The sequence below is a fragment of the Polaromonas sp. P1_G1 genome (genome assembly GCF_056405595.1).
Window position 1 is genome coordinate 56,082 of sequence record NZ_JBFUBU010000024.1, and the last position, 57,014, is coordinate 113,095.

At 60.2% G+C, this 57,014-nt stretch carries 56 protein-coding genes (2 of these 56 cut by a window edge); 9 read left to right on the plus strand and 47 right to left on the minus strand.

Annotation, left to right across the window (positions count from 1 at the left end; all coding sequences use genetic code 11):
• From AC1D1Y_RS13610 to manD, 7 genes are all read left to right on the plus strand, one after another.
• Window positions 1-2, plus strand: a 2-nt sliver of a protein-coding gene (locus tag AC1D1Y_RS13610) for a FadR/GntR family transcriptional regulator (RefSeq protein ID WP_477652877.1). The gene continues 739 nt to the left of window position 1, outside the view; a 2-nt sliver of its 741-nt coding sequence is all that appears in the window; its start codon lies beyond the left edge, outside the window; the stop codon is cut by the window's left edge — 2 of its three bases fall inside, at window positions 1-2.
• Between the two features lie 63 nt (window positions 3-65).
• Complete coding sequence (locus AC1D1Y_RS13615) at window positions 66-899, plus strand: substrate-binding periplasmic protein (RefSeq protein WP_477682841.1); 834 nt, start codon at window positions 66-68, stop codon at window positions 897-899.
• A 56-nt stretch (window positions 900-955) separates the two neighbouring features.
• The gene (locus tag AC1D1Y_RS13620) at window positions 956-1,804 is read left to right on the plus strand and encodes a transporter substrate-binding domain-containing protein (protein ID WP_477678332.1); all 849 of its coding nucleotides are present in this window, start codon (window positions 956-958) and stop codon (window positions 1,802-1,804) included.
• Between the two features lie 85 nt (window positions 1,805-1,889).
• The gene (locus AC1D1Y_RS13625) at window positions 1,890-2,555 is read left to right on the plus strand and encodes an amino acid ABC transporter permease (protein ID WP_477682794.1); all 666 of its coding nucleotides are present in this window, start codon (window positions 1,890-1,892) and stop codon (window positions 2,553-2,555) included.
• Window positions 2,552-3,211: an amino acid ABC transporter permease gene (locus tag AC1D1Y_RS13630; RefSeq protein ID WP_477678330.1), complete on the plus strand. Its 660-nt coding sequence runs from the start codon at window positions 2,552-2,554 to the stop codon at window positions 3,209-3,211. The genes AC1D1Y_RS13625 and AC1D1Y_RS13630 overlap by 4 nt, the downstream gene beginning before the upstream one ends.
• Window positions 3,208-4,011, plus strand: coding sequence for an amino acid ABC transporter ATP-binding protein (locus AC1D1Y_RS13635; RefSeq protein WP_477682795.1), 804 nt, complete (start codon window positions 3,208-3,210; stop codon window positions 4,009-4,011). Before AC1D1Y_RS13630 ends, AC1D1Y_RS13635 begins: the two co-directional genes overlap by 4 nt.
• Before the next feature lie 51 nt (window positions 4,012-4,062).
• A complete protein-coding gene (gene manD, locus AC1D1Y_RS13640; protein WP_477682796.1) occupies window positions 4,063-5,274 on the plus strand; it encodes a D-mannonate dehydratase ManD in 1,212 nt (403 codons plus the stop codon).
• A 141-nt stretch (window positions 5,275-5,415) separates the two neighbouring features.
• Here manD and slmA read toward each other — a convergent pair whose 3' ends face one another.
• From slmA to AC1D1Y_RS13860, 44 genes are all read right to left on the minus strand, one after another.
• The gene (gene slmA, locus AC1D1Y_RS13645; RefSeq protein WP_477652870.1) at window positions 5,416-6,066 is read right to left on the minus strand and encodes a nucleoid occlusion factor SlmA; all 651 of its coding nucleotides are present in this window, start codon (window positions 6,064-6,066) and stop codon (window positions 5,416-5,418) included.
• A gap of 161 nt (window positions 6,067-6,227) precedes the next feature.
• Window positions 6,228-7,658, minus strand: coding sequence for an ATP-binding protein (locus tag AC1D1Y_RS13650; RefSeq protein ID WP_477682842.1), 1,431 nt, complete (start codon window positions 7,656-7,658; stop codon window positions 6,228-6,230).
• Between the two features lie 106 nt (window positions 7,659-7,764).
• Window positions 7,765-8,466, minus strand: a complete 702-nt coding sequence (locus tag AC1D1Y_RS13655; protein ID WP_436156323.1) for a response regulator — start codon at window positions 8,464-8,466, stop codon at window positions 7,765-7,767.
• 150 nt (window positions 8,467-8,616) lie between these two features.
• On the minus strand, window positions 8,617-9,513 hold the full coding sequence (gene argB / locus AC1D1Y_RS13660; RefSeq protein ID WP_477682797.1) for an acetylglutamate kinase: 897 nt from the start codon (window positions 9,511-9,513) through the stop codon (window positions 8,617-8,619).
• Between the two features lie 77 nt (window positions 9,514-9,590).
• A complete protein-coding gene (locus AC1D1Y_RS13665; protein ID WP_477682798.1) occupies window positions 9,591-10,484 on the minus strand; it encodes an NAD-dependent epimerase/dehydratase family protein in 894 nt (297 codons plus the stop codon).
• The gene (locus AC1D1Y_RS13670) at window positions 10,481-12,367 is read right to left on the minus strand and encodes an NAD-dependent epimerase/dehydratase family protein (RefSeq protein WP_477682799.1); all 1,887 of its coding nucleotides are present in this window, start codon (window positions 12,365-12,367) and stop codon (window positions 10,481-10,483) included. Before AC1D1Y_RS13670 ends, AC1D1Y_RS13665 begins: the two co-directional genes overlap by 4 nt.
• Entirely contained in the window at window positions 12,364-12,921 is a 558-nt protein-coding gene (locus AC1D1Y_RS13675; RefSeq protein WP_477682800.1) for a serine O-acetyltransferase, read from the minus strand. The genes AC1D1Y_RS13670 and AC1D1Y_RS13675 overlap by 4 nt, the downstream gene beginning before the upstream one ends.
• The gene (locus AC1D1Y_RS13680; RefSeq protein ID WP_477682801.1) at window positions 12,918-14,369 is read right to left on the minus strand and encodes an MATE family efflux transporter; all 1,452 of its coding nucleotides are present in this window, start codon (window positions 14,367-14,369) and stop codon (window positions 12,918-12,920) included. The genes AC1D1Y_RS13675 and AC1D1Y_RS13680 overlap by 4 nt, the downstream gene beginning before the upstream one ends.
• A 15-nt stretch (window positions 14,370-14,384) precedes the next feature.
• Window positions 14,385-15,500 carry a hypothetical protein gene (locus tag AC1D1Y_RS13685; protein WP_477682802.1) on the minus strand — a complete coding sequence of 372 codons (1,116 nt, stop codon included), beginning with the start codon at window positions 15,498-15,500 and terminating at the stop codon, window positions 14,385-14,387.
• A gap of 209 nt (window positions 15,501-15,709) precedes the next feature.
• A complete protein-coding gene (wecB, locus tag AC1D1Y_RS13690; protein WP_477682803.1) occupies window positions 15,710-16,834 on the minus strand; it encodes a non-hydrolyzing UDP-N-acetylglucosamine 2-epimerase in 1,125 nt (374 codons plus the stop codon).
• Window positions 16,827-17,837 (minus strand): polysaccharide biosynthesis protein, encoded by a 1,011-nt coding sequence (locus AC1D1Y_RS13695; RefSeq protein WP_477652862.1) that lies wholly within the window; start codon window positions 17,835-17,837, stop codon window positions 16,827-16,829. Before AC1D1Y_RS13695 ends, wecB begins: the two co-directional genes overlap by 8 nt.
• 15 nt (window positions 17,838-17,852) lie before the next feature.
• Window positions 17,853-18,713 (minus strand): dTDP-4-dehydrorhamnose reductase family protein, encoded by an 861-nt coding sequence (locus AC1D1Y_RS13700; RefSeq protein WP_477652861.1) that lies wholly within the window; start codon window positions 18,711-18,713, stop codon window positions 17,853-17,855.
• Between the two features lie 6 nt (window positions 18,714-18,719).
• Window positions 18,720-19,955: a glycosyltransferase family 4 protein gene (locus AC1D1Y_RS13705; RefSeq protein ID WP_477682804.1), complete on the minus strand. Its 1,236-nt coding sequence runs from the start codon at window positions 19,953-19,955 to the stop codon at window positions 18,720-18,722.
• Window positions 19,952-21,097, minus strand: a complete 1,146-nt coding sequence (locus AC1D1Y_RS13710; protein WP_477682805.1) for a glycosyltransferase family 4 protein — start codon at window positions 21,095-21,097, stop codon at window positions 19,952-19,954. Before AC1D1Y_RS13710 ends, AC1D1Y_RS13705 begins: the two co-directional genes overlap by 4 nt.
• On the minus strand, window positions 21,097-22,068 hold the full coding sequence (locus AC1D1Y_RS13715; RefSeq protein WP_477682806.1) for an NAD-dependent epimerase/dehydratase family protein: 972 nt from the start codon (window positions 22,066-22,068) through the stop codon (window positions 21,097-21,099). The genes AC1D1Y_RS13710 and AC1D1Y_RS13715 overlap by 1 nt, the downstream gene beginning before the upstream one ends.
• A gap of 67 nt (window positions 22,069-22,135) precedes the next feature.
• Entirely contained in the window at window positions 22,136-23,008 is an 873-nt protein-coding gene (locus AC1D1Y_RS13720; protein WP_477682807.1) for a glycosyltransferase, read from the minus strand.
• Window positions 23,005-24,636, minus strand: coding sequence for a hypothetical protein (locus AC1D1Y_RS13725; RefSeq protein ID WP_477682808.1), 1,632 nt, complete (start codon window positions 24,634-24,636; stop codon window positions 23,005-23,007). The genes AC1D1Y_RS13720 and AC1D1Y_RS13725 overlap by 4 nt, the downstream gene beginning before the upstream one ends.
• Before the next feature lie 119 nt (window positions 24,637-24,755).
• Window positions 24,756-26,306: a hypothetical protein gene (locus AC1D1Y_RS13730; RefSeq protein ID WP_477682809.1), complete on the minus strand. Its 1,551-nt coding sequence runs from the start codon at window positions 26,304-26,306 to the stop codon at window positions 24,756-24,758.
• Between the two features lie 32 nt (window positions 26,307-26,338).
• Window positions 26,339-27,109 (minus strand): 3-deoxy-manno-octulosonate cytidylyltransferase, encoded by a 771-nt coding sequence (locus tag AC1D1Y_RS13735; RefSeq protein ID WP_477682810.1) that lies wholly within the window; start codon window positions 27,107-27,109, stop codon window positions 26,339-26,341.
• Between the two features lie 14 nt (window positions 27,110-27,123).
• Window positions 27,124-27,873 carry an SDR family NAD(P)-dependent oxidoreductase gene (locus tag AC1D1Y_RS13740; RefSeq protein ID WP_477682811.1) on the minus strand — a complete coding sequence of 250 codons (750 nt, stop codon included), beginning with the start codon at window positions 27,871-27,873 and terminating at the stop codon, window positions 27,124-27,126.
• Between the two features lie 50 nt (window positions 27,874-27,923).
• Window positions 27,924-28,706: an SDR family oxidoreductase gene (locus AC1D1Y_RS13745; protein ID WP_477652853.1), complete on the minus strand. Its 783-nt coding sequence runs from the start codon at window positions 28,704-28,706 to the stop codon at window positions 27,924-27,926.
• A 14-nt stretch (window positions 28,707-28,720) separates the two neighbouring features.
• Window positions 28,721-29,506, minus strand: a complete 786-nt coding sequence (locus AC1D1Y_RS13750; RefSeq protein ID WP_477652852.1) for an HpcH/HpaI aldolase family protein — start codon at window positions 29,504-29,506, stop codon at window positions 28,721-28,723.
• A gap of 59 nt (window positions 29,507-29,565) precedes the next feature.
• Complete coding sequence (locus AC1D1Y_RS13755) at window positions 29,566-29,991, minus strand: CBS domain-containing protein (protein WP_477682812.1); 426 nt, start codon at window positions 29,989-29,991, stop codon at window positions 29,566-29,568.
• Window positions 29,972-30,853 carry a 3-deoxy-8-phosphooctulonate synthase gene (gene kdsA / locus AC1D1Y_RS13760; RefSeq protein WP_477652850.1) on the minus strand — a complete coding sequence of 294 codons (882 nt, stop codon included), beginning with the start codon at window positions 30,851-30,853 and terminating at the stop codon, window positions 29,972-29,974. The genes AC1D1Y_RS13755 and kdsA overlap by 20 nt, the downstream gene beginning before the upstream one ends.
• Window positions 30,846-31,643 carry a hypothetical protein gene (locus AC1D1Y_RS13765; protein WP_477682813.1) on the minus strand — a complete coding sequence of 266 codons (798 nt, stop codon included), beginning with the start codon at window positions 31,641-31,643 and terminating at the stop codon, window positions 30,846-30,848. Before AC1D1Y_RS13765 ends, kdsA begins: the two co-directional genes overlap by 8 nt.
• Window positions 31,640-32,425, minus strand: a complete 786-nt coding sequence (locus AC1D1Y_RS13770; protein WP_477682814.1) for a hypothetical protein — start codon at window positions 32,423-32,425, stop codon at window positions 31,640-31,642. Before AC1D1Y_RS13770 ends, AC1D1Y_RS13765 begins: the two co-directional genes overlap by 4 nt.
• An 8-nt stretch (window positions 32,426-32,433) precedes the next feature.
• Entirely contained in the window at window positions 32,434-33,231 is a 798-nt protein-coding gene (locus tag AC1D1Y_RS13775; protein WP_477682815.1) for a class I SAM-dependent methyltransferase, read from the minus strand.
• 212 nt (window positions 33,232-33,443) lie between these two features.
• The gene (locus tag AC1D1Y_RS13780; RefSeq protein ID WP_477682816.1) at window positions 33,444-34,427 is read right to left on the minus strand and encodes an FkbM family methyltransferase; all 984 of its coding nucleotides are present in this window, start codon (window positions 34,425-34,427) and stop codon (window positions 33,444-33,446) included.
• Between the two features lie 38 nt (window positions 34,428-34,465).
• A complete protein-coding gene (locus AC1D1Y_RS13785; protein WP_477682817.1) occupies window positions 34,466-36,082 on the minus strand; it encodes a polysaccharide biosynthesis PFTS motif protein in 1,617 nt (538 codons plus the stop codon).
• A 42-nt stretch (window positions 36,083-36,124) separates the two neighbouring features.
• Window positions 36,125-36,625: a GNAT family N-acetyltransferase gene (locus tag AC1D1Y_RS13790; RefSeq protein ID WP_477682818.1), complete on the minus strand. Its 501-nt coding sequence runs from the start codon at window positions 36,623-36,625 to the stop codon at window positions 36,125-36,127.
• 20 nt (window positions 36,626-36,645) lie between these two features.
• On the minus strand, window positions 36,646-37,695 hold the full coding sequence (pseI, locus tag AC1D1Y_RS13795; protein WP_477682819.1) for a pseudaminic acid synthase: 1,050 nt from the start codon (window positions 37,693-37,695) through the stop codon (window positions 36,646-36,648).
• Window positions 37,692-38,651, minus strand: a complete 960-nt coding sequence (locus tag AC1D1Y_RS13800; protein ID WP_477682820.1) for an ATP-grasp domain-containing protein — start codon at window positions 38,649-38,651, stop codon at window positions 37,692-37,694. The genes pseI and AC1D1Y_RS13800 overlap by 4 nt, the downstream gene beginning before the upstream one ends.
• Window positions 38,652-38,696: 45 nt before the next feature.
• Window positions 38,697-39,398, minus strand: a complete 702-nt coding sequence (locus AC1D1Y_RS13805; RefSeq protein ID WP_477682821.1) for a metallophosphoesterase family protein — start codon at window positions 39,396-39,398, stop codon at window positions 38,697-38,699.
• 29 nt (window positions 39,399-39,427) lie between these two features.
• Complete coding sequence (locus AC1D1Y_RS13810) at window positions 39,428-40,327, minus strand: class I SAM-dependent methyltransferase (RefSeq protein ID WP_477652840.1); 900 nt, start codon at window positions 40,325-40,327, stop codon at window positions 39,428-39,430.
• A complete protein-coding gene (gene pseG / locus AC1D1Y_RS13815) occupies window positions 40,320-41,453 on the minus strand; it encodes a UDP-2,4-diacetamido-2,4,6-trideoxy-beta-L-altropyranose hydrolase (protein WP_477682822.1) in 1,134 nt (377 codons plus the stop codon). The genes AC1D1Y_RS13810 and pseG overlap by 8 nt, the downstream gene beginning before the upstream one ends.
• 11 nt (window positions 41,454-41,464) lie before the next feature.
• Window positions 41,465-42,793: a glutamate-1-semialdehyde 2,1-aminomutase gene (locus AC1D1Y_RS13820; RefSeq protein WP_477682823.1), complete on the minus strand. Its 1,329-nt coding sequence runs from the start codon at window positions 42,791-42,793 to the stop codon at window positions 41,465-41,467.
• Between the two features lie 40 nt (window positions 42,794-42,833).
• A complete protein-coding gene (locus tag AC1D1Y_RS13825; protein ID WP_477682824.1) occupies window positions 42,834-43,592 on the minus strand; it encodes a hypothetical protein in 759 nt (252 codons plus the stop codon).
• Window positions 43,593-43,602: 10 nt separating this feature from the next.
• Entirely contained in the window at window positions 43,603-44,604 is a 1,002-nt protein-coding gene (locus AC1D1Y_RS13830) for an N-acetylneuraminate synthase family protein (RefSeq protein ID WP_477682825.1), read from the minus strand.
• Window positions 44,605-44,749: 145 nt separating this feature from the next.
• Window positions 44,750-45,619 carry an aldo/keto reductase gene (locus AC1D1Y_RS13835; RefSeq protein ID WP_477682826.1) on the minus strand — a complete coding sequence of 290 codons (870 nt, stop codon included), beginning with the start codon at window positions 45,617-45,619 and terminating at the stop codon, window positions 44,750-44,752.
• The gene (pseC, locus tag AC1D1Y_RS13840) at window positions 45,616-46,788 is read right to left on the minus strand and encodes a UDP-4-amino-4,6-dideoxy-N-acetyl-beta-L-altrosamine transaminase (RefSeq protein WP_477682843.1); all 1,173 of its coding nucleotides are present in this window, start codon (window positions 46,786-46,788) and stop codon (window positions 45,616-45,618) included. Before pseC ends, AC1D1Y_RS13835 begins: the two co-directional genes overlap by 4 nt.
• 19 nt (window positions 46,789-46,807) lie before the next feature.
• A complete protein-coding gene (locus AC1D1Y_RS13845) occupies window positions 46,808-47,899 on the minus strand; it encodes an SDR family oxidoreductase (RefSeq protein WP_477682827.1) in 1,092 nt (363 codons plus the stop codon).
• Entirely contained in the window at window positions 47,832-49,658 is a 1,827-nt protein-coding gene (locus AC1D1Y_RS13850) for an ABC transporter ATP-binding protein (protein ID WP_477682828.1), read from the minus strand. The genes AC1D1Y_RS13845 and AC1D1Y_RS13850 overlap by 68 nt, the downstream gene beginning before the upstream one ends.
• Complete coding sequence (locus AC1D1Y_RS13855) at window positions 49,655-50,032, minus strand: MarR family EPS-associated transcriptional regulator (protein ID WP_477652832.1); 378 nt, start codon at window positions 50,030-50,032, stop codon at window positions 49,655-49,657. Before AC1D1Y_RS13855 ends, AC1D1Y_RS13850 begins: the two co-directional genes overlap by 4 nt.
• Window positions 50,033-50,447: 415 nt before the next feature.
• A complete protein-coding gene (locus AC1D1Y_RS13860) occupies window positions 50,448-51,911 on the minus strand; it encodes a mannose-1-phosphate guanylyltransferase/mannose-6-phosphate isomerase (protein ID WP_477682829.1) in 1,464 nt (487 codons plus the stop codon).
• A gap of 377 nt (window positions 51,912-52,288) precedes the next feature.
• Here AC1D1Y_RS13860 and AC1D1Y_RS13865 point away from each other — a divergent pair, with 377 nt between their 5' ends.
• Window positions 52,289-52,849: a sugar transferase gene (locus AC1D1Y_RS13865; RefSeq protein WP_477682830.1), complete on the plus strand. Its 561-nt coding sequence runs from the start codon at window positions 52,289-52,291 to the stop codon at window positions 52,847-52,849.
• Window positions 52,850-52,886: 37 nt separating this feature from the next.
• Window positions 52,887-54,839 (plus strand): polysaccharide biosynthesis protein, encoded by a 1,953-nt coding sequence (locus tag AC1D1Y_RS13870; protein WP_477682831.1) that lies wholly within the window; start codon window positions 52,887-52,889, stop codon window positions 54,837-54,839.
• A 13-nt stretch (window positions 54,840-54,852) separates the two neighbouring features.
• Here the strand turns inward: AC1D1Y_RS13870 and rfbC are convergent, their stop codons facing one another.
• The 3 genes in view from rfbC to rfbD are tightly spaced (at most 10 nt apart) and all read right to left on the minus strand, a layout consistent with a single transcriptional unit that may run on beyond the window.
• Window positions 54,853-55,401, minus strand: coding sequence for a dTDP-4-dehydrorhamnose 3,5-epimerase (gene rfbC, locus AC1D1Y_RS13875; RefSeq protein ID WP_477682832.1), 549 nt, complete (start codon window positions 55,399-55,401; stop codon window positions 54,853-54,855).
• On the minus strand, window positions 55,398-56,285 hold the full coding sequence (rfbA, locus tag AC1D1Y_RS13880) for a glucose-1-phosphate thymidylyltransferase RfbA (RefSeq protein ID WP_477682833.1): 888 nt from the start codon (window positions 56,283-56,285) through the stop codon (window positions 55,398-55,400). Before rfbA ends, rfbC begins: the two co-directional genes overlap by 4 nt.
• Before the next feature lie 10 nt (window positions 56,286-56,295).
• Window positions 56,296-57,014, minus strand: partial view of a dTDP-4-dehydrorhamnose reductase gene (gene rfbD / locus AC1D1Y_RS13885; protein ID WP_477682834.1) — the 3' portion only. Its footprint extends 178 nt past the window's final position; the window shows 719 of its 897 coding nt (coding positions 179-897); the start codon falls outside the window, past its right edge; its stop codon occupies window positions 56,296-56,298.

Genomic DNA, 57,014 nt, shown 5'->3' on the forward strand with positions numbered 1-57,014 from the left:
AACGCCCCCCCTGCTTTAGCCCCGACAGTTCTTCCCCCAACAACACCAAGAGAGACAAGATGAACATGCCAAAACTGAAACCCAAAGCCACCCTGGCCGGCCTGCTGCTGGGCCTGTCGGGCGCCGCGCTGCTGGCCCAGGCGCCACCGCCGGCGGGTGCCAGCCCGCGCATAGACGCGATCAAAAAATCGGGGGAGCTGCGCGTGGGCGTTCTGCAGAACTCACCCTGGCTGCTCGAGAACACCACGGGTGGCGGCCAGGCCTGGAGCGGCCCGGCCTGGACGCTGGCCAACGAATACGCGCGCCTGCTGAACGTCAAGCTGGTGCCCGTGGCGGTGTCGCATGAGACCAAGGTGCCGGTGCTGGCCGCCAACCAGGTCGACATGACCATCAGCCCACTGGGCGAAACGCCGGAGCGGCTCAAGGTGGTGGACTTCGTGATCTATTCCACCACCAGCGTCTGCATGTTCGGCCGCGCGGGCAATGACAAGCTGGCCAAGGTGAAGTCGGTGGACGACCTCAACAGCCCCGACATCACGATCGCCTACTTCACGGGCGGCGCCGAGGAGAACTGGGTCAAGGAACGCTTCCCCAAAGCCAAATTCCGCGCCGTCGCGAGTTCAGGCGCCACCGCGCCGGTGGAAGAAATCATGGCCAAACGCGCCGACGCGGCACCCATCAACCGCGTGCCCTGGGTCAACCTGAACCAGAAGGTCAAGGGCCTGACGGTGTTCCCGCATGAGAACAACTGCCAGGGCAGCAAGGAAAAAGCCTCGCCCGTGGGCCTGGCCGTCGACAAGAACCAGCAAGCCTTCATCGACTGGCTGCGCGCTGTTGAAAAAACACTGGAACCCAAGCTCGCCGCGGAAGAAAAGCGCGTGATCGAGTCACTCAAGTAAGCACCGGAAAAGCACCGGCAAACGCCACCCATTCACCCAAGAGAAAGAGACAAACCATGAACCGCATCACCTCCTCCCTGCGCCTGTGCCGGCATCTCGCGCTGGCCGCCGTCGCCACCGGCGTATCGGCCGCCGCCTTCGCCCAGACGCCGCCCGCGCCCGGCGCCAGCCCGCGCATAGACGCGATCCGCAAGGCCGGCGTGCTGCGTGTCGGCGTGGTCAACAACCCGCCCTGGCTCGCCCAGAACACCACCGGCGAAGGCGAGCCCTGGTCCGGCCCGTCGTGGCTGCTGGGCAAGGAGTTCGCCAAGCTGCTGGGCGTGAAGGTCGTGCCGGTCCCGGTCAGCCACGAAACCAAGGTGCCGGCGCTGATCGCCAACCAGATGGACATCATGATCGGCCCGCTGAACCAGAATGCCGAGCGCGCCAAGATCATCGACTTCGTGACCTTCTCCAGCACCGGCGTCTGCATGTTCGGCCGCGCCGACAACCCGAAGTTCACCAACGCCAAGACGCTGGAAGACTTCAACAAGCCCGAGATCACCATGGCCTATTTCTCGGGCGCTGGCGAGGAACCGCTGGTGCGCGAGCAGTTCTCCAAAGCCAAGCTGCGCGGCGTGGCCAACTCCGGCTCGGTCGCGCCCATCGAGGAAGTGCTGGCCGGCCGCTCGGACGTCGCGCCGCTGAACCGCATGCTCTGGCCCAACATCAACAAAAAGGTCAAGGGCCTGGCGGTTTTCCCGAAAGAAAACAACTGCCAGGACAGCAAGATCTTCGAGATCAAGACCGGCATGGGCGTGAACAAGAACGAGCAGGTCTACCTGGACTGGCTGCGTGAAGTCGAAAAACGCATGGAGCCGCAGCTGCAGGCCGAAGAAGTGCGCATGACGCAGAACCTCAAGTAAATCCGGCCCGGCCCCGTGCCGCCAGCGCGGCCCGCTGCCCTGGCAGGCGGGCCGCCCTTCCTCATTCAACCCGGACGGACCTTTCATGGACGTGGACTTTTCACCGATCATCGAGAACTGGCGTTTCTTCGCCGGCGGGCTGGGCATCACCGTGCTGCTCAGCGTGGTCAGCGCGGTGACCAGCATCCTGTCGGGGCTGGTGATCGCGCTGCTGCGTCTCTACGGCCCACGCTGGCTCAGCACCGTGCTGGTTTTTTACGTCGACACCATGCGCGCCATCCCCATCCTGGTGGTGCTGGTGTGGATTTACTTCGCCTTCCCGTTGCTGGCCGGCGTGACCTTTCCGCCCTTCTGGGCCGCACTGGTGGGGCTGACGCTGCACATCGCGGCTTACGCGTCCGAGATCATCCGCGCCGGCATTGAATCGATACGGCCCGGGCAGACGCGCGCCGGGCTGGCGCTGGGCATGTCGCGCGCGCAGATTTTGCGCAAGATCATCCTGCCTCAGGCCACCATCCGCATGCTGCCGGCCTTCGGCTCGGTGCTGACCATGGCCATCAAGGACACGGCCATCGCCACCGTGATCGCCGTACCCGAGCTGATGCACCGCGCCGAAACCGTGGCCGGCCAGAGCTACCGGCCGGTGGAGGTGTTCACGGCCGTCATGGTGCTGTATTTCCTGGTGCTGTTCCCGGTCACCCGCGTCGTCGACCGCATGTACCAAAAACTCGCACACCTGGGGCGCTCATGAACTTCGACTGGAACGTCATCTGGACGCACCGCGGCGCGCTGTGGGACGGCGCGCTCATGACCGTGGGCCTGACGGTGCTGACCATGCTGCTGGCCGTGCCGGGCGGCATATTGCTGGCGCTGATGCGCCTGTCGTCGAACAAGCTGCTGAGTTCGGCCTCGCTGGCTTTCGTGGAATTTTTCCGCAACCTGCCGCTGATCCTGGTGATCTACTGGGCCTTCTACGTGATGCCCATCGCCTTCGACGTGCAGTTCTCCGCGCTCACGACGGCGCTGGTCGCGCTGGTGCTCAACATCTCGGCCTACAACGCCGAGACCTTCCGCGCCGGCATCAACTCCATCCGCAAGGGCCAGATGGAAGCGGCCCTGGCCATGGGCATGTCGCGCCGACAGGCCATGTTCAAGGTGGTGATCCCGCAGGCGGCGCGCCGCATCCTGCCGGTGCTGGCGAGCACCTGGATTTCGCTGTTCAAGGACACCTCGCTGGTGTCGGTGATCGCCGTCAGCGAGCTCGCCTACACCTCGATGCAGATACGCGCCCAGACCTTCCGGGTGCTGGAGATGCTGACCGCCATGGCCGCGATCTACTGGCTGATGGGCTACCCCCAGGCAAAACTCGTGGACTGGATCCACAAAAAATACGGAGTCAAGGAATGACATCAGCTACCCCACAAAACACCGGTGCCGCCGCCGCGGTACCACGCAAGGGCGCAGGGCAGCCGCCCGTGCTGGTCTACGAAGACGTGCGCAAGCTGTACGGCGATTTTGTGGCGCTCAACGGCGTCTCGCTGCAGGTCAACAAAGGCGAGGTCATGTGCCTGATCGGGCCCTCGGGCTCGGGCAAGTCGACGCTGCTGCGCTGCACCAACGCGCTCGAGACCCTGAACGGCGGGCGCGTGCTGCTGGACGGCATCCCGCTGCCGACGCGCGAAACCGAGGTGCGCAAGGTGCGCCAGCGCATGGGCATGGTGTTCCAGAGCTTCGAGCTGTTCCCGCACAAGACGGCGCTGGACAACGTGGCCATGGGCCCCATCACCGTGCTAGGCATGAGCGAGGCCGACGCGCGCAAACGCGCGATGGTGCTGCTCGAAAAAGTCGGGCTGGAATCCAAGGCCGGCAACTTCCCGGCCAATCTCTCGGGCGGCCAGCAGCAGCGCGTGGCAATTGCCCGCGCGCTGGCAATGGAGCCGGAGGTGATGCTGTTCGACGAGCCGACTTCGGCACTGGACCCGGAAACCGTGGGCGAAGTGCTCAACGTGATGAAGAAGCTGGCCCAGGAAGGCATGACCATGATCGTCGTCACGCACGAAATGAGTTTTGCCCAGCGCGTGGCGAACTGGGTGGTGGTGTTTGAAAACGGCGCCATCCTGGAAGAAGGCCCGCCCGCGCAGATCTTCGAGAACCCCACGGTCGCGCGCACGCGCGACTTCCTCGGCCATCTGGGATGGAACGGCTGAGCACCATCCCCCCTTGTCCGCATTTTTTCTTTTCTTACCCCCTGACTTTTCATGAAAATCACCAACGCCCGCGTCATCGTCTGCAGCCCCGGCCGCAACTTCGTCACCCTCAAGATTGAAACCGACGAAGGCCTGACCGGCATCGGCGACGCCACACTCAATGGGCGCGAACTCGCCGTCGTGAGCTACCTGACCGAACACGTCATCCCCTGCCTGATTGGCCGCGACGCGCACCAGATCGAGGACATCTGGCAATACCTCTACAAGGGCGCCTACTGGCGGCGCGGCCCGGTGACCATGAGCGCGATCGCCGCGGTGGACACCGCCCTCTGGGACATCAAGGCCAAGGCCGCCGGCCTGCCGCTGTACCAGCTACTGGGCGGACGCAGCCGCAACGGCGTGATGGTCTACGGCCACGCCAACGGCAGCGACATCGCCCACACGGTGGACGAGGTGCTGCGCTACAAGGAAATGGGCTACCAGGCGATACGCGCGCAGAGCGGCGTGCCGGGCCTCGAAAAAGTCTACGGTGTGGGCAAGGGCAGCATGTTTTACGAGCCGGCCGACGGCAACCTGCCCAGCGAGCACGACTGGAGCAGCGAAAAATACCTGCTGCACACGCCGAAACTGTTCGACGCGGTGCGCCAGGCCGTGGGCCCGGACATCCATCTGCTGCACGACGCGCATCACCGGTTGACGCCCATCGAAGCCGGCCGGCTCGGCAAATCGCTGGAGCCTTTTCACCTGTTCTGGCTGGAGGACGCGACGCCGGCCGAAAACCAGGAGGCTTTCCGCCTGATCCGCCAGCACACCACCACGCCGCTGGCCGTGGGCGAGATCTTCAACACGATCTGGGATTGCAAGGACCTGATCCAGAACCAGCTGATCGACTACATCCGTGCGACTGTCGTGCATGCCGGCGGCATCACGCATTTGCGGCGCATCGCCGACTTCGCCTCCATGCACCAGGTGCGCACCGGTTGCCACGGCGCGACCGATTTGTCACCGGTGTGCATGGGCGCGGCGCTGCACTTCGACACCTGGGTGCCCAACTTCGGGGTGCAGGAATACATGCGCCACACCGAGCAGACCGACGAGGTCTTCCCGCACAGCTACCGCTTCGACAAGGGTTTCATGCACTGCGGCGAGACACCAGGCCACGGCGTGGAGATCGACGAGAAGCTGGCCGCCAAATACCCTTACCAGCGCGCTTACCTGCCGGTGAACCGCTTGCAGCATGACGGCACTTTGTGGAATTGGTGACTGGCTCCCCCCTGCTGGCGCTCACTTCGTGTAGCGCCCCCTCCCCTCAAGGGGACGGGCGCCTACGGCCGGGCAAAGCCCGTTCCGGGCCCCCACTGGGAAAGAATAAGAATCGCGCCGACTCTCCCGGCTAGGAGAGGCTTAGGCCAGGATCGTGGCTAAGCTGGCTTCGAGGTGCTCGGACGGCAGGCGCTTGAAGCCTGAGCGGGCAAAACGCTGCAGGCGGCCGACCATAAAGGCGACGATCACCGAGGCGCGGACCTGGGCGTCTACCGTGGGGGTGGCGGCGCCGCTGGCGGCTGCCGCGTCGCGCAGGCTTTGTTTGAGGCTGGATTCCAGTTTGTCGAAGAACTGGTTCATGCGTTCCTGCAGGCGCTCGTTTTCAAACACCAAGGCATCGCCGACCATGACGCGGGTCATGCCGGGATTTTTTTCGGCGAACTGCAGCACCATGACCACCAGCTTGCGGGTGCGGACCGAGTGGTCGGGTTCGCGTTCGCCGATCTGGTTGATCAGGGTGAAAACGGTTTGCTCGATGAATTCGATCAGGCCTTCGAACATTTGCGCCTTGCTGGCGAAATGGCGATACAACGCGGCTTCGCTCACTTCCAGCCTGGCAGCCAGGGCCGAGGTGGTGATGCGTTCGGCGCCCGGCTGCTCCAGCATGGTCGCCAGGGCCTGCAGGATCTGGACCCGGCGCTCCCCCGGTTTGGGGCGCTTGCGCACCGCAGGCTCGGCGGATGCTGGCGTGGCCTGGGGGCTCAGTTCGGATTCAGACGCTAAGTCGGACATAGGCGATGGATGGAGAATGTTTCAAAAAACCGGAAATCGTTGCAATTGATTCTCGCACAGGGAAGTGACGGATCAGGGCTTGCGATGCCTGGGTTTTACTGCGTGAGGCGAAGCTACAACGTTCTCTTTCGTAACAGCGAGCGCTCACTGTGGCTGGCGGACTACAAACTCAGGCGGACCCGCAATCCGCGCGGGCCGGAGGCCTCGGTACCGCCGTCGCCCAACTCCAGCTGGGAATGGTGGACGCGGGCAATTTCGCTGGCGATGGCCAGGCCCAGGCCGTTGCCCTCGCCCTCCGTGCCCTGGACCCGGTAAAAGCGCTGCAAGGCCCTGGCGCGCTCGTGCGGCGCGATGCCCGGGCCGTCGTCCTCGACCTCCAGGAACACCCCGGAGCGCCGTTGGCCGGGGTCCAGCCTGTCGTCCGGCGGCACGCCGGGGCCGCAGCGTATGGTGACGGTGCCGCCGGCCGGCGTGTACTTGACGGCGTTGTCCACCAGGTTGCCCAGCAGTTCGCGCAGCAGCCATTCGTAACCCGTGGCCTGGGCGGGCTGGGCCTCCAGCCCCAGGTCTATGCCCTTGCGGGCGGCGGCGTCCAGGTGCAGCGGAAGGATGGATTCGCACAAATCCTTCAGGTCCACCCGCTGCATGGGCTGGGCGGCGGCCGCCGAGGCGTCGGCGCGCGACAGCGCCAGCAGCTGGTTGGCCAGCTGCGAGGTGCGGCGGGTCGCGTTGCGCAGCTTGATGATTTTGTCGGCCGACAGCGTGACGGCGCCATCCGAACCCGCGGCCTGCGCGACCTTGGCGGCCTGCGCCCAGGCCTCGACCTGCGCCTGCAGCCCGGCCAGCGGCGTGCGCAGCTGGTGCGCGGCGTCGGCCACAAACCGGCGCTGGCCCTCGGCCTGGTCGTTCACCAGGCTGAACAGCCGGTTCAGCGCGCTGACCAGCGGCTGGACCTCGGCGGGCGTGGTCTGCGGGTCGATGGCGCTCAGGTCGCGCGGGCTGCGGCGCTCCACCGCGTCCTTGAGCTCGATCAGCGGCTTGAGGGCCCGCGTGACGGCCCAATTGAGCGCGAAGCCCGCGGCCAGCACCAGGATGAGGTTGGGCAGCAGCACCTTGATCAGCACGGAGCGCACCCACTGCTGGCGCGGGTCGGAGCCGTCGGCCAGTTGCACGATCAGCTCACCCGCGGCCGTGTTGACGCGCTGGGCCGCGATGCGGTAGGTCACGCCCTTGTGTTCGATGCTGTGGAATTCGGTCTCATGTGTGGCCGGCAGCAGGTCGGGGATCCAGGCCTCGCCGGCCATGAATTCGCCCTGGGCGTCGGAAATCCGGAAGCCGGCGGAACCGGTGCGGGCCTTGAGGAAATCGTCCACCGCCGGCGCCAGCAGCAGCAGGGGCTCGCGCCCCCCGGGCGTGATGCCGGGCCCCACCACGGAATCGGCCAGCAACGGGATCAGCCGCGCCAGCTGCTGGTCTTTTTGCAGCGCGACGTTGCCGGCGGTCTGGTAATCGAAGTACACGCTGATCAGCGCAAAAATCCCCAGCGGCACCAGCAACAGCAGCAGCAGGCGGCGCTGCAGGCCGGACTTCATGGCCGGCGGCACCAGGCGGCTGTTGCCGGTTCGAGTGGCCAGGGCGGCCAGGCGGGCCTTCAGGCGGTCGGCCCAGGGACGGCCGGGGGCGTCCATGCGCCGGCGCTTACTCGGCGCCCGCGCCGGGCATGCCGGGCGCGGCTTCCGTCAGTTCCAGGCGGTAGCCAAAACCGCGAATCGAGCGCACGGCGATGCCGTGCGGCTCGAGCTTGCCGCGCAGGCGCGAGATGTAGACCTCGATGGCGTTGGGCGTGATTTCCTTGTCCCAGCCGGTCATGGCCTGCAGGAGCTTGTCCTTGCTGGCGGGTTTGGGGGCGTTGATCAACAGGTATTCCATCACCGTCCACTCGCGCGGGCCGAGTTCTATCAGCTGGCCGTTGGCGCGGGCCTCGCGATTCGCGGTATCCAGCTCCAGCGCGCCGAAGCTCAGGGTGGCGCTGGTGGCGGCCTGCGAACGGCGCAGCAGCGCGCGCAGGCGCGCCAGCAATTCGGGCAGCTCGAAGGGCTTCACCATGTAGTCGTCGGCACCCAGGTCCAGCCCTTGCACGCGGTCTTGCAGCGCGTCGCGCGCGGTCAGGATCAGCACCGGCATGGTCAGGCCGCCGCGGCGCAGGCGTCGGGTCAGCTCCAGCCCGTCGATGCGCGGCAGGCCGATGTCGATGATGGCGGCGTCAAAGGTCTCGCCCTGCAGGACTTCCTCGGCGCGTTCGGCGCTGCCGACCCAGTCGACCGCATAACCGGCGTCGCTGAGCCCCAGCTTGATGCCGCTGGCCACCATCACGTCGTCTTCAACCAGTAGGAGTCGCATCACGAATTGTCCGGTTCGCTGCCAATGCTCTTTATATAGAGAGGGGCGCGCTGTCTGCTCTTGTTCTTTTCAGCGCCACGCCAGCCCGCAGTCTGACAGAGTCGCACTTTCACCAGGCTGACGGCGGCCGCCGGCCTCGCGGCGATTTTTTCAGTGCGATCTGATCATGGTGCCGTAGGCCTGGTCGGTCAGGATTTCCAGCAGCATGGCGTGCGGCACCCGGCCGTCGATGATGTGCACCGAGTTCACGCCGCTCTTGGCCGCGTCCAGCGCGCCTTCGATCTTGGGCAGCATGCCGCCCGAGATGGTGCCGTCGGCGAACAGCTCGTCGATCTCGCGGGCGCTCAGGTCGGTGAGCAGCTCGCCGGCCTTGTTGAGCACGCCGGGCGTGTTGGTCAGCAGCACCAGCTTCTCGGCTTTCAGCACCGTGGCCAGCTTGCCGGCCACCACGTCGGCGTTGATGTTGTAGCTCTCGTTTTCCTCGCCGAAGCCTATGGGGCTGATCACCGGGATGAAGGCGTCGTCCTGCAGCGCCTTGACCACGCTGGGGTCTATGCTGACGATGTCGCCGACAAAGCCGATGTCGTGCTCCTTGGTCGGGTCGTCCTTGTCGACCATCTTGAGCTTTTGCGCGCGGATCAGGCCGCCGTCGCGCCCGGTCAGGCCCACGGCCTTGCCACCGGCCTGGTTGATCAGGCCGACGATGTCCTGCTGCACCTGGCCGGCCAGCACCCATTCGACGACTTCCATGGTTTCCTCGTCGGTGACGCGCATGCCCTGGATGAAGTGGCCTTTTTTACCCAGGCGGTTCAGCGCCGCCTCGATCTGCGGGCCGCCGCCGTGCACCACCACCGGGTTCATGCCCACCAGCTTGAGCAGCACCACGTCCTCGGCGAAGTCGGCCTGCAGGGCCGGGTCCGTCATGGCGTTGCCGCCGTATTTGATGACCAGGGTCTTGCCGTGGAACTTGCGGATGTAGGGCAGCGCCTGGGCCAGGATTTCGGCCTTGTCGCGCGGGCCGACGTGGGAGAGGTCAGGATCAGTCATGGGGGTGTCGCTCATGGCCAAAGGTCTAAAAAGGGAGGATGGCGCAATTGTGCAGCATTGCCGACACCCGGGGCCGGTCAGCGCAGGGTGGTCAGGTAGGCCGGGTCGAAGCGGCCGGGCCGGTAACCGAAGTCGCTGGTCGCATCCTGGTGGTCGAACACCAGGTCGGCCTGCATGCGCAGGGCCATGTCGGCCGTCAGGTGCGCAAAGCGCGGATGCAGGCGCGCCAGCCGCACGGCGATGCGGAAGGCCCAGATCGGGACGGGGATGAACACCGGCCTGCGGCCCAGGGTTTCAAAGATGCGCCGCACCATGTCGACATAGGCCAGCGTCTCGCCGCCGCTGAGGTTGTAGGCCTTGTTGCGGCTGGCGGGCGCGTCCAGGCTTTGCACGCAGGCCAGGGCCAGGTCGCGCGCATGCACCGGCTGGCGGCGGCCCAGGGCCTGGCCGAAGCGCGGGAAAAAGCCGAAGCGGCGTATCAGCCGCGCGATGTCGGCCACGTTGCGGTCCCCGCCGGCGCCGCCGTAGATCAGTGTGGGCCGGAAGATCGTCCAGGCCATACCCAGGCGCCCGCATTCCGCCATCAAGTGCTCTTCGGCCGCGATGAGCTTGTTGACGACCTCCAGCTCATACGGGCTGGCCGAGGCCAGCTTGGTGAAGCGGCTGGTTGAACTGAAAGCAATCACGCGCCGCACGCCGCGCGCGTGGAACTTCTCGAGCCAGCCCGGCAGCAGCCACAGGCTGGCGGTGTGGATCAGGGTACCGGCCTCGACGGAAGGCAACTCTTGCACAGGCTTGGCCAGATCCGTCTCGAACCAGGCGAGGCCCGGCACGCGATCTTCCTGGGCCGGAGGCTGGCGCCCCAAGGCCCGCACCTGAAAGCCGCGCTGCAGCAACAAGGCAAGCAGCAGCGATCCGATGGTACTCGTGCGTCCCGTCAGAAATACGGCATCAGACGCGGCGTTTGTCATGTGCGGCCCTGCCGGAAATACCGGGCGGTTTCTTTCAGCGCATCATCCACATCCACGGGGGGAATCCATCTCAGGACGCGCTGCGTTTTCGAAATGTCCACCTGCAGCGAATCGCACAGCCGCTGAATGACGGCCTCCTGCCCCACCAGCCGAGCCCCGGCCCTGAGCACCATGACCGGCACCGGAATAAGCCTGGCGGGCCTGCCCAACGCCGCCCCCGCGCGGCGCAGCAACCCTGAGATCGAAAGGTCTTCGCCGTCGCTGGCCAGGAACACCTGGTTGGCGGCGGCGGGATGCTGCACACAAATCGCGATGAGGTCTGCCAGGTTGTCCAGTGCCACGAAGCTGCGCCGGTTGGGCAGAGCGCCCAGCGGCAAGGGCCATCCCTTGAGCAGCCAATGCATCATGGAGCGGAAGTTGGCCTTCACCCCCCGCCCGTATACCAATACGGGGCGGATGATCACGACTTCCAGCCCGGTCTCGGCGGCGAGCTTTAACAAACCTTGTTCGGCTTCATATTTGGAAATGCCGTAAGGGTCGGTGGGATGCGGCACATCGTCGGCGCAGAAGGGCTGGCCCACAGGCGTTACCTCGCCATTGACCTTGATGGAACTGATAAAAACAAAACGCCGCACACCCGCGGCTGCGGCCTGCCGCGCGAGGTTCAAGGTCAGGGCCACATTGGTCCGGCGAAATTCAGCCAGGGGATCCGCTGCGACTTCCCGCATCAAATGGACACGCGCCGCAAGATGAACCACGCTGTCCACGCCATCCAGCGCCTCGGCCCAATCCGTCTTCTCGTCAATTTCGTCCATTGACAGGAACTCGAATCCATCCACAGAGGCAACACGCTTGTGTCGTGCAACCCCGCGCACCCGATAAGCCCTCGCCGCCAGATCAGGACAGACAGCCGATCCTATAAAGCCGTTGGCACCGGTCACCAGAACCGTCTTCCCCGTCCCCGCCGGTGCGGCAGGCTGCGCCGTGCCGGCTTTGCGGGCCTGCGCGCCGGTTGCCGTGGTTCTCTTGTCGAGCCCGGCATCAGGCCGGCTGCTGAATACACCGCCCCACTTGCGCCAGTAAAGCCAACCAGAGCGGACGGTCACCAGCCTTGACCTCCATGAACGATGCGTGTCCCGTGCCCATTGATGCACGACCCTGACCTTGGGGACATAGATGACGCGCGCCACCTGCAGCGCCCTGCGGCCTATATCCGCATCTTCGTAATGCAGGAAGTAGTCCGGGTCAAACCCCTTGATTTGCCGCAGCACGCTGGTCCGGAAAAACATGCAGGCACCCGTCGGGTACTCCACGTCAAAGATCGGCTTGTCATAGTCACAGTCCAGCATCTCAAATTCAGCAAGCGTCGGCTTGAACCACGATTGCAGCCATTTGGGGGAAAAGCTCCGCAGGAACATCACCAGCAAAGTGGGATGGCGCTTGCAGAGGAAGTGCCGCTCCCCGTCTTCGCCGAATACCGCCGGCGTCAACAGCCCCGTCTCGGGGTTGTCTTCAAGGAAACGCAATGCTTCCCGCAGCGCGTCGGGTGCCAGGAACAAATCCGGGTTCACCACAAGGTGATAGTCCGAACGGACTTCTTCAATGACGAGGTTGTTGCCCCTTCCGTATCCCACATTGCCGGGCGAGCGCAGCAGATGCACCGCCCAGTCGGGCATGGCGGCGCGGCGTGCCTCGAGCCATTCGCCAAGATGCTGGTGCAGGGCAGCGTCGCAGGAGTTGTCAACGAGCGTCAGCTCCAGCAGCAGCTCGCGATCCTCTCTGGCCACACGCCCGGCTTCCTGCAAGGCGAACAGCGTGCGCTCCAGCGTTGCCAGATCCGGTTTGTAGAGCACCAGCGAGGCGCTTAAAGAAAGACGTGTCAATTTTTTTCCTGGGCGCTGTCCGCGTCGGTACGGAGAATGATTCTGGCGGGAACGCCAACCGCAATCGCATGGGGAGGCACGTCCTGCAATACCACGGCATTGGCACCGACTTTGGCGTGGTCCCCGATGGTGACGCGGCCGATCACCTTGGCTCCCGCGCCAAGGACCACATGGTTGCCGATGACCGGCCGCAGCGATACGGTAAAGCCGTTGTCCGGCTCCGCCGTGCCCAGGGTGACGCCTTGCAGGATGGTGACATTGTCGCCAATCTTTTCGGCACCCAGCACTGTTCCCACGGTATGCGGCAAAAACAGCCCGCCGCCTATCTTCACCTGGGGGGATGATTCGATACCGAAAACGGCGACATTGGCCATGGTGAACAGTTTGGCCACCACCCCCAGCCGCCGCTCAAAGAAAAATTCCGCCAGGCGAATCAAGACCACCGGTGCCATGCGCGGGTTGAAGCAGCTTCCGACCAGCCTGAGGGTGGAAACCGGCCCGGTATGGCCGATAAATCGCTGGTAACGCTCGATGTCCGCCCGTAGATTTTTCACAGCACCACCCTTTTGTAAGCGACCAGGGACGCGGCGGCCACCGCCGGCCCCACCAGCAGGCACAACCATTGCTCAATGGTCCAGTCCTGCGCGGCCCCCGCACCCGTCAACGCCAGTGCCACCAGGGGAAGAGTTGCCGCCAGCAGGAAAGGCCAGATCTGCCTGCGCCGCATCAACGGATTTTTGTATCCCGCGTATTCCACCACAAACACCAGGTAAAGAAAGTTCGGCAGCACGAATGCCCAGGCCAGCGCCGCGAGGGAAGAAAAGCCCACAAGCGCGAACTTGACGGTGGCGAGGAGGCCGAGATTGAGCGCCAGGTCGGAGACAAGCAACACGCGTGAATTCCGGGTGGCAAGAATCATGGTTCCATAGACCCATGAAATGCTGCGGCAAAGCACCGCGACCACCAGCACGGCAAGGACCTGCCCGGACGGCTGGAACTCCGCGCTGTACAGCAGCTTGATCAGCGGAGCCTTCAAAAGGACCATGCCATAACAAACCAGCACACCACCGGCCATGACCAGGTAGGCGGTTTTGAGCATGCAGGCCTTCTGGCTTTGAGCATCAGTGGCCCGGGTCAGCAGCGGAAGGTAAATCGCGCTGCAGGCGGTCAGGAACAGCGTGGTGTAGTTAAAGGTCAATGTCCACCCCGCATCGAACAGGCCGGCAAAGGCCAGGCCGCGCGCTTCGATCACCCAGGACCGGATCAACAGCAATGCCAGGGTGGTGGAAAGCGCCGCCGCAAGGTTGGACAGCGCGAACCTCAGAAAGACGCGGCTTTCGGCCTTGGCCAGCCGCGGCGCCGGCAACACGAGGGCCGGCCGGGGCAAACGCGAGATCCCGAACAGGCCCGCGAGGCAGGTGACGCCGAAGCACACCACAAAAGACATGGACAGCACAAAGGGATCGGGCGGCAAGCGCCGCCACCATGCAAGCGCCAGCAGCATCACGAGTGCCGCGGGCCCGGCTATCTGCGCCAGGGCAAGGTAGGGATAGGAGCGATAGCCATTGAGCACCGCCAGCGCATAGGTCCCGGCGACATTGAGCAGCACGGCCAGCGCGAGCCAGCGCACCGTGGCCACGAGCGCGGGTGCACCGGATGACAGGAAAAACTGGGTCAGCGCAGGCGCGGCGGCGAGTATTGCCAGCACCACCATGACGCCGGACGCACCGACAAGGCGTGCCGCCGTCGCGCGGAATTGCCTGCGTGCCGCTTCTTCCGAACGCTCTGACAAGCCCTGAACGACGGAATTCGTGCCGCCAAACGTCGCCCCCACCGTGGCAGCTTGGGCCATCTGCCTGAGCTGCGAGAAAAGCCCGACGCCTTCCGGGCCCATCCACAGCGCAACGGCCTTGAAGCTGAGCAGCCACAAAAAGGCCGAACCGAACACGCCCGCCGTGCTGATCAGGATTCCGCCCCTGAGGCTTGGAGAAGACGTGCTCATGGGGCCGCGCCGGCGTCAGCCGCCACGCTGCGGTGCCGAGTGCGAGCGCAGGCGCGTCAGCAATAGGCCCCATATAAAGAACGCAAAAATCCCCGGGTAGGGCTGCCGCAAGGTCACCTTGAAATTGCTGTCCACCAGCACCATGAACGCCACCAATGCCGCAAGCCACCAGGTCTGCCCCTGCAGCGTTTTTCGGGAACGGAAAAACAGCCAGGCGGTAAAGACCATCAGCGCCAGGAGCGGCACAAGCGGCACCAAACCGAAGTTGTAGACAAAATCAAGGTACCAGTTGTGGGCGCTGGTCTTGACCTCGCGCGGCGGCGGTTCCACATGCCCGAGCAGCATGGTGCGGCTGCTCTCGCTGATGCCGTCGCGATAAAGCTTCCAGTCGCCAAGCCGATGCGTCACATTGATGGGCATCTTCCCGTTGGCCAGGGTCTGGAATTTCCCCAGGTACTGGCCGCTATCGCCAATGATGCTGGTGTTCTTCTCGGCCAGGCCGTAATAAAGCGCCACCACCAATCCGGCGGCCACGATACCCGCGCCAAACAGGACGAAGCCAATCAAGCGCCCGGTTTGCTGTTGCCACATCCTTCGCGCAAAAAACGCGATGACAAACACGCTGTAAAGCCCTATGGCCAGGAAAGATGCGCTGGCAATGGCGTAGATACCCATGGCGACGGTCAGGAAGCGCAATGCCGCCTTGTGCTCGCTCCACAAATGAACCATGACCAGACAGAATGCCACCACAAAAATGACAGGCACGAACTGGAAGTGCTGGTAAATGCTGAACAGGTACAGGTTATGCGTCAAGGTCAGAGTCTTCTGCCACCAACCCGCGAGGATCTGCAACGGAACCACCAGCAGCAGCACCCACATGAAGGCTCTCGGAATGATGTTTTCCTCGTCGCGCACCAGTTGCCCGAGAATCAGGCCCATCGTCGGCAGCAGGAATTGCAGTGCGATCAGCACTTTTCTCTGTTGCATCGTCTGATCGGCCCCGGCGAACAGCAGGGAAACCAGGATCAATGCGGAAAATGACCCAATGAACAATACCGCCGGAAGGGCCTGCCGGTAGTTCCTGGCAAGGGCCAGTGTCCCGAACAAACAGCCGATGATCGAGATCGGCAAGGGCAACTTGCTGAGCACGCCGCCTGAATCCGTCACGGCCTCCAGGTTGTGGTAAATGCCGCCGGAGAGCTGGATGAACAGAGGAAACAGCAGGGCAATGGCAATAAGCCAGAGTGTCAGAGGATTGTTTCTGGATGGCATGGTTTTTTGGTATCAACGGCCCTGAACAATTAGCCCGCGGGCCATCGCGAAGCCAGGAATCTTGCGGCTTATTTTTTCCAGACCGTCCGGTTGATGTAGTCCACATAACTAAGCACCACGCGCGTCACCTGCTTGGACACAGGCCCGGTCTGGTAATCGTCCACCACCCGCATACGGGGGCCCGCAGCTGCATGCTGCGACATGACGACCTGGATCGCCTCCAACACGCGTTCTTTACGCAGGCCGCTCATGACCAGCGTTCCCACGTCCATGCCTTCGGGGCGCTCGTGCGCGTCGCGTATGGTGACGGCCGGCAGGTTCAGCAGGGAAGCCTCTTCCGTGATCGTGCCGCTGTCGGAGATCACGCAGGCCGCGCCCATCTGCAGCTTGATGTAGTCGAAAAAACCGAAGGCCTTGGAGAACTGGATCAGCGGGTCAAACGTTGCGCCTTCCAGCAGGTCCAGCCGCTTGCGGGTGCGCGGATGGGTGGAGACGATGACCGGCATCTTGTATTTGCCGGCCAGCGCATTCAGCGTATCCACCAGGTCCCGCAGGTTTGCCGGCGTATCCACGTTTTCTTCGCGGTGCGCGCTGACGACAAAGAACTCCCGCGCCTTCAGGCTCAGCCGGTCCATCACGTCCGACTTCTCGATCTGCGGCATGTAGTGCGCCAGCACCTCGCACATATGCGAGCCGGTCTTGATGATGGTTTCGGGGCGTATGCCTTCGGCGATCAGATACCTGCGGGCATGCTCAGTCAGAACCATGTTGATGTCGCTCAAATGGTCGAGCACCTTGCGATTGAGCTCTTCCGGGACACGCTGGTCGAAACAGCGGTTGCCGGCTTCCATGTGGAAAACAGGCACCTTGCGGCGCTTGGCGGCAATGACGGCCAGGCAGGTGTTGGTGTCGCCGTAAAGCAGGATCGCGTCGGGCTTCTCAAGCACCAGCACGTCGTCGGCCTTTTCAATGACCGAGGCGATGGTCTTGGCCGCCGTTTCGCCGGCCACCTCCAGGAAATGGTCGGGCTTGCGGATGCCGAGATCGTCGAAAAAAACCTGGTTGAGCTCGTAGTCGTAGTTCTGGCCGGAATGCACTAGCACATGGTTGACCTGCGCGTCGAGTTCTGCGATCACCCGGCTCATCTTGATGAGCTCGGGCCGGGTCCCTACCAGCGTCATGACCTTAAGCATGCAGCGCCTCACGCACTTCCGCGAGTTTCATCAACGTGGCCTTGACGCCGTCGATGTCCAGGCGTTCCGTGTTGTGCGAGGTGTAGTCGTCCAGCTCGGAAATGTGCGCCTCGCCCTCGACGAAATACTTGTCGTAATTGAGGTCGCGGTTGTCCGCGGGGATCCGGTAATAACGCCCCATATCCTCGGCCTTCGCCATTTCTTCGCGCGAGATCAGCGACTCGTAGAGTTTCTCGCCGTGCCGCGTGCCGATGATCTTCACCGGTTTGTTGTCGCCGAAAAGCTGCTGCAGGGCCGCCGCAAGGTCGGCCACCGTGGAGGCCGGGGCCTTCTGTACAAACAGGTCGCCCTGCTGGGCATGTTCAAACGCATGCAGCACCAGGTCGACCGAGTCCTCCAGGGACATCAGGAAGCGCGTCATGTTGGGATCGGTGACGGTCAGCGCCTTGCCCGCCTTGATCTGGTTGATGAACAGCGGGATCACCGATCCGCGGGACGCCATCACATTGCCGTAGCGTGTTGAACAGACCACCGGACCCGAAGCCGAAATGGTGCGCGACTTGGCCACGGTGAGTTTTTCGGCCATGGCTTTGGAGATGCCCATGGCATTGATCGGATAGACCGCCTTGTCCGTGCTTAACACCACGACGCGTTTGCAGTTATTGGCAATGGCCGCGTTGAGCACGTTTTCGGTGCCCAGCACGTTGGTTTTCACCGCTTCCATCGGATAGAACTCGCACGAGGGCACCTGCTTGAGTGCCGCCGCGTGGAACACATAGTCCACGCCCCTCAAGGCGTCGTTCACGCTCTGGTATTCGCGGACGTCGCCGATGTAGAACTTGACTTTGTCATTGTTCAGCGCGATTCGCATGTCTTCCTGCTTCTTTTCGTCGCGGCTGAAGATCCGGATTTCGGAGAAATCGGAGTCAAGAAAACGCTGAAGCACGGCGTTGCCGAAAGAGCCGGTCCCGCCGGTAATCAGAAGTACTTTATTTTTGAACATGGAAAACTTTCAATATTATTTTTCCGACGCATGCATCACGCGCACCATGCTTTCCCACGAAGGCGCCCGGTAACCCGTCGCCTGGCGGAAACGCGAAGAATCGAGGGACCGGTCTATCACCAGCGCGTCGTCCGGCAGCACATCGATGGCCTTCCCATACTGCGCGGCCACCAGCTTCAGGAGGTCGAATTTGCTGATGGGCGCGGACGACACATGGTAAAGGCCATGCAGCGAAACATCGGGTAACACAACGTCGCGCATGACCCGCGCCAGCTCGATAGCGGTCATGCCTGAAAAAATACTGCGCCTGAAACCATGAACCGAGCCCTGCTGGGCCAGAAACCAGTCCACCAGCGCGCGGCTGGAATTGAGCTCACGCCCGATGATGGAGGTTCTCAGGGTCACCGCATGCGCGGCGTCGCGCAGCTCGCCGATGTATTTGGATTTTCCGTACAAATCCTCGGCATCGGACGGGTCGTCCTCCGTGTACATGCCCTTGCGGCCGGAAAATACGCAATCCGTGCTGACGTGCACCAGCCGGACCTTGCCGGGCGCGCACAAGGACGCCAGGCGATGGGGCAGCATCGCGTTGATGGGCAGCACCACCAGGGGGTCTTCCACGTGCTCCTTCTGCTTGATCAGGCCAACACAATTGATGACCGCGTCCGGGCGCACGCGCTCGAAAGCCGCGCGGAGGGCCGTCTCATCAAGAACGTCCACCCCGGTCAGGATCCGGCGCTGCTGGGCGGGCGAAAAATAGGGCAGGAGGGCTTCGTTACGCACAAGGCCCCAGACTTCATGGGGCGCGTGTCCATCAAACTCCCGAAACACCGCACTGCCCAGCATGCCGCTTGCGCCGAGTACCAGTACACGCATCTGTCATCACCCTTTCAAGCCAGAGCGGCGCGCCTGCAGTATGTCCACAAGCCGTCCAATCTGGCGATTCATATCAAAATTTTCGTCGAACCACGCCCGCCCTCTTTGCCCCATGGCTTCCCTCGTGGAAAGCGGCAGGGCATGCATGCGGCGTATGCAATCGGCCAGGGCCTGCGCATCTTCAGGTGCGCACACCATGCCGGCCCCGGCATCTTCCACCACCTTGCCGCCCTCCCCCTGCAAGGCCGCGACAATCGGGCGCCCCGCGGCAAGATAGGCCTGTATTTTGCTCGGCACGGTATGGGCGAGCACCCCGCCGCCCTTCAGCGTCACCAGCAGGGCCGAGGCCTGGCGGAACAGTTCCGGCATGGATTCGGCCGGAAAACGCCCGGGCAAGTCCAGATTATCCAGCTTTAAAAGGGTTTTTTGGCCCTGGACCCACTCCAGCATGCTGCCGCTGCCTACCAGCACCAGGCAAATCTGGGGCTCATCCCGCAGCAATACGGCGGCCTGCACCACGGTTTCGAGCGCCTGCGCTTTTCCCAGGTTGCCGGCAAAGACCACACAAAATTTCTGCGCCAAACGGCTGGAGAGCTCCGGCGGCAGCGCGTCCGGCGCCCCTGCCGGCAAGTCGGGATCCACGGAGTTCGGGAAATAAACGAATTTTTCGGGGTCGGCGTAAGTGGCTGTGGGCTCCTGAAAAGCCCTTGATTGAAGCAGCAGCGTGTCGCTGCGAGCATAAATCCAGCGCACCAGCCCGCCAACAGCCTTTAGCACCGAGGTATTCCGGATAAAACCGGTCGCCGACAGGCTCTCGGGCCACATGTCCTGCACCCACACGGCGAGATGGGCCCGTTTCAGCCATTTCAGCAGGATCGCGGGGATCACCTGGGTGATCGGCGAAGGCGCAAACACCAGGATGGCATCAAAGGAGCGCCCCCGCAGCAGCCAGGGAAAGCACAGCAGGCCGGAAACCACAAAAGACAGGTAGTTCAGGGCCAGATTGACGCCGCCGCCCCGCCCCCGGGGCCAGATCGGCACCCGAACCACATCCACCTGGTCCAGGAAGCGCTCTCGCACCATGCCGCCGGCACGGTATCCCGGGAATACCCGGCCATCCGGGTAATTGGGCTTGCCCGTGGCCACCACCACCTCGTGACCGCGTTCCGCTAGCTTGCGGACGAAATCGCTGATGATGAAATTTTCAGGCCAGAAATATTGCGAGACAACAAGCAGTTTCATGGAAGAGGCTTGGCGCCGACAATCCGGCGGTACAGATCCAGGTATCGCATGATTATCGTGGGCCAGGCGTACTTCGCCTGGACAAAGGCCTTGGTCCGCAGGCCGATCTGCCTGAGCTCATCCGCATCGCCCAGCAGCGCCAGCAAGCCTGCCGCGAGGCCTTCGGTGCTTGCGGGAACCACCAGGCGCGGATCAAGCGCGGCGATCTCGTCGAAGCCGCACTGGTCGGTCAACAGCACCGGGGTGCCGCTGATGCCGGCCTCCAGCGCCACGATGGACATGGCCTCCTGGCGCGACGGCACGACGAGCAATTGGGCGGATTGATAGGCGCCGGCCTTGTCCTGACCGTCCAGGTGTCCCAGGAAATGGACTCGATCAGCAAGACCCAAATGCCTCGTCCGCTCACTCAACCCGGCCAACATGCCGCCATCAGGCCCTACGAAAACCAGATGGTGACGAGGAAATCGACCAGAGATCTGCGCGAATGACTCCAGCAGGAGATCGGGCCCCTTGATCGGATTCAATCGCCCCACAAACAAAATAATGGGCTCATCGGCAAGCCCATGCTTGCGTAAAAAGCCAGTTCGATCAACGGCCTGAAAATCCTCTTCAGCGACGCCGTTGGGGATCACCGTCACGCTGGAAGCGGGGATGCCATAGGCTTCAAACTGTGAAAGTTCGCTGGGGGTCACCGCAATCCATCCGGCGGCATGGCGGATGATGGAATTTCCCACGGCCAGGTTATACAAGCGCTTGAGCCACGCCGACCGGCCAAACAGCGGCAACGCGCCTGCGGGGCACACCACGTAAGGTTTCCCAGCCGCACGCGCGGCCACGTAGACCAACACATTGAGTATTCCCCAATGGCCGATCAGGTGAACCATGTCAGCGTCATCCACCAGCTTGCGAACAGTCCCCCAGCTGGGACGGGGAACGTAAAACCGCCGCCAGAGGCATTCCAGCGYCACCACGGTTGCCGGCGCCAAGGCGTCAATGCGCTCCTGATCCAGTCCGATACGAAGCGTCAGCACCGTGCAGGAAAAACCGGACCTCCCGAGAGAGCGGCTCATTTGAAATGTCCTCTCGGCAGTGCCTCCACCACTCCTCAGGCTGAGGGCCGAACTCACATTCAGGATACGCACTAGGAGTCCGCCTTTCCAGGCCCACTCAGGTGCTCCGCGCGATACCAGGCTATGTAGCGCGACAAGCCCTCGTCGAAAGCCACAGGCCGCAAAAAGCCCAGGGAAAGCAGTTTCCCCGGGTCGTAGATGCAATACGGATTTGTATTGTTTTTTCGCAAGGCGCGCAGGGCCAGCGACAACACCCACGGGGGAAAGAAGAGGCCCGGCCACAACGGCCCGGCAATGCCCAAACCCCGCCTCATTGCCCGATCAACGCTTGAAAATTCATTGGACGGCGCATCATCGTCGGAGATGATAAATACCTCGCTCCGCAGAGCCAGCGCGGGGTTGGCCAGGAACGTGATCGCTCCGACCACGTTGTCGACGTAGACCAAATTCATGCGTCGCCGGCCAAAAAAAACGGACTTGAAATCATTGCGCAACCGCGAGCCGTTCACCAGGTCATGCGCGAGCTTCCTCAAGTTCTGCCCGCCAGGTCCAAATACCGCGGTAGGGCGAAGCACCGCAGTGTCATAGCCATCACGACTCGCAGAAAGAACAGCGTCCTCCACCTTCAGTTTGCTTATTGCATAAGACGTTACCGGGCGGCATGGGCTCGATTCCGTCACGCGCCGATCCGCGGTGCGGCCGACAACATCCGCCGTGCTGCAATGAATAAGCCGGGATACCTTGGCCGACCTGCAGGCAGTCAGTAAGTTATGAATGGCCGAAAGATTCGCTTCTTCCGCGTCGCCCCGCAGGTAAACAAGGTTGACCACCGTGCAGTCCGCCTCGAGAAACTCATCCAGCGAAGCCGGCTCAAGCAGGTCGCCTCGAACAATCTCAACTTCAGGGGGGAAGGCCGCCCGGGCACTTTCAAAATGAGCAGGCCGAGACAATATTTTTATCCTGTTGCCGCCTTGCCGCAGCAAAGCTTGCACGAGGTGGGAGCCTATAAAGCCCGAGGCGCCGGTAATTGCGATGGTTTTCAAGGCGACATCAATTCAATCAACTTCCTGCCGGCACGGGGCAGCAGCCCGGATGCGTTCGAGGCCATCCTCAATTGGGCCTTGCCCAGCGGACTATTCGCTTGTAAATGTACCTGCAAATGCGCAAGACGTAGAAGAGGTACATCCGCCCCTTCTTGCGCCCGCTGAGATCCATGAAATAGCTGCGCGCCTGAAAATCGCCGCGTACCTCTTTCCAGAAAGCCTTCCAGCCGCTGTCAACGGGAGAAACCAGTTCAAGACCGCAACGGGCCTGGGGGACAACAAGCAGCCGGATGTTTCGCTGCCGCAGCAAAAAAGAATGAATGATGTCCTCGGAAAATGCCTTGCCCGTAAACGGGTAAAAGTTTTCCAGCACCAGGTTTTCCTTGCGATGCAGCACACACCCGCCAGCCAGCCACTCCACCTCGTACTGCGCCATGCCGCGCCGCGCGGGGTCAACCCCAACCGGGCTGCCTGATTTTTCGATTTCACCCTCGCGGTAGCCTTTGCCCCCATTCATCAACCAATAGTAGATCGCCCCCACCAGCGCTCCACTGGCTGGTTTTTTGTACACAGACTCGTTGGTCTCGACATTGACAAGGGCCGGAGCCGCAGCGCAATCGGGCAATTGCAACAACACCGCCAGCAGGCGTTCAAGGCATTGAGGATCCACAAACATGTCGTCATCCAGCTGCATGACGAAGCCATGTTTCGCCTGCTGAAAACCGAAAGCTCGCTGCGCGACCTGGCCCCGGCATGGCGTCGGCACAACCCGCACATTGTCAAATATCAAGGGAGCCATAACGGATGCTTCCCGCTCGGGAATGCATACCAGAATTTCCGCAGGCCGCATCGAACCACGGTTCAGGCGCTCAATAGTGGGTATCAGCGACTCTCCGCCCAAGGTTGCGATAACTACGGAGATCGATTGCTCGTCGCTCATAGCTTATGACGTGGTGCCTGAGGATGAGAATCTTTGACGGTTAATACCGAAGCTTTTGTTAGCCGGATTTTCCTGCCAATGAAATCAAACAACTCAAGCAACCCGCACGCAACAAGGCAGGAAACAGAAAAATGTGCGATGAACGAAAGCTCATGATCAATACCGAACATCATGTACCCGGTGCTTATCACCGTCACGAGGTATACACACCGCACGTAGACTGCGTAATTCCTGGACCGCCCACTCACCACGGAAAGGAGCGCCTGAATACCAAATGCCACGCCAAACAATATGATGCCCCCCCAGTATTTACCCAGGATCCAGGCCATCCCCCAGATCGTCCATGGCTCGGACATATACGCTTTGCTTATCGCGTCGAAAGTATGTCCTCGATACGCCATTGGGAAAACGCGTGAGGTATTAACGATGGCCTCGTCGAAAATTTCGCCGGGCACCAGATTATTGGCAAAATTTTTGAGCGCATGTGAGCTGCGAATGTAGGAGTCGAGGACTTCCTCATTCGGGACCTTCGAAAATATTGTGAAAGAGTAGTCAATCAAGGACAGTCTTGTCACCGTGGGCCTCAACTTGTTCCCAAGTTCGATGACGGCCTCGGACTTGTAGTACTTTTTCCGAAGATCAGATATCTGCCCGAGGTTGGCCCAATCCATGAGCTTGGGGTTCAGGTAGCTGAGCTTGTAGTCATTAATAGCCTGCGAAAAACTGATGTCACCGATCTTGTAGTGCCTGAATATTGTTCCCATCGCATACACCGCCGAATTGAGCACAAAAAAACTGGCGATCAGAACGGTCAATCTGAGCACACTGAACTTGAAGCGCGGATTGACAGCGAGTCCTGCGAAGAACAGGAATATCAGTATCCGGAGAGGCCCGCCTCTCGAGCCGATCACAATTGAAAACAACAGCCATAGAAATATCAGAAGCCCCGCATGAACCATCTGGGATTTGGTCAGGCTTTTTTCCCGCCACTTGATAGCCAGCCAGCAAATGGTCACCAGCAAAGCGACATCCGTATCAAAAATAATGCCCACCCACGCCATCCGGTTGCCCCAATGCTCGGGCGAGCCGAAAATTGTGACGCCAAGGTGAACACGCACGTAGTAGGCAACAAGATAGGTCACCAGCCAATAGCCGGTGATCGACCAGAGCGAAAACACTCTCGCGGCAAGATTCAGAGGTGTCTGCCTCTGTGGCAACAGCCGGTCTGCGGCGTAAATGCCGAACAGCATCGCAATTGATCCGCCCACGTACAGCAGCATGCCTTGCGAAATCTCGTCCCCGGTCAACCCGTCAGATGTCAAAAACTCCAACGTGACCGGAGGAAGCAATAGCAAAGCGGCCAGCCTGACAAGGGAAAAAATAATCAAGAACCAGGCCAGCACCAAAATATGCGCGGCAGTGCGTTCACTGCTGCTGATCAACGCGAGGCAGAAGACCAGATCCAGCACAACGACCAAAAAGACGGATAAACCACTGATGAAAGGGGACGCCCCCAGAACGAGATACCCAGCCAGGAATACCAGACCGTGAAGCAAGAAGATTCCCGCCGTCAGGCGGGAAAAATCGATGGGCAAATTTATTATTTTTGTAATTTTTTCTAGGTGCATGGGACAACTGCCTCGGGTTCTAGTGAGAGCGGGACTAACGGCAATGGGGAATGTAATCGACTACCTCGCAAGTATGGGATTTAAAGTTCAGTGGGCAGCTACGCCGACCAGGACTCTCGTCAACTCTTCTCCTCAGGTTGCAGGATGTTTATCACGATGGAGGGATCAATTGGCATGTAAAAATTACCACAATACCGAACTGCCAAGGTGTGCCCCTCTGATTCGCCAGCTTCCAGCGGGTCCCTGTGAACGATGGAAGAGAGCTGCTCCGGATTTGTCACACTCTCTCGCCAGCTGCCGAGTTGGTATAGAGGGTCGATAGTCATTTCACCGGGAAGCGCGAGGTAAACAGGCCGCACATTGGCGCACACGGCCTTCACTATCGCCGTACTGCCTCTGTAAAGTGCATAAGCGGCACGCGCAATGTCATCTTCTATCGTGGCCGTTGACAACTCGACGTTGCGCGGCAGTTTGCGGAATTTTGGGTTTTGAGCCATCAGGCTCTCAAACCTCACCAAGGGATGAAGCCGCCAGATGAAGCGCATATTCGGCATCAGCTCCGCACAGCTCAAGGAAAACTCAAAGAGGAGAAGACACTCGCTGATGATCCCCTCGGGCAATACGAGGCAAGCCTTGCCTGTGGCAGCAGGCCCGGGATTAAAGTCATCACCTCTCCGGGAGTCGCCGACCTCGCCACTTTCCGAGCCAACAAAGGCGCGGTTGGATCCCAAAACGCGCACAGGAATGCCCTGCAGTCCCGGGCAGTTTTCAATCTGTCCCTTGGATACCGATCCCGCCGTCAGGATCAGATCGGGGTCGAATGCAGGTCCAAGTTTTCGCAACGCGCCATGCTGCAACCTGAAGATCGCCGCGTGTTGATAGCCAACACACTGCACACCCACCGATACCTCGCGTGCGGCCGCAAAAACCGTGCGTTCCCACGCATGCCCCTCGTAGGTCACGATCATCAATTTTGGCTGGATCGACGCGACCAGGCGGCTGACTTGCACAGACATCCGCAGTGTGGCCCTTGCACCGCCCGACATGGCCTCAAGCGAGGCACGCGCAAACGTTTTCCTCAGAAAGCCGGGGGACTCTCGCCTGGAAAGCGATGCCAGGCGAGACGACTCCCTCCTTAGCCGACGCCAAAGGGAGAGCTCGCCCGAAAGACCCAGTGTGTTGGAGAGCAATACTCGCGGGCACGCACCGGCATCCCAGCGCTGCACGCGCGACTTGTCTGGAGTTGCGGTGTGGTCAATCAACGCGACCACAACCTGGCGCCCCTCCGCCCGGAGGAGCTCCGGCAGATTGCCAAAATAGAAATCAACTGCTTTTCCCGCGTCCGCGCCGTTGAGCAAATGGGAGACGAACAGGACATCCACAGGCCCCGACAGTGCCTGTGACGCCTTCCATGGCTCACCATCTGACCTCAGGGCTCTCCACAGCTGGCGGAGCCATCCAGCGGAACTTCGGGTTTTCGCCGCGATGGCTTTGGCGATACGACTCAGGGCGGTTGAAGCCGCGAACAGCCCTTCATAGCCTTCGAGAAAAGATGGATGTTCGCGAAGAACATGCAGCCACGGTATCGACATGCGCTCCAGCGTCGATCCCGGCATCTCCAGCACCCGGTCGCAGGCCTCACATACCTGCCTGTACTGTTCTTCGTTCAAGGTCCGTCCTCCCTGGAAGACCCGCAGGCCGTTCAGACCTGCCCTGATATTTTTTCGAGAAGGGCTTTTTGCTCCGGGTCCTGCCGGATGTACTCGAGCACGACATCCGCCTCATGAGGCTCGTTGACGGATGGAAGGCTTGGAACCACCGGCACTGATTGCAGGCTGTAGTCGTTTTCCAGGATGCGCATCTGCTCGATGAACTCAGCCAGCTCCACAGGCGCGCTCGGCAAGGTGGTCACCTTCATCAGGAAATCCTTGCGATAAGCGATGATCCCGAGAATCTTGCGCACAAAGGCCTGTTGCTGCTCAAAGCTGCTGTAGCCGGGCGTTCGGCGGAAGCAGTGCATGATGCGCCCGGACTGCGAAACGGCGCACTTCACAAACGAATGGCGATCCAGTTCTTCGGCGTTTTCGATCGGGCCCGTGGCGTTCCAGGCGTCACCGCCGGGATTGGCCCGCATGGCGTCCGCCAGCGCGTCCACGTGACGGGGCAAAAGCAGGGGCTCATCACCCTGGAGCAGGATCACGTGAGTGCAATCGACGTCCTTGACCGCCTCCGCCACACGGGTTGTTCCATTTTTGTGGGTGTCGGCGGTCATGACGACCTTTCCGCCAAAGCCCCTGATCGCGGACGCGATGTCTTCGTCGCAAGTGGCCACGATGACGTCGGAGACGGCCTGGGAAAGCAAAGCCCGCCGGCGGACATGTTCGATCATGGGAAGCCCATGGAAAGGAAACAGGATCTTTCCCGGGAACCGGACGGAGGCCATGTGGGCCGGAATCACCGCAACAATTTTCATACGTGGCGCCTGGCTTACTGGGGAAACACGCCGCAATCGACGTTGATATTCTGCGCGGTCACGGCGGATGCGGCGTCGGAAGCAAGGAACAGGCACATGGCGGCGACCTCGGGCCCCGTGGGCAGGCGTTTGAGCGCCGCATTGTCCACCGCAAATTTCGCGATAAAGCCCGCGCCATCACCTTTGGCAGGCCCATGCGGGCTCTTCAGCGCTTCCAGCAATCCATCGGTAGGAATCAGCACCGGGCAAACGCCGTTGACGCGTATCCCGCGCGGCCCCACTTCCTTGGCGAGCGACTGCGTGAGCCCGTTCATCGCGAATTTCGTGGCCGAATAAGCCGAGTTGTTGGGGCTGCCGCGCTTGCTGGCAATGCTGGAAATATTGACAATGCTGCCGCCGTCTCCCATGGCCGCGACTGCGGCCTTGCAGCCCCAGAAGGCGCCTTTGAGGTTGGTGGCGATGATGTCATCGAGGAAAGCGTTATCGATCTCGGCGATGGGCCGCCATTCCGAATAGCCTGCGTTATTGACAAAGGCGTCCAGACGTCCCGTCGCGTCAAGCGCTGTTTTGACCAGCTTCACATGGGCCGCTTCGTCACGCACATCGGTGGGCACAAAAACCACCTTGTTGCCGAAGCGTTCGGCAAGCCCGGCTTCCTGGCGTGCGCCTACAAATACCGCATAACCGGCGTCAACAAACGCTTCGGTGACGCTCAAACCAATCCCGCGATTGCCGCCGGTGATGACAACTGTCTTTTTGCTCATGGTGCTGGCCGGGAGAACCCGGTTCTCGAAAATGTTGAAACGCCTGCCGCCTAGATGGTCATGCAGGAGAAGCCGCCGTCAACGGCGACTTCCGCGCCGGTGACAAAACTCGCGGCGTCGGAAGCAAGCCAAAGGGTGGCCCCCAGCAGCTCAACCGGTTGCCCGAAACGGGCCATGGGGGTGTGCCCGAGGATCGCCGCCTCGCGCTCCGGCGTGATGAAATTCTTGCGATTCCAGTCAGTGGGCAGAAAGCCCGGGCGCAATGCATTGACTCGCACGCCTTTGGTACCCCATTCGCGGCCCAGGTTCTGGGTCAGGTTCAGGATGCCGGCTTTGGCGATGGAATACGTGAAGGCCTTGGAAAGCGGGGGGCCTGCGGAAGCCGACGAAATGTTGATGATGGAACCCTTGCCCTGTTTGAGCATATAGGCGCCGAACACCTGGCAACCGAGAAAGGTGCCCGTGAGCTGGGAATCGAGGATGGAATACCACTCGTCGAGCGAGAGGTCGAGGAAGGGGGTGGGGCCATTGGTGCCGGCACCGTTAACCAGAATGTCCAGCTGGCCGAACTTCGCCACGATGGCGTCCAGTGCGGCGACATGCTGTTCCTTCTTGGAGACATCGATGGCCAGCGCCATCACCTTGTCAAAACCTTCGGCCTTGAGCTCGGCCTCGACGGCCTGGGCTTTTTCAAGACGAAGATCAAGCACCGCCACTGCGCAGCCTGCACGGGCAAATCCGCGCGCCATTTCGCTGCACAGGTGGCCGCCCGCGCCGGTCACGGCGGCAACACGGCCTTCAAGGTTAAACAGTTGGTTAAGGTAGGTATTCATTGGTTGTCAATCGATTAACGCATCGTCTTCATCAGGTCCTGCATTTGCACTGCCCATTTCCAGAGCACAAAGAGGTCGGAACCCAGGATGGCGTAGTTGTAGCCCAGGTCAAAAACAAACTTCACCGTGGCGGGGTTGGCGTCCGCCACCTGCGTGCCGCAGCTTTTGCCATGGCGCTCGCAAGCCTGGATGACCTTGCGTGAGGCTTCGATGACGAGCGGATGGGTCGTCTGCCCGGGAACTCCCAGGGAGCCCGCGATGTCGAGCGGGCCTATCATGACGCCATCGACCTCGTCGAACGCGAGCAGCTCTTCAATATTCTCCACGCCTTTGATGGATTCCACCTGGAGCATGAAGGTGGATGTCTTGTTCCAGTTCTGGATGTATTCGTCGAAGTCAAAGCCGTAGGCTTGCGCCCGGTTGACCCCATAGGTGCGACGGCCCATAGGCGGATACTTCACGTCGCGGATCAGCGCCCGCACCTGGTCGGCGGTTTCAACCATCTGCACCAGCATCCCGTCAGCGCCCGATTCGAGCAGGGGCTTGAGGTAATCGTTGGAATGAGAGACGGGGCGGGGTATGCAAGGCACGCCTTCGCTCTGGCTTGCGGCGATGATGCGCTGGCCCTGCTCCAGTGAAATGGTCGAGTGCTCCATGTCGATGAACATGAAATCAAAACCCGCGCGGGCAAAGGTCTCGGTAATCGAGGGATGCGAGTAAGAAACCCAGCCCGCGAACAAACGTTCGCGGTTCCGCAGTTTCTGCTTCAGCGCGGCGCGCTGCTCAAATATTTTGTTCATAAAACGTCGTGAAGTTAGCGGCAGCCATCCTGCCGGTGAAGCACAAACCTGGGAGCGGCTTAGCTCCGGGTGTCCAGAAGCGCCTGAACCGCGGGATGCAGGTGCAACAGGCCAACCAGCAAGCCCTTGTCGTCAACCACCGGCAAGTCCCAGATCTGCTTTTGCTCCATGACGTCCACCGCGTGGACAAGGGTGTCGCCCGGCTTGATGGTCATGGGCGCGAGGATCGCATGGTCAAGCGCGTCATCCACGAAAAACGCGGAGAAGGGCTTTTGCACCTTGAGCAGCTTACGGCGAATGTCGCCATCCGTCAGGATGCCCAGAAGTTTGTTGTCGCCATTGACGATACAAACAATACCGAGGCGCGATCGGCCCATTTCTTCCAGGGCTTCCTTGAGGATCACGGCCTCTTTGATAACGGGCACGCGGTCCAGGCCCATCATCACTTCACTGACCAGCATGGCCTTATTTTTCTGGGTGGACATTGTCTTCTCCAAATTTTTCCAACATTTCAAGACGGAACTCATGAGCGGCCTTGGCCTGGCTCAGTACATTTTCAAGGTGTTTGATGTTCATGACGGTATTCGCGTCCGACATCGCGTTGTCCGGATCGTTGTGAGTTTCCATGAACAGGGCGTTGATGCCGCAAGCAGCCGCGGCACGCACGAGGTAAGGGATGAACTCGCGCTGGCCGCCAGAAATATTGCCCATGGAAGTAGGCAGCTGGATTGAATGCGTCGCGTCAAAACAGACCGGGTAGCCCGTCTTGGCCATGATCGGAAAACAGGTGAAGTCGTTGACCAGCATGTTGTAGCCGAAAAAAGTGCCGCGGTCGGCCAGCAGCACCTGGTGGTTGCCCGCGGCCTCGATCTTGCGGACCGAGTTCTTCATGTTCCAGGGGCTCATGAACTGGCCCTTTTTAAGGTGGATGGGGCGCTTGGTCAAGGCTGCAGCGCGCAGGATCGAGGTCTGGCGGCAGAGATAGGCCGGCACCTGCACCATGTCGCAGACCTCGCCGGTCGCGGGCCCCCACGCGGGATCGGAAAAGTCGGAAACGACCGGAATGCCGAACTCGTCGCGGATGTCCGCCAGAATGCGCAGGCCGTCGTCCACACCCAGGCCGTGGTAGCTGTCAGGGGCGGAGCGGCAGTCCTTGTCGTAGCAGGACTTGTAAATCCAGGAAATGCCGACCTTCTGGCAGATTTTCCCGATGGCCTCGGCCATCATGAAGGCGTGATCACGGCTTTCGATCGCGCACGGGCCGCCAATGAAAGCCAAAGGCAGCTTGTCGCCGATCTTGACCTTGTTGACTTTGCCGTAGCCAACTTCGATTATTTTGTTAACCATGAAAAACATCCAGTTTGAGATTTTGAATACGAAACACGAGGGGCCGGGCCATGACGAGGTGACTTTGGATGACCAATCTCACCGGCTCTGATTTGTCGGCGCGAACAGGAACCAGCTGAATTCCGCCGGGAGCCAAGTTCACCGGTTGAACACCCATTATCTTACCGCTACGGACTGAAATCAGCTTGCAAACGCAGCGCTGCGCGCCGGCGGTCGGATTAACCATGCCAAGTTCGTACACAACGCCCGGCTGAAGTTCGTGCTGGAGGCTGTATTCACGGCTCAGGAAGCTCCTCCCTCCCAGCAATTGCAGGCCACCATCTGCGCCCTGCGAAATCGCGTCAAGGTTGCCATGAACGTAAGCCCTTAAGGGGGCGCCATGATAGCGGTAACTGACATAGCCACGCTCTGCCAGAAAAGACCCTAGTTTTGTGACCCCGGAAGGCGTTGTGGAGTGAAAAACAGCGAAGGTCCCCGTTTCGCCGTGGCTCCGCCCCACCATGGATGAAATATCCAGGGTCTGCCGGCAGTTAGCCCGCAGGTTCACTTTGTGCGCCAAAACCTGCCGCCCAGTCCCGTCGAAGAATGCCAAGGTCACGTGCTGCTGGCCCTGGCCGTCCTCAAAAAGGGAGGGGATGTCGATCAACTCAAAGAAGGTCTCCCATTCATCCGAGCTGCGCCACACAAACAGGTCACTGATAGGGTCGGCCGCCGGAGCTGGAAGGCGTGTTAATGGCTGCTTCCATGTCCAGATGGCGCGCCTGAGGCGTTGGATCTTCTGCGCAATCATGGTGCGACCTTGGCGAACCAGCGATTTTTCAGCAGCTTTTGAGCTTCCCAACGCCGCCCATGGACAACCAGTGACGCCGGCGGGTGGGTGTGCTCCAGGCTGAGATAGGCGCCGTCCATTGCACTCGAAAAATAAAGGGGAATGGCCGCCATGCCACGGCAGATAAACAGCGGCAGGTCACCCGGCTCAAAGCCAAGCCCATCCAGTGCAACACTATTGGCCGTGTTGCTGCGAACAGGAAATTTACCCTTGAGCTTGAGCCCGGCTGCGTCGTAGATTTCCAGTTCAGCCGGCCTGCTTGCAGGGGAGTTTTCAACATTCAGCAGAATCAAATGATTCTGGATGCCCTCGCCGAACTGCAAAAAAGGGCCGAACGTCAGCAGCGAGCCTTGGGGAGGAAAAGGATCCAGTTCGCCCTGGTAGCTGGTTTGCGCCTCTGGAGTCGACAACCCTAGCGTTGCCCGCCAGGCAGGCACACTCGTCTGCGCAGCGTCAAGTTTGGGCAAGACATCGCTTTCCGCCGGTGGCGGTGTGCGGGTCAACGACAGCAGCGCGAGTGCATCAGCAGGAACCACATCTGCAACATCGCCGGCGGTGATCGTCCGTAACGCGCCCGGCTCAAGAACACCGAGGTTTTTGCTTGTCCAAACACCGCCGGAAGACCAGGTTACGTTGATGAATTGTTGCTGGCGCCGGCTGGCTTCCCAGTTATTCGGGGAGAAATTGCACAAGGTCACCCAGCCCTGCGCACCAGGAGCTTTGAGAATGGGGTAATAAGACATATGAACGCCTATATCTTCCGCGCGACAGCCCTGAGCCACCAGGCAGGCTCCGTGGACTCGCGATGCGCATCGTAAGGCCCCACCATGGCGCGCTCCAGCGGATCGACAAGCGTCTCCATGCCGGCCGTGGCCGCGAACGGAGCGACAACGCCCCAACTTATCAGCTTGCTGCGAATCCTCATCAGGGTTGAATGAAGCTTTGACTCGCTTTTCAGCTGGGAAATTGTTTGGCCGTAGTACGCTATTTCAATATCAGTGAAACCCAGGTCATCCAGCAAACGGCGCATGGGAATTTTGTCGAAGAAGAGGATGTGCGGCTCATCAAGAGCCTTGTGCTCCCAGTCCCGGCAGGGGACCTCAATAAATAGCGCCCCTCCCGATCTGAGGCCACGAGTCGCGGCCCGGACAAAGCCCACCGGATCGGAAACATGCTCCAGCACATGAGACATGACCACCATGTCGACCGAGGGGGACTCGGCAAGACTGACGATCTGTACGCCCAGCTCTCTGAGGGTTTGATGGCAACCTTCATCTGTCTCGACTGCAAAATAACTGCTCTGAGGCATGTCCTGCAGCCAACTACGCGCAAAAAGTCCCGGGCCAGGCCCCACCTCCAGCACCTTATTAACGGCAATTTGATGCTTTCCAAGAAAGCGATTCACAAATGCGTGCCGAATGCGGGCGATTCCGGCAAAAAATGCAATCGCCAACTTGTTCGTAGGTTGGCCTCCGTGCGCGGCGGAAAAATAATTTTCGTTGTACGCTAAAAGTGCGGCGTCACTTGGCATGGGCGAGGCAAATATCATTTCGCAGTCCTCACAGATAGCCAATGAGCACCCCGAGAAAATCGGATTCTCATAGCGAAATCTCGCCATATTGCGCGTGTTGCTGCTACGGCATATCGGGCAAGGCACTACCATGAACGTGAAACCTCGGATTCTTTGATTCGTGAAACTGACAGGATGAGCGCGGCATATAGAAGCAGGCGCACATTCAAATTTCCAGAAAACACAACACGTCAACCGGCATGTTGAGTGGGTGTACCCAAACTTCGCTTTATCCAGATTTGGTTAATGCTTCCGGTCTTGGGCTCACTGACGGGAGAGGTGGTGGTCGATCCCTCCGACAATTCAAAGCCGCAGCGAGTGAGAATCTCGAAAACCTCTTGCTTTTGAGCTCCGAAATCATGCAAGACCTCCACCAACACTGTCTTGCACTCGGGGTTTGAAATCGTTTTAACGGCCCCCCTTAATATTAAATGCTCAATGCCATCTACATCTATCTTTATCATTTCCGGGCATTCGGAAAGCACTCCGCACTCGAATAAAAAATCGAGCGAGAACCCCAGGGTTTGATATGAACTGACCTTGGAGAGAAGTTTTCCGTCGTAACCATAATCCACCCCAAAGGCCGATAAAGCGCCGCCCTCCTGGGTGGAAGAAAGCGTGAAATCAGCAAACTGGTTCGTTTCCGTGAGAGGCGTGGAAATCACCTTCACTTTCTTTTCGAGGCCATTTGCATTCAAATTTTTGACCAGCAATGCCAAGTTGAAAACGGATGGTTCAAATGCGTATACGTTACCGGGCTTGGTTGAACCGAAATAAGCGGAGTAAAGCCCGACATTCGCCCCAATGTCGAAAAATGCACCCTCACCGCCATACTCATCAATCCAAGCTAACGTTTCTGGCTCCTTGGTAGAAAACGTCGTTGCACGAATTTCGCAAAGATAGTTCGGCGTATGGAATTTGAAAGGGTAGTTTTTGCCGCCACTGGCATGAATAACCTCTCTAACCAATTGAGAAATCTTCTGTGATTGAAAATCAATCCACAGGTACCCAAAATGAGGCCGTATCTTGGACAGAACCCAGATGTATAGGACAGCGGCCAAATGAAGTAGTCGCAGGGGAAACGCGATGGCCTGCTTGGCACCCAGTTTTATTGAATTCATAAAGTTATGCTCGCCTGTGACCGGCGAGGAATGGGTTTGGTCTTGATTCGGCATCGGAAACGTTTTCCTTGTCTATACCTTCTGGAAGATTGTCATGAGGACAATGCTGACAGCCAGTCTTGCAGTTCTTCCTGCCCCGACAGAATGGGAATACCGTGCGCCGCACGGTCGTCTTTTTCGCAAATGCCGTACGGATCATAGTAGATCGATGGTTTTCCGAGTTCGCGGCCAATCAGGGCGGTGGAGGTAAACGGCGTCGAGATAACCGCCTGGCATTTCTCGATAAGCGCGCTGGCTGAAGTATCCGAATCAATCTCCAGATAATTCGAAGTTTCACCCAAGCAGTTTATGGTGCGCTCATAGGCGGGGTGCACGCGGGTTCCCACATCACGCTTGCGTTTGAACACCATGACTTTTTCTGCCATCCGGGTTGCCTCCTGGATATCCGTCAGGAATTTGCTCGCGTTCCGCGGAACGTAGTATTCGATATCAAGGCCCAGCGGTTGATACACCGCGTCGCGCATGGGTTGCACATCAAACACAGCAATACTGCAAGCCGGAAGATCCAGTGACGCCGGTACCCCCGAATGGAAATTGATGGACCCGACAACATTGACTTCCGGGGCATCGCTCACCGCGCGCCGGAGGAAGGCCTCTTGGTAGTCATCCCAGACCAGGTATTTCGACCAGGTCATTGTCCGCCAGCCGTACAAGGGTTCCGGATAAACCCCGGATTGCTTGAACTGCTCGATATTCGTGGAGTAAAAATAGAAAAGTATTCTTGCGCCCCGGCGCTCCGCCTCGTAGGTCCATAGCGGGCGGTAGATCCAGTTCGAATTATGGAAAAGATAGTCCCGTGCCAACAGCGCGGGATTCTGCTCGCGTATGTGGGCCGCTTTGACGACCTCGCCCAACATCATCGAAAGCCACCAGCGTCCCACCATCGAGCCCAAAAAGGCTTTTCCAATGGCAACGATGCTCGCGCCCAGAAAGCCCATCAACAAGGCCAGGTCGGCGAAGGGAAGGAACGGTGAGGAAACCGGAACGACTTCCACCCCGTCCGACTTCCGCGCACCGGCCGTGAGAACGTTGTGGTAGACCGCGTCCAATCCCGGGGCCCGTCCCTGCCAATGAAGGTACCAGCTCACGATATCGTTTTTCTCACCGCGCCCGCCGGCGGGCGGGAGGTTCCCAGGTCCCAGCGCATCAAAATAGGCATGGTTTTTCGGGCTTTCTTTTGCGGGTCGCATCAGGGACCGGGCATCAGCCAGCGCAAGCTTGAACGCGACGAAAATGCCACTCGCGAAGTGCAGGGCGACAACACCGGCCCACAGCAGCGCGGATCGGCCTTCGTCCACCTCAAACCCGTGCTCACGCAGAACCTTTCGCCATGCGCCGGGTAACGGGTAGGCTATGGGCGCATCGTGTTTTCCGACCGAGCTTAGCAGCGCGGACGCTAGACCGACGCCAACAAATCGCACCAGCACAAACTGCCGCACCGCAATTTCAGCGGCCTTTCCGTCCAAGCCGGAAAAAAGCTCCGGATTGCCCTCGGCGGAGAAAACCGGTGTCGCCGTCAAGGCCTCCTTGACGGCCGCGATCCGCCTCAGGGCACCCGTCTTTCTCAACAACCGATACCCTCGCATCAGGTGTCTCAAACGTGCGTGCGCGCGCTTGCGGAGAAAGCCATCCAGTCCGGGAATGCTCATGCCGCAACCAACCCCTGGATAAAACAGGAACGCAGAGACGGCCTAAACATGCAGCACCATCCGCACAATGCCCGGGGTGTTTGCCGGCTGCAAAGAGGGGTCCGCGACAAAACCCGCATTCCGGTAGGCATTCACGGCCGGCAGGTTTTCGCGCTCAACGCCCAGGTAAATCCGCTCGATCCGCCGATGAAGCTTCAGCCAGGCGGCACTGGCCGCCAATACCTCGGCAAAAACATGCTTTCCACGGAAAGCGGGATCACCGATCAGAACGCCCAGCTCGGCGCGGCCCTCATCCCGAAGGAGGGGTTCATACTTGATGTTGCCGATATGGAGATCGTCGGCTTTTGAAAAAATCCCCAGAAAAAGCACATCTTCACGGCCAACGCGCTGCCGCACATATTCACGCAGATCCGCAAGACCGCGCGTGGACTCCGCGGTGGCTATCCATTTTTTGGCCGCCGAATCGCTTAGCCAGCCGAGATATCTGGCGGATACATCGTCGACCGTCAACTCGCGCAAAAAAAACCGGGTGGTTTCAATCACCACCGGAGATCCGGCAACACTCACTTGAGGAGATCCCATTGCAATGGCGTTCCCCGGGCAGCGTCCCGCTTGATGGTTTTCCCCATCAGGACTTCGAGGTACTTGGGAGGCAGCCCGAGCCCTGGGCGAATGGCCCTGACATTGTCCGGCGTCAAGGTCTCACCGGCCTTCATGTCACGCACCACATACAGGGATCGACGGAATTGGAGAGACTTCTTTTCGGCTTCGGTTGGCCCGTAACTGACTTTCCCGAGCGACTGCCACGCCCGAGCGGACTCGGTCACAAGCTGCGCCATCTCGGCGGGCTCCATGGAAAAGCTGCTGTCCACGCCGCCGTCCGCGCGATTGAGCGTGAAATGTTTTTCAATCACCGTCGCACCCAGCGCGACACTGGCCACCGAAACAGCCACCCCCATCGTGTGGTCCGACAAGCCCACCTCACAGCCAAACAGTTGACGCATATGCGGGATGGTCGTTATGTTGGTGTTGTCCGGTGTGGCCGGATAGGTGCTCGTGCACTTCAGGAGTATCAGGTCCTTGCAGCCCGCTCCGCGCGCTGCGCGAACCGTCTCGTCGATCTCCGCCACTGTCGCCATCCCCGTTGAAATAATCAAGGGCTTGCCGGTAGCAGCCACCCGGCGAATCAAGGGCAGGTCCGTGTTTTCGAATGATGCGATCTTGTAGCAGCAGACATCGAGGCTTTCGAGAAAATCGACGGCGGAATCATCGAAAGGCGTGCTGAAGGGAATCATCCCGAGCTCGAGAGCCCTGTCGAAGATAGGCTTGTGCCACTCCCAGGGCGTGTACGCCTGGCCATACAGCTTGTACAGCGACGCCCCTTCCCACAGGCTTTTGGGATCGCTGATATGAAACTCCCGCTCATCGATGTCCAGCGTCATCGTGTCGGGCGTATAGGTCTGGATTTTCAGCGCGTGCGCACCCGTCTTTGCGGCGGCCTCCACAATTTCCAGCGCGCGGTCCAGCGACTGGTTGTGGTTGCCCGACATCTCCGCAATGATGAAAGGCGCAAAGCCTGCGCCGATTTTTCTGTCAAGAATTTGTATCGTCATGCTTGTTCCAATGTATGGGGTTTGAGCACCTGCGCCCCCTGCAGGCGGACGGCGGTGGTGCCGGTTTTAGGTGAAAAGAGATGTACGTCTTCCCCCATCAGGTCCTGGATGGACCAGACCAGGTCACAAAAACCCATCTGATGGCGCATCAACACCGTGGATGAAAAACGGGGATTGATCTCGAAAATCCGCGGACCATTTTCTGTAATCCGAAGCTGGACATTGATTGAACCGCGCAGGCCGATGGCTTCGGCGAGCCTGGAACACTGCGAAAAAACCTCTGGCTCATCAATCACCTGAGCCCAGCCGGTAAATCCGCCCGTCAGTGTTCTCAGCAACTGCAGAACGGCAATACGCCCCTCGCTGGTTCGAAATACGCCGCAGGTGACTTCCTGGTCCGCTGGCAACAGCAACTCCTGGACGATGGCGTCGGCATGCCGGTGGCGGTAAAACTCCACCTCTTCCGCTGTCTCGCACCGAAAGACGGCCTTGGACCCTGCCCCCCGTCTCGGCTTGAAAATACAAGGCAAGTTTTTTTGAGGCAAAAAGTTCTCAGCCAGGTCGGTCCATGGCGCAGGCACACCGATGGAAGCAAGAAACTGTGCGGTCTTCAATTTATCAGCGCCAACCTCTATCGCGAGGCGATTGGCCATCAGCAATGAGGCTCCGCCGATCTTGCTATGGCCCCTGGACGCCAGAAGCTGCAATTCAGCCTCGGACATGGGAATCACCAGATCAATGGCATGCCGGCTCACGATCGTCTTCAGCGCATCTTCGTAAGCGGGGTCAGACGCCCTGGGAGCCTCATGAAAGCGGTCGACAAACAGGCTCCCCGCATGCCGCGAATGCACGTCGATGCCGGTGAGGCGCCAATCGGGGAATGACTGCCGGAGGATGGCCGCAATGCCTTGGGCAATATCTCCGCCGATCGCCGTGATCAATACATTTTTTCTCATGAGGTCCAATTTTCGCAATATCTGAGCCACTGCTGCGTGCGTCGGCTAGCGCTTTCCCAAAAGCACATTTGCCAGGTAGGGAAGCTCGGGATGCCGCTGGGCGGCCAGTGCCACCACGGGAGAGGCATCATAAGGCGCGGTCATGAGCATAAGTTCCTGCGACGCGGTATCCAGCAACGCCCAGTGCGCCGCGGGAATCCTGTTGCGCGGCTGCCCCACGGAGCCGGGGTTGACCAACACCGTCTTCCCAACCCTCTCCACCATGGGGTAGTGGGTATGCCCCATCACAACCCAGTCATAGCCTGGCTCAGCGCAACTGTCGAGAAGATCTGCTTTCGCGTCCGGATAGACGTATTGGTTCACATCCCACGGAGAGCCATGGCAAAGCAGCAACGATTTTCCGTCAAACTCGAAAGAACTGGGGTGCGGCAGATGGCATAGCCAATCAAGCTGGGCCGGCGTCAATGTCTCAATCGCCCTGTTCACCCCCGAGCCGTAAGTGGCGTTGATTTTTTCAAGAGAGGCCGGCGCACTCAAGGCATCAATCAGCATGTCCTCGTGATTGCCACGCACCGCCGCGATGTCCCAGTCGCGCAGCATGTCCATGACTTCCCTGGGCCAAAAATAGTATCCGACGAAGTCCCCCGTAATCAGCAACTTCTCCACGCGCGCCACCCGCGCGGCGTCAAGCACGGCCTTGAGCGCAAAGCTGTTGCCGTGTATGTCGCCAAGTAGAGCGATGCGCATCATGTACCTCCGGTCATTCAAACACCGGCTCAACCACCCGGGGGGAGCTTCTTCAGAACGGCACAGATGTTCCGCCCAACACCTATCTGAAATGCGGCGCGGTAAAACTGAAGGTATTTATCAAGCCCGTTTCTGGAAAAAAATAAATCCAGCGATACCCTGGCCTGATGGGCAAACTTGCCATTGGCTTTGTCCGTGACATAGTTTTCAGCATTGCCCCAGAGGTACATTTCAATTGGGAAATCTGAAATTCCGTCGGCGAGCTCAAATCCACACGCTTGTGCGACCGTCGGGAGATTTTTCTCATTGAAGTAGTTCAGGTGCTGCGGGGGAAGGAACCAATAGTCGCGATTGATGCGCCCCTGCCGATCCGCGAGTGCCTGAAGATCGCTGAAATCATTCGGCACCTGAACGAGAAGGCAGCCATCATCCGTGAGCAACTGCTGGAGCTTTCGCAACAGCTCTTCGGGATGAAGAACATGCTCCAGCACATTCTGCAGAACAAGAACATCTTTTTTGACGCCTTTTTCTATCAGGTCATTCAAATACACATTGGGATCGGTCGCCGCAACGCGAGAGATCATGGCGGGGTTGAACGCCGCAACCGGCGCCGACTGATAGTCAACCCCCGAAACATTCCATCCCCTCGCCGCCGCACTGCTCAGGACAAAGCCTTCGCCGCAGCCAACCTCCAGGAAGTCGACAGTGTTTTTTCCCGGGCAGTTCTGCGCAAGCAACTCCACGACACAATCCGCTCGCAAGCGCTTCTGCTGGATTTCATCCTCGCTGTAGGACGCTTGATACGTGGCGGTAACACCTTCGCCGTAGTAGATTTCGCGGTAAAAAGTGTCCAGTTCTTCCTGTTTGGGCCGAGGAACTGCCTGCACGTATCCAGACGCCAGCGTTTGCTTCTCAAATTTCTCATTCATGATTTGTTTTCCCTTGGGCAACAACGACGCGGCCGGCCAATTGAAGAGTTCGGGCAATCATCAGGTCCGCCGTCCGCTGCGCGCCCTCTCCGTCGCACACGGCATGGCACCGGCGAGACCATTCGGAGATGTCTTCCGATTCGATGATGTCACTCAATGCACTGAAGATGAGACCCTCATCCACCTGGTCCTGAAATCCAAGGTAGCGGATGAGGCCCGCGCTTGCGAGATCTTGGCAAACAGGTTTTTGGTTCTCGGCAAGACCGATCACCACGGAAGGCAAACCCAGGCATAAGCGCTCCCAAACCGTTGCCCCGCCGGCGCCGATCGCAAGATCGGCCGTCGCCATCAGGGGACCCAGCGAGGGCAAAGAACCATGCAGGCAGATGTTGGAATATCCCGCCACTTGTTTTTGGACATCTTCGTACCTTGCGCTTCCATTCGTCATCACAACGTCCAGCCGGATGTCGGGTCGCGCCAGTTTCTGAAAGGCGCTGATCGCCCGCCCCGTCAGATTCATCGTATCGGCGCCTCCAAAGAACACGAATATCCGGCGCACCGTGCTCTTGGGCTCGGCACGCGCATGAAGCTCCGCATAAACAGGTTGGAGCAGCGCATATTTCGGGCCAAGCAACATTGCGCAATCGGAGGGGGCCTTATCGATGTAACGCTGTTGCAGGTTCAGGAAGAAATTCTGGTCCAGCAATATCTCGCAAGCATGCAAGCGATCCGCAAGATCATCAATGGCCATCAAATGGTCCACCGCTGGGCGAAGAAGGGTCTCCCACTGATGGTCCAGCGCGTAGTGGTCCGCAATCAGCCATTGCGGCCGCGCACCCGCCTGCTCGATAGCGGCGCGGGTCAGCCGGGCATCCTCTATCAGCGACGATCCGAGCCAATCGGCGTGCGTCTTTTCCAAGGCGGAAGAAGCCGTCTCCGTCACCGGAAGGCGGACAACGGCGAACCCACGCTCCTCAATAAGCTCGCTCAGATTTCCCGCATGCTGTTTGCACACAAACGTGGACTGCAATCCATGCTTGCGCAAGGCGCTGGCCAGGGTCAGGCAACGCATCACATGGCCGTAGCCCATGATGGCCGAAGCGTCTGTGCGAAAAAAAACGTCCACTCGGCCGCCAGCTAGATTTTTTTGCGGAAAACGGGTTTCGCGGGCCGGCCAATCAACAACTGGCTGGTGGTTCCAGCGTCGACGGCTTTGCGGTAGATGGCGCAGGACTCGTCAAACGCCATGACAAGGAGATCCATCTCCGCCTGCTGGTGCGACCAGGTCGGATAAAAAAGCCCCTGGAACAGGATCCCGCGCGCGATCATTTCCTGCAGCATCAGGGTGCGGAAGGCATCGTCGGCCTCACCCTCGGCATTGCGGCAGGCCAGCGCAAAAAGGCAAGGGTAACCCAGCAGCTGCAACGATTTCCCGAGCCCATGCTTGCCAATGACCTGCTCCAGGCGCAGCTTCAATGCTTCGCCCCTGGCCCAGTTGCTGGCGATCATGTCGTGCTGATTAAACGCCTGTATGGTAGCGATCATGGCTGCCAGGCCTATGGTCTCCGCGCCATGCGTTGTGGAGATCAGAAAGAGCTTGTCGTCCCCTTCGCGGCGAATGCCGCCCAGCTCCATGATGTCCGCGCGGCCGGTCAACGCGCAAGCTGAAAAACCGTTGGCAATCCCCTTGCCCCAGGTCGCCATGTCGGGCTTCACGCCATAGAAGTTATGGGCGCCCCTGAGGTCCCACTTGAAGCCGGAGATCATCTCATCGAGGATCAACAGTACTCCCCGGTCCTTGCAAAGCGCAGCCACCTTGTGCAAAAAATTATCGATGGGAGGGTCGAACTTGACGGGCTCCATGATGAGGCACGCGATGTCATGGTTCTTGTCGGCAAGCAAGGCCTCGACAGACGCGTAGTTGTTGTAGCTGAAGGTGGCGGTCATCGAGCGGACCTGGGCCGGAATGCCAAAGTCGCAGGGAGTGGTGGAGATGAACCAGTCGTCGAAGCTGAAAAAATTGTGCTCTTTCGCGATGGCAACCCTGTTGCGGCCCGTGAAGGCGCGGGCAAGCTTGACGGCCGCGGTCGTCACCGTGGAACCGTTCTTGGCGAACTTGACCATGTCGCCAGACTGCACCGTTTCGAGGAAGAGCTTGGCCGCTTCCAGTTCAATCACAGCAGGGCGCTGGAAGTTGGTGCCCTGAAAGGCTGCATCGGACACCGCCTGGGCGACGGGCTCATAGCCATGGCCGATGCAGACCGAAGTAAGGCCCATGCTGCAGTCGATAAATTCATTGCCGTCCAGATCCCAAACCCGCGCACCCTTGCCGCGCACGATGGCGGCGGGTGCATTCAGGGGAAACTGGTCGTCCCCCTTGGAATAAGTGTGGGCGCCGCCGGGGATGTAGTCATGCACTTCGGCGGAAAATCGGCGGGATAACTCGTAATTAGTGACTTTATTCATTTACGTTTCCGGTCAGGTTTTATGCGGATGGGTATCTTGATCAGCCCCAGCGGTACATGGTTGCGTAGCCCGCCTCAGCAAACGGCGCCGTCATTTCAATCAACTTTGGATTGGCGTCCAGGAATTTGACGACCTCAGGCACGGAGATTCGCGGGGCCGAATTTTTGAAAACGCCATAAATGATCCGGCATACCGCCAGATCTTCGGGATTGTCGACGGTCAGGCGCAAGTCCTTGCGAATTAGGGCCGGGGGCGCATCGGCCTTGATGATGCGGTAATGCTGGTGATTCTCGCGAATATAAAGCGAGCACAGTTCCGAACGGTGCTTTTTTTCCCCTTTTTCGTGGGACTCCTGTAGCGCCTTCAGGGAAATGATTTCAAAACCGCATCCGTCAATCACGTCATCGAGGAAAGAAGCATCCGCGCCATCGGCCTGATGACGGCGCCACAAATCCTCGACAGGATCGAAGTAAAGGAATGGGGACTCGCTGGTGACCCGGAACACGTCGGTGGCGCCGGCAAGCAGACCGCAATCGATCAGCCTGGACAACACGTCGATTTGATCTCCAACGACATACCGCAAGCCCTTTTGCCCGGCGATGACCTTGAACACCTCGTTTTCGACGCCCTCCGAAATTCCCAGAACGATCTCGTCAATGCAGTCAATCGTTTCAAGGCAGCCGATGATGTTGTCGATGATCCGGATGCCGTGTTCGACATCCAGGTTCTGGACGGGCTTGCCATACAGGCGCGCGCCCTGGTTGCGGCAGGCAATGGCGGCGACAAGTCTTCTTTGCATACCGGCCCCTCTATTCAATATCGGCCGCGGCGACCGGCGCGTTTTTTAGAATCTTGCGTTTCAGGGTTTTGCCGTAAACCGGCGCCAGGTCGGTCATGATCTGCTCCGAAGACGTGCGCTTGAGCACGAGGTCGGCGGGCGAAATGACCCGCCCGGCGTCCAGATCGGCCCCTGCGACCACATGGCGCCGGATCACTTTCCGATAGCCCTGCTCCGATTCGCTCATCCCAAAATCCATTGCGTCGCCGGCCGACCCCATGGCTTCCGAGCAGGCGCGCAAGGTCTGGGTGAATTCCAGAAACTGGTCTGGATTGAGTGCCGACTCGTGGTCTTCAAGCTTCATGACCTGGCCGAAGGTCAGGTGTTTCTCGATAACGCGCGCGCCCGCGCCCAGCGCAACCGCAGCCAATGCGTAACTCAGGGGACTGTCCGGGGAGGCGTGATCGGCAAAGCCAATCGATACATGGGGGTGCCCCTTGGCCAGGCGTTCCACCAACAGCCTGACCCGGGCGATCTGGTTGGTCTCAGTCGGCGTCGGGTAACCCTGGAACCCGAGAAGGACCACGACCTCCTTGTTCTGGAGTGCGGCAACGGCGTGTTCGATTTCAGCCGACCACGCACCGCCCGCGCCCAGCAACACTTTAGGAACCGCGCTGCGGGCCACTTCTGCGAGCAAGCCCAGATTGGCAATGTCGGTGCCATGGAGTTTGACCGCGGAAGCGCCTATGGCTTCCGCCAGCTTCAAACTGCGCGAACCGAAAATATCGACCTGCAGCGTAATGCCCAGTTCTGTTGCGTATTTCGACAGGCCCATCCACACCTCGTCCGTCATTTCCAGCGAACGGAACAGGTCGTAGTATTTGTAGTCCGGCGTCGCCAGCTCGTCGGCATACACCAGCTGGTATTTGGCCGCATCCGCGCCAGCGGAAGCGGCGGCTTTCATGAGCAGGCGGGCTTGTTCGGGACGCCCCTCAAACCCCTGCGCGAGTTCGGCGATGATTTCGATGGTCATGGTTTTTCCTTGTTTATGTCAGTTTCTCTACCGTGTGCTGTGCCCGGCGACCAAGCGCAGGCCCGCTTGATATCCAATGGCGTGCCAGACCACAGTGAGGATGGCAGCCAATCCACGGATGATGAGCAGCAAGTCCATGGTCGAATTAAAGAAAGGCCGGCCAGCGCGCCGGATTCAGCAAATCGGAATCGGTCGTCGCGAGTGCATCCGGCGCCCGTCGCTGTCCGGATTCCGCACAGGCCAGAATTTCATTGAGTTGGTCCAGGCTGTCAACGCCAACCACGACACGGTCGATTTCCGGGTAGGAAAGAACATGGCCGAGTGCGGCGCGCAAAGGATTCACACCAGCACTGGTGACCCAGGCCCGCCATGACGACCACAGGGGCTCCCATCGCTCGAAGCCGGCAGGTGATTTCCCTGTTGCGCAAAGCAGCAGCCCTTGCAGAAAGGCCGAACGCACATGGATTTCAACGCCTTCGGCATGCAGCCGATGCAGCCAGCCCGAGGTGGCCAGCCGTCTGTCAAGCACATTGAAGGGCGCCTGGACAAGATCGAACACATACTGGGCGCAAAGCTCATCGAGCTCGGTCGGTTCGTAGATTGAAATCCCGATTTTTTCGACTTTCCCGGCGTGCTTGAGCTGCAACAGAGCCTGGTACAGCTGCCGCCCATCCGCACTCAGGAGCTGGCCGGGCCGATGCAGCAGCAAGCCGCGAAGACGCGGCACCCTTAGCCTTGCCAGCGAAGCATCCACATTCGCGGTAACCCACGCCTGTATGTCAGCGCACCCTTCAGGAATAGCCGGCAGCTTGGAAACAACATTCCAGCCTCCGACGCCGGCTTCGCCCAGTCGTTGCTCACTTTGGCCATAGGCAATCGCCGTGTCGATCGTGTCCATGCCGGCCGCTTGGGCGCGCGCAAGAATCTTGACGGCCGCGTGGGCCGTCACCTGGCCGTCGGTATTCGCGATACCGTAAGCCAGGCCGAACTGGGCGGTGCCGAGCGCCAGCTTCATCCAAGCAGCTCCAGCAACAAGGCAATGACGCCATCCTGTTGCGCATCGGTCAGGTCGACATACAGCGGCAGGCTTAGCGCTTGAGCGTAGTACGCGTTGGCTTGCGGATAGTCGGCGTTAACACATCCCAAGCGCTGGTAAAAGGGCTGCATGGTCACCGGGATGTAGTGGACCTGCGCGATCACGCCGCGCTGGCGCAGCTCGCCCATAAACACCGCGCGGGTGGTGCCCGCCGCGGCGAAGTCGATGCGCACCGGATAGAGGTGATGCGCGCTCCGGTCGCGGCCGGCCGTCTGGGCGGGCCTGATCAATTTTGACCCGGCAAAGGCCGCGTCGTAGCGTTTGGCGAGCGCGCGCCTGCGCGCAACAAACATGTCGAGCTTTTTCATTTGCGACACGCCGAGCGCGCACTGGATGTCGGTGATCCGGTAATGAAAGCCCAGCTCCTGCATCTCGTGGTACCAGGGATTGGGAACGCCGTCGGTCTGGGCGTTCTCCGGCAGCTGGTAGGTATCCGCTTCCTTGTTGATCCCGTGGCTGCGCAGGCGCAGCAGCTTGCGATAGGTTTCCTCATCGTTGGTGGTGATCAGCCCGCCTTCGCCGGTGGTGATCGACTTCACGGGATGGAACGAGAAAACGGTCATCAGCGAGTATTTGCAATTGCCTACCGGCGAACCGTYGGCATAACGCGAACCCAGGGCGTGGGCGGCGTCTTCAACAATCACCGCGCCGGCGCCGTCCGCCATCTTCTTGATGGCCGCCATGTCGCAAGGCAGGCCCGAAAAATGCACCGGGCTGATGACCCTGATCTCGGGATGCTCCTTCAGCTTCTTTTCGACGGCCGCCGGGGATATGTTGACCGTATCCGCATCCACGTCGGCAAACAGGGGCGTGCCGCCCGCATAGACTGCGGCGTTCGAGGTGGCCACAAAAGTGATGGGAGACGTCAAGAGCGCATTGCCGGGGCCCACCCCGGCAGCCAGTGCAGCCATGTGAAGAGCGGCTGTCCCGCTCGAAACAGCCACCGCATAACGGGCGCCCACGTAGTCGGCGACGGCTTGCTCAAACTGCGCGACCATGGGTCCCTGCGTCAGGGCGTTGCTGCGCAGGCAGGCCACCACCGCCTGGATGTCTTCTTCGTCAATATGTTGGCGTCCATAGGAAATCATGTTCACGATAGGTCCATTCTTATTTTGGGTTGACTGACTTCAGTAGTTCGGCGCCGCGCCCTGACAACTCCTGCTGGCGCAGCGCGGCCAGGAACTGTGGCACGCCGCCAAGGTCCCGTCCCAGGACCTCGCGCGCCTTGCGATTGTCCAGGGACATGTCATGCGGCCGCGCCGCCACGAGTTCGGAGCCATCGAAGCTGTGCCGCAAAAGCAGGTGTTCGGGCAGCGAGAAATCCTTTGCCAGAATGCAGGCAAACTCGTATTTGGACATGCGCTGATCGCCGACCAGGTTAAAAACGCCCGAAGCGCCCTTCTCCACCAGTTCATGCGCGGCCAGGGCCAGTGCATCGGCAAGAATCGGCGTGAAAAAAACATTGTCGAACAGGGACAGCTCCTTGCCGGCCCTCAGGTTGTAAATCAGCCAGTCGGTGAAGGACTGCCTCGTGGCATGGCCCCAGCCGAAAAAATTGGTGCGCACCACCAGCGCCGCGGGATTCACCTGCATTACGGCGGTTTCCGCGAGCGCCTTGGTCCTGCCGTAGTGGTTTACGGGCTGAGGCAGCTCGGCCTCCGTGCACATGCTTTGCCGGCCGGAGAAAAGATGATCCGTCGAGACATGAACCAGCGCGGCGCCCTGCGTGGCGGCGGCCTGCGCCACGTTTCTGGCGATTTCGACATTGGCCTGGTGGGCAAGCGCCGGAAGCTGTTCGCAGCGATCCACGCTGGTCAACCCCGCGGTATGGACGACAAGATCGGGTGAAACTTCTTCGAATTGGGTTCGCAGCCGGTCCGGATCATCCAGAACCAAAGGACGTGCGCTGACGCCGGCAAGCTCAACCGGATGCTGGTGTGTTCCCAGGGTCACGTCCCAGGTGCCGCGCAAGGCGCAGGCCCAATTGAGTGCAAGCAGCCCGCTTCCGCCGGTAATAAGGAGTCGCTTTTTTTTCATGCTGAATAAGGGCCAAAAATCCCGGCCAGGTGTGCAACCGACACGAAGCAGGAGAGCTCCAGGATGCGACGTCCAGAAGAAAGAACGGGTGCGGTCATTGCACTTGCACCACGGTTGCGGCCATCTGACGAAAGCCAGGGCTGGCAGCAAGCAACTCGCCATATGTGCCTTGCGCCGCTACACGACCACCCTCGAGTTCAAAAATCGTATCGCACTCCCTGACTGTGGTGAGCCGATGCGCGATCAGGATGATGGTCAGATGTGGGCCCAGCCCTTGGATAGCTTCCATGACAGACTGCTCCGTGGCGTTGTCCAGTGCACTGGTCGCCTCATCAAAGACGAGCACATCAGCTTCTTTATACAAGGCACGGGCAATCCCGATGCGTTGGCGTTGCCCCCCTGAAAGACGCACCCCACGCTCGCCAACTGCAGCGCTGTAACCGTCCGGATGCGCTTCTATGAACTCGGCAATATGCGCCTGCGCTGCGGCCTGGCGAACCCGTTCCATATTGATTTCCGCCGGCGGCACACCAAGCGCTATGTTTTGCGCCACTGTGGCATCAGCCAGAAAGATGCTCTGCGGCACATGCGCAATCGTGCGCTGCCACGCACGGATCTGATTCTGCGAAAGGGGTTGACCATCCACCAGAAACGCACCTTCCACCGGATTCACCAAGCCCATCAGCAAATCCAGCGTCGTGCTTTTCCCACTGCCCGTACTGCCGACGAAAGCGATTTTGGCCCCTTTAGGAATCTCCAGAGTCAGGCCGTCAAGCACCCACGGGCCGGCAGGCGAGTAACGAAACTTGACGTTTTCAAACCGTATCGAGTGCTTGAACCGCAACGGTAACGGAGGAGGCAACAGCAGCTCGGGCGGAACGGGTTGGTCCAGCAGGATGATGGTTTCAACGAGCGAGGCATGGCTTCCACGAATGGTGGCCCAGGCGTTATACGCCTGCTGCAGGGCGGGAAGCATCCGCTGCGCGCCTAGAGCCAGCGCGCCGAGGACAGGCAGTGCTGTGGCGATACCGCCAGGCTGGCGGCTTAAGCCGTACGCCAGAACGGCGATAAGGACCATGCCCAGTGACTCCATCGCGAAACGGGGGCTCCCGGCGAGGAACACATTGTTCCCCTGCGCGTGCCTGAGCTGCTGGCTGGACTGGTGAAATTCCGCGCAGTAGATGGGTTGAGTACCATCAAGAAGCACATCGCGGATGCCGCCCAAACCCTCCTGAAGCGCTTTGACAACCTGAGTTTGCCCCGTAGCCATACGCTGACTGTTGCGCTTTAACTTGCGGCGCGACAGCGTCGAGATCAGTCCATATGCGCCGCCAAAGGCAATGGCAGACACAAGGGCGATCTTCGGGTCGATGGCAATAAGTGCCAACATGATTGCGCCCAACAATACCGTCGAGCTAATCAGTGTCAATACCTGATTGAGCACGGAGACTGCCGTAGCGACCTTGCTGGTAATCCCGCTGATCACTTCACTGCTGTTGCGTGAGATGTGGACGGGATAGGGCTGATACAGCGTGCGGCGATAAATATCAAGGCTGAGATCGGCGCCGCTGCCGAAAGCAAGCCGCGTGCTCATCCACAGCAAGGCTATTCGCAGGACACCCGCCACAACGGCAGCCACAGCAAATGCCACGGTAATGGGGAAAAGCAGTTGGTCAGCGGAAGCAAGCCCCAGAGACTGGGCCGTGGACGCCACCCCCGGATAGGCATAGACCCGCTCCGGCGCGGTCAGGATTCCCAGAAAGGGCAATACAGCCCCCAAACTCACCACTTCAGCGAAAGCACTGAGCAGCATCAGGCCCAACAGCAGAAAGAATTGCCCGCGCCGGCGCCGGCTCAAGTGGAACCACAGGCGGACAAGCAACCCCCTGCCGGCCGGTGCGCCGACCTCATTGGCCTTCATGACCGTGCACCCATCGCCGCACCCGGCTCGGCGGCATCCGGTGCAGCGCCCTCGGCGCTTTCCAGTTCCCGCCTCAACTGTTGTATTTCCTGGTTCAGGGCTTCGTATTCGGAAACCTTCCGTTTCAAAAACCGGGCGGTCAGATTGGCCTTTTCGGCAATCCCAGCGGGAGTGAGCAGATAGGCATACGCAAGCTTGTTATCGCTGCTGCGAAAATTCTGCACCTTGATCAGCCCTTTGCTCATCAGTGCCTTGAGGCAGTAGTTGGTCTTGCCAAGACTGATCCCTAGCGCATCCGCCAGGCCGCGTTGATTGACTCGCGGATTTGTCTGCAGCAAACGTAGCACCTGCAAATGGGATTCTTCAGTGGACATTTTTAAATTTGGACCGACCAGATAAGGACCAGATAAGGGTAAGACCCTTCAATCCACCAGCCGGAAGCACCTCGAGGGAAAGGAGGGGGCGGGACAGGGCTTGTTCAATTGATGAACAGTATAGCTCCATGAAACTCCTTTTTCCACCTCACCGAGGCGGCCCGGAGCTCGCGCCAAGGTTTGCGGACGGCGTCACCGGACACGGCGCCGTTGGCTGATGTGATATCCCAGCCGGCGCAGAAGCTCAATCAGGGGCTGATGGTGCTGCGCAGTCATTCGTGGTGATCCATCGTCTTGAAGCCAAGATGCTTGATCAGTTCGTTACGCCCGGCGGCCTTGAAATCTTCGCGCACCATTTCAATGGCCGAGCCGAACATGCCCCGATGGCCGGCGACATAAATTTTTGCGGCGCCCCTTATCGGTCACTCCGTCCGTACCGATCTTCAAAACGGACGATATCGTCTTCACCCAAATAGCTACCCGACTGCACTTCAATAATTTCCAATGGGATCGTGCCGGGGTTGGTCAGGCGATGAATTTCGCCCAAGGGGATATAAGTGGATTGGTTTTCGGTAAGCATGATCGTCTTGTCCCCGCAGGTGATCTCCGCCGTACCCTTTACCACTACCCAATGCTCTGCCCGGTGATGATGTTTTTGCAGACTGAGACTTGCTTTGGGTTTGACCTGGATGCGCTTGACCTTGAAACGCGGCCCATCGTCAATGCTGTCGTACCAGCCCCAGGGGCGATAGACCTTGCGGTGCATCGCGAGCTCTTCCCGCCCGCCAGCAGTGAGCTGGTTGACGATGTGCTTGACGTCCTGGCTGCAAGATTGATCAACCACCAGGACAGCATCGGGCGTTTCGATAACGATGAGGTTGTCCACGCCAACAAGGCTGACAAGACGGCTGGTGGCATGTACCAGGGTATTCCGGCTGTCAACGGTTAAGACATCCCCAAAGCAGGCATTGCCCTTGTCGTCCTTGGGTAGAACTTTCCAGACGGCATCCCAAGCGCCGAGGTCACTCCAGCCTGCATCGAGCGGTACCATCCTTAGTGAAAAATCGCTACCGCAGCAGCGTTCCATCACGGCGTAATCGACGGATTCGGCAGGGACGGCGGTGAATTCCTGCTTTCCGGGGCGAACAAATTTCTGGTCGATGCTGCGCTTTTCCCATGCGGCGCGGGTTGCTTGGGCGATATCCGGGCGGAAGCATTCCAGCGCCGCCATCCACACCGAGGCCTTCAGCACGAACATTCCCGCATTCCAGTAATACCCGCCCGCATCGAGATAACGCCTTGCCATTGCGGCATCGGGCTTCTCAACAAAACGTTCCACCGTGAAACTTGGTGCCGGCGAGACGGCATTTGATACGGCCTTGATGTAACCATAACCGGCTTCCGGCCGATCCGGCGTAATACCAAGGATGACAATGCCACCGGTGGCAGCTTCGCGAATCGCTGCTTGCATGGCAGTAACGAAAGCCGGCTGATCGGCAACGATTTGATCAGCAGGGGTCACGAGCAGAACAGGATCATCTCCATTTTCCATCGCAGCAAGGGCCGCCAAAGTCAGAGCTGCCGCAGTATTACGTCCCACGGGTTCAAGAAGCGAACACCCCAGCTCAATCCCTACTTCGCGCAACTGCTCCTGCGCCAGAAAGCGGTGCTCCTCATTGGTAACGATGCACAGAGCCGTAACATTGATTTGCGCATCACCTACGCTCATCAACCGCTTCGTAGCCAGTTGAAACAGGCTCTCTTCACCCGTGAGGCAAAGGAACTGCTTGGGAAACCCCGTTCGCGAAAGCGGCCAGAGCCTCGTTCCGGATCCACCGCAGAGAACTACCGGCCTTGCTTGAATCGTAGGTAAGCTCATTCGTTGTCGATCCCGGTTTTCAATTGCTCGATTCCCCTTGCAACGACTCATACTCCGCCATCCCTGTCGGCGTCAGCAGATAGGCATACGCAAACTTGTTATCGCTGCTGCGAAAATTCTGTACCTTAATCGGCAGAGGGAGCGGGACGGAGCTTGTTCAATTGATGAACAGTATAGCTCCATGAAACTCCTTTTTCCACCTCACCGAGGCGGCCCGGAGCTCGCGCCAAGGTTTGCGGACGGCGTTACCGCAAATTTACGTCGGCATAGAATCGAGCGTCACATGCTGCTGCGTGGAAATTACAGGGGTTACCCGGGAGGCTGGGTATTAAAGAATCAAACATGAAAAATTCAAACCAGCAAAAGGCGCGGTTCCTTTGAAGCGGCTATTCGACCTGGCCCTGGCCATTCTGCTGTCGGGCGTTCTGGCCCTTCCCATCCTGATCGTAGCCATCCTGGTCCGGCTCACATCCGCCGGTCCCGCTTTGTACTGGTCTGATCGCGTTGGCCGACGGAATCGGATATTCAGGATGCCCAAGTTCAGGAGCATGCGCACGGGTACGCCGGCGGTTGCCACGCATTTGCTGGCGAACCCGGCGGCGCACCTGACCCCCATCGGTCCATTTCTGCGCAAAAGCAGCCTCGACGAACTCCCGCAGCTTTGGAGCATCCTGGTCGGCGACATGAGCTTTGTGGGGCCGCGGCCGGCCTTGTTCAACCAGGATGACCTGGTTGCCTTGCGCACGGCGCAGGGGGTGCACGAACTGGTTCCGGGGCTCACGGGATGGGCGCAAATCAATGGCCGTGACGAACTGCCGATTCCCGAAAAAGTGGCGCTGGATGCAGAGTATCTGCGGCGGCGATCACTCTGGTTTGATATCCGGATTTTGTGGCTGACCGCGGCCAAGGTGCTGCGCCGCGACGGCGTTTCCCACTAAGCCGCATAACCGGCATAACCCCTACGATGCGAAGTCAATGATCAAACAGAAATTGCTGGGCCAATCACGGCGCGTCAAGCAACTCGTGGTGGCGTTCGCGGACGTCGTCATGGGTATTGTGGCCGTATGGATCGCCTACTCGCTGCGGCTGGACGCTTTGCACTGGCCCTATAGCGTCCACCAGTGGTGGCCTTACGCGCTGGCACCGGTATTGGCCGCTCCGATCTTCTGGCGCAATGGCCTTTACCGGGCAGTTTTCCGGCATAGCGGCCTGGCGGCGATGCGGGCGCTGGTGATTGCCGTATCGCTGTACGCGGTGCTGTTTTCCGGGCTGCTGGTATTCATGTCATGGCCGGACGTGCCGCGCTCCCTTGGCCTGCTGCAACCCCTGATACTGATACTCCTAGTGGGCGGCAGCCGGGCTGCCGCGCGGCAATGGCTGAGCAGTCTTTCAGCCGGTCAGCGCCGGGGCCTGCCAGTCAGCCGCCTGCTGATTTACGGTGCGGGCTCCGCAGGCGTGCAGATCGCCAATGCCATCGCCACCTCCCATGAATTCAAACTGCTGGGATTTGTTGACGATAGCCGGGCGCTGCAGGGCTTGACCATCAACCATGTGCCGGTTTATGCGCCGGCAGAGCTGCCCGGCCTGGTGAAACAACTCGAGATCACCGACCTGCTGCTGGCCTTGCCGTCCATCACCCGTGCCCGCCGCAACGAGATCCTGAACGAACTACAGCCCTTGCCGGTCCACGTGCGCTCCCTGCCCGGCCTCACGGATGTTGCCCATGGCCGCGTGGCGCTGGCGGACATCAAAGACCTTGATGTGGAAGATTTGCTGGGCCGCGATCCCGTGCCGCCCGATCGCGCGCTGCTGGCGCGCAACCTGAAGGGCAAAGTGGTGCTGGTCACCGGCGCCGCAGGCAGCATCGGCAGCGAGTTGTGCCGCCAGATACTGCAGGAGCGGCCCGCGCGCCTGATCCTTGTCGAACACAGCGAGTTCGGCCTCTACAGCATCCACCAGGAGCTGGGTCACCTATGCCGGCGCATTGCCGAACATGGCGAGGCCGTGGAAATTGCCCCCTTGCTGGCCAATGTCCGCGACTACGGCCGCATGCTGGAAATCTGCCGGGCCTACCAGCCGCACACGATTTACCACGCAGCCGCCTACAAACACGTTCCGCTCGTCGAAAGCAATCCCGCCGAGGGGGTCGCCAACAATGTGCTGGGCACCTTCAATGCGGCACGCGCCGCGATAGAAACCGGTGTCAGCCATTTCGTGCTCGTGTCCACCGACAAGGCCGTGCGGCCCACCAACGTCATGGGCGCCAGCAAGCGTCTCGCCGAGATGGTGTTGCAAGCGCTCTCCGCAACGCCGGCCCCGAGTTTCGGCCCTGGAGCCCCTGCAGTGAACAACCGCACGCGCTTTGCCATGGTCCGCTTCGGCAACGTCCTGGGCAGCAGCGGCAGTGTCGTGCCGCTGTTTCGGCGCCAGATTGAAGCCGGCGGCCCGATCACCCTGACCCATGCCGACGTGACGCGCTATTTCATGACCATCCCCGAGGCCGCCCAGCTCGTGCTGCAGGCGGGCGCCATGGCCGAAGGCGGCGAAGTCTATGTGCTGGACATGGGCCAGCCGGTGCGCATCATCGACCTGGCGCGCCGCATGGTGAAGCTCTCCGGCTTCACGGTGCGCGACGAAAACCGCCCCGACGGCGACATCGCGATCGAAGTCACCGGTTTGCGCCCCGGCGAGAAGTTGTATGAAGAGCTGCTGATCGGCGACAACCCCGTCGCGACGCTGCATCCCCGCATCCTCAAGGCGCACGAAGAGTTCGTGCCCTGGGCGGATTTCCGCGGAGACCTGGAAGTGCTCAAGCAGGCGGTGAAAGCCAACGACACCGCCACCTTGCGGATATTGCTGCTCAAGCACGTCAGCGGGTTCACACCCGACGCCCAGGACAGCGACCTCGTCGGCCTGGCAAGCCTTTAAGAACCCACGGGTTCTAGGGTGCGGACACCGCCTCTTTAAAGCTCAAACCCGCGGCATCCTTGCCTGAAAGCAGGGGCGAGCCGCCTTCCAGGGGCCAGGCGATCCCCAGCGTGGGGTCGTTCCAGACAATGCAGCGCTCCTGCTCGGGCGCATAGTAGTCGGTCGTTTTGTACAGGAATTCCGCGCTATCGCTGAGCACCAGGAAGCCGTGCGCAAGGCCGGGCGGCACCCACAGCTGCCGGTGATTCTCCTCGCTGAGCTCCAGGCCGAACCATTGGCCGAAAGTCGGCGACGCGGGACGGATATCAACCGCGACGTCGAAGACGGCACCCCGCACGACGCGCACCAGCTTGCCTTGCGGCTGCCCGACCTGGTAGTGCAGGCCGCGAAGCACGTTTTTTGCCGACCGGCTGTGGTTGTCCTGGACAAAGCTGAAATCGGTGCCGGTCGCGGCATTGAACGCGCGCTGGTTGAAACTCTCCAGGAAGAAGCCGCGCTGGTCACCAAACACCCGGGGTTCGATGATGAGCACGTCGGCGATCGGCGTGGGTGTGACTTTCATGGCCGGCCGACCTCCTTCAAAAGGTTCTGCAGGTACTGGCCGTAGCCGCTTTTTGCCAGCGGCTCGGCGAGCTTCTGCAACTGGGCGTCGTCAATGAATCCGTTGCGCCAGGAGATTTCCTCCGGGCAGGCGATCTTGAGTCCCTGGCGGTGCTCCAGCGTCGCGATGAACTGGCTGGCATCCAGCAAGCTGTCGTGGGTCCCGGTATCAAGCCAGGCATATCCGCGCTGCATGATCTGCACTTTCAGCTGGTTTTGTTCCAGGTAACGCTGGTTGACCGTGGTGATTTCAAGCTCACCGCGAGCGCTTGGCTTGATCGACTTGGCAATCTCGACGACCTGGGCATCATAAAAATACAGGCCCGTGACGGCGTAATGGCTTTTGGGCTCGGCCGGTTTTTCTTCAATGCTGCGCGCGCGTCCAGTGGTATCAAACGCCACGACACCGTAGCGTTCCGGGTCTTTCACGTGATAGGCAAACACCGTCGCACCCGACGTTTCGGCATCCGCTTCGCTGAGCAGCTTGTGCAGGTCGTGGCCGTAAAAAATATTGTCGCCCAGCACCAGGGCGCTGGGCGCGCCGTTCAGAAATTTCTCCCCGATGATGAAGGCCTGGGCCAAGCCGTCGGGGCTGGGTTGCACGGCGTATTGAAGGTTCATGCCCCACTGCGATCCATCCCCCAGGAGCTGCTCGAAGCGCGGCGTATCCTGCGGCGTGCTGATGATCAGCACCTCGCGGATGCCGGCGATCATGAGTGTGCTCAGCGGGTAATACACCATGGGCTTGTCGTACACCGGCAGCAGCTGTTTGCTGATGGCCAATGTGGCCGGATGCAGGCGGGTGCCGGAGCCGCCGGCCAGGATGATGCCTTTGCGTTGAGTCATGTGTGAGCGATCAGGTAATTTCTGCCAGCATGCGGGCCACGCCCTGCTGCCATGCCGGAAGCTGCAGGCCAAAGGCGCCACGAAGTTTGGCGGTGTTCAAGCGCGAATTATGCGGGCGCAGCGCCGGTGTCGGGAAGGCCGATGTGGCGACAGGATCCACGGTCTCCGGTGAGGCCTTGAGCGCCCTGCCGCTTTTCGCCGCGCAATCGAGAACAAAGCGCGCATAACCGTGCCAGGACGTTTCGCCCGCGGCCGCCACGTGGTAGATCCCGGCAAAGCCCGCTGTGGACCCCGTGAGCGCGCCGCGCAGCATGTGGGCCGTGACGTCGGCCAGCAGGTCGGCCCCTGTGGGCGCTCCGAACTGGTCGCTGACGACCGTCAGGCGGTCGCGCTCGGCAGCCAGGCGCAGCATGGTCTTGGCGAAGTTACCGCCCCGGGCCGCATAGACCCAGCTGGTGCGAAGAATGAGGTGCCGGGCACACAGGGCGGCGATGCGCTGCTCACCTTCCAGCTTTGTCCGGCCGTAGACGCTGAGCGGACCGGTCGGATCGCTTTCTTCCCAGGACTTGCTGCCGCTGCCGTCAAACACATAGTCCGTCGAGTAATGGACCAGCCATGCACCGGCGGCGTCCGCCGCTTGCGCCAGCACGCCCGGCGCTTCGGCATTGACGGTATGCGCGGTGCCGGCATCGCTTTCGGCCTTGTCGACGGCGGTGTAGGCGGCGGCAT

Coding starts and splice junctions, on each gene's coding strand:
- slmA (WP_477652870.1), bottom strand. CDS start 6,066: ATGTCCGACTTAGCGTCTGAATCCGAACTGAGCCCCCAGGCCACGCCA.
- AC1D1Y_RS13825 (WP_477682824.1), bottom strand. CDS start 43,592: ATGCAAAGAAGACTTGTCGCCGCCATTGCCTGCCGCAACCAGGGCGCG.
- AC1D1Y_RS13835 (WP_477682826.1), bottom strand. CDS start 45,619: ATGAAGCTGGCGCTCGGCACCGCCCAGTTCGGCCTGGCTTACGGTATC.
- AC1D1Y_RS13770 (WP_477682814.1), bottom strand. CDS start 32,425: ATGTCTTATTACCCCATTCTCAAAGCTCCTGGTGCGCAGGGCTGGGTG.
- AC1D1Y_RS13740 (WP_477682811.1), bottom strand. CDS start 27,873: ATGAGCAAAAAGACAGTTGTCATCACCGGCGGCAATCGCGGGATTGGT.
- AC1D1Y_RS13665 (WP_477682798.1), bottom strand. CDS start 10,484: ATGACAAACGCCGCGTCTGATGCCGTATTTCTGACGGGACGCACGAGT.
- AC1D1Y_RS13705 (WP_477682804.1), bottom strand. CDS start 19,955: ATGAAACTGCTTGTTGTCTCGCAATATTTCTGGCCTGAAAATTTCATC.
- AC1D1Y_RS13745 (WP_477652853.1), bottom strand. CDS start 28,706: ATGAATACCTACCTTAACCAACTGTTTAACCTTGAAGGCCGTGTTGCC.
- AC1D1Y_RS13830 (WP_477682825.1), bottom strand. CDS start 44,604: ATGACCATCGAAATCATCGCCGAACTCGCGCAGGGGTTTGAGGGGCGT.
- AC1D1Y_RS13735 (WP_477682810.1), bottom strand. CDS start 27,109: ATGAAAATTGTTGCGGTGATTCCGGCCCACATGGCCTCCGTCCGGTTC.
- AC1D1Y_RS13870 (WP_477682831.1), top strand. CDS start 52,887: ATGATCAAACAGAAATTGCTGGGCCAATCACGGCGCGTCAAGCAACTC.
- AC1D1Y_RS13680 (WP_477682801.1), bottom strand. CDS start 14,369: ATGAGCACGTCTTCTCCAAGCCTCAGGGGCGGAATCCTGATCAGCACG.
- AC1D1Y_RS13650 (WP_477682842.1), bottom strand. CDS start 7,658: ATGAAGTCCGGCCTGCAGCGCCGCCTGCTGCTGCTGTTGCTGGTGCCG.
- AC1D1Y_RS13800 (WP_477682820.1), bottom strand. CDS start 38,651: ATGAGAAAAAATGTATTGATCACGGCGATCGGCGGAGATATTGCCCAA.
- AC1D1Y_RS13630 (WP_477678330.1), top strand. CDS start 2,552: ATGAACTTCGACTGGAACGTCATCTGGACGCACCGCGGCGCGCTGTGG.
- AC1D1Y_RS13775 (WP_477682815.1), bottom strand. CDS start 33,231: ATGATATTTGCCTCGCCCATGCCAAGTGACGCCGCACTTTTAGCGTAC.
- AC1D1Y_RS13860 (WP_477682829.1), bottom strand. CDS start 51,911: ATGAGCTTACCTACGATTCAAGCAAGGCCGGTAGTTCTCTGCGGTGGA.
- AC1D1Y_RS13810 (WP_477652840.1), bottom strand. CDS start 40,327: ATGAATGAGAAATTTGAGAAGCAAACGCTGGCGTCTGGATACGTGCAG.
- rfbC (WP_477682832.1), bottom strand. CDS start 55,401: ATGAAAGTCACACCCACGCCGATCGCCGACGTGCTCATCATCGAACCC.
- AC1D1Y_RS13765 (WP_477682813.1), bottom strand. CDS start 31,643: ATGATTGCGCAGAAGATCCAACGCCTCAGGCGCGCCATCTGGACATGG.
- kdsA (WP_477652850.1), bottom strand. CDS start 30,853: ATGGTTAACAAAATAATCGAAGTTGGCTACGGCAAAGTCAACAAGGTC.
- AC1D1Y_RS13820 (WP_477682823.1), bottom strand. CDS start 42,793: ATGAATAAAGTCACTAATTACGAGTTATCCCGCCGATTTTCCGCCGAA.
- argB (WP_477682797.1), bottom strand. CDS start 9,513: ATGACTGATCCTGACCTCTCCCACGTCGGCCCGCGCGACAAGGCCGAA.
- manD (WP_477682796.1), top strand. CDS start 4,063: ATGAAAATCACCAACGCCCGCGTCATCGTCTGCAGCCCCGGCCGCAAC.
- AC1D1Y_RS13845 (WP_477682827.1), bottom strand. CDS start 47,899: ATGGCGAGTTGCTTGCTGCCAGCCCTGGCTTTCGTCAGATGGCCGCAA.
- AC1D1Y_RS13625 (WP_477682794.1), top strand. CDS start 1,890: ATGGACGTGGACTTTTCACCGATCATCGAGAACTGGCGTTTCTTCGCC.
- AC1D1Y_RS13750 (WP_477652852.1), bottom strand. CDS start 29,506: ATGAACAAAATATTTGAGCAGCGCGCCGCGCTGAAGCAGAAACTGCGG.
- AC1D1Y_RS13620 (WP_477678332.1), top strand. CDS start 956: ATGAACCGCATCACCTCCTCCCTGCGCCTGTGCCGGCATCTCGCGCTG.
- AC1D1Y_RS13700 (WP_477652861.1), bottom strand. CDS start 18,713: ATGCGTGTACTGGTACTCGGCGCAAGCGGCATGCTGGGCAGTGCGGTG.
- AC1D1Y_RS13855 (WP_477652832.1), bottom strand. CDS start 50,032: ATGTCCACTGAAGAATCCCATTTGCAGGTGCTACGTTTGCTGCAGACA.
- AC1D1Y_RS13720 (WP_477682807.1), bottom strand. CDS start 23,008: ATGAGCGACGAGCAATCGATCTCCGTAGTTATCGCAACCTTGGGCGGA.
- AC1D1Y_RS13785 (WP_477682817.1), bottom strand. CDS start 36,082: ATGAGCATTCCCGGACTGGATGGCTTTCTCCGCAAGCGCGCGCACGCA.
- AC1D1Y_RS13655 (WP_436156323.1), bottom strand. CDS start 8,466: ATGCGACTCCTACTGGTTGAAGACGACGTGATGGTGGCCAGCGGCATC.
- AC1D1Y_RS13635 (WP_477682795.1), top strand. CDS start 3,208: ATGACATCAGCTACCCCACAAAACACCGGTGCCGCCGCCGCGGTACCA.
- pseI (WP_477682819.1), bottom strand. CDS start 37,695: ATGACGATACAAATTCTTGACAGAAAAATCGGCGCAGGCTTTGCGCCT.
- rfbA (WP_477682833.1), bottom strand. CDS start 56,285: ATGACTCAACGCAAAGGCATCATCCTGGCCGGCGGCTCCGGCACCCGC.
- AC1D1Y_RS13780 (WP_477682816.1), bottom strand. CDS start 34,427: ATGCCGAATCAAGACCAAACCCATTCCTCGCCGGTCACAGGCGAGCAT.
- AC1D1Y_RS13755 (WP_477682812.1), bottom strand. CDS start 29,991: ATGTCCACCCAGAAAAATAAGGCCATGCTGGTCAGTGAAGTGATGATG.
- AC1D1Y_RS13725 (WP_477682808.1), bottom strand. CDS start 24,636: ATGCACCTAGAAAAAATTACAAAAATAATAAATTTGCCCATCGATTTT.
- AC1D1Y_RS13850 (WP_477682828.1), bottom strand. CDS start 49,658: ATGAAGGCCAATGAGGTCGGCGCACCGGCCGGCAGGGGGTTGCTTGTC.
- AC1D1Y_RS13805 (WP_477682821.1), bottom strand. CDS start 39,398: ATGCGCATCGCTCTACTTGGCGACATACACGGCAACAGCTTTGCGCTC.
- AC1D1Y_RS13615 (WP_477682841.1), top strand. CDS start 66: ATGCCAAAACTGAAACCCAAAGCCACCCTGGCCGGCCTGCTGCTGGGC.
- wecB (WP_477682803.1), bottom strand. CDS start 16,834: ATGCTTAAGGTCATGACGCTGGTAGGGACCCGGCCCGAGCTCATCAAG.
- AC1D1Y_RS13695 (WP_477652862.1), bottom strand. CDS start 17,837: ATGTTCAAAAATAAAGTACTTCTGATTACCGGCGGGACCGGCTCTTTC.